The organism is Serratia sp. NPDC078593, assembly GCF_050268245.1.
In the GTDB taxonomy this organism is placed as follows: Bacteria; Pseudomonadota; Gammaproteobacteria; order Enterobacterales; family Enterobacteriaceae; genus JBNNGK01.
This window is the reverse complement of the sequence record NZ_JBNNGK010000019.1, coordinates 1-57,457: the sequence shown is the minus strand read 5'-3', so window position 1 is coordinate 57,457 and position 57,457 is coordinate 1. Positions and strand designations below refer to the sequence as shown.

The 57,457-nt window shown below is 53.9% G+C and carries 53 protein-coding genes, 2 tRNA genes and 4 pseudogenes (1 of these 59 cut by a window edge); 18 read left to right on the top strand and 41 right to left on the bottom strand.

Going from position 1 to position 57,457, the window contains the following annotated elements; genetic code table 11:
* Positions 1-238 carry the beginning of an esterase FrsA gene (gene frsA, locus ACQKDS_RS17520; RefSeq protein ID WP_399671751.1) on the bottom strand. Its footprint begins 1,010 nt before the window's first position, so 238 of the gene's 1,248 nt are visible here — the first part of the coding sequence; its start codon is at positions 236-238; its stop codon lies off the left edge, out of view.
* Between the two features lie 274 nt (positions 239-512).
* Positions 513-971 (bottom strand): xanthine phosphoribosyltransferase, encoded by a 459-nt coding sequence (gpt, locus tag ACQKDS_RS17515; protein WP_004954923.1) that lies wholly within the window; start codon positions 969-971, stop codon positions 513-515.
* Positions 972-1,307: 336 nt separating this feature from the next.
* On the opposite strand from gpt, the gene pepD reads away from it, so the two are divergent.
* Positions 1,308-2,768 (top strand): beta-Ala-His dipeptidase, encoded by a 1,461-nt coding sequence (pepD, locus tag ACQKDS_RS17510; RefSeq protein ID WP_399671747.1) that lies wholly within the window; start codon positions 1,308-1,310, stop codon positions 2,766-2,768.
* Positions 2,769-2,796: 28 nt separating this feature from the next.
* On the opposite strand, the gene dinB is transcribed toward pepD, so the two are convergent.
* Positions 2,797-3,861, bottom strand: a complete 1,065-nt coding sequence (gene dinB, locus ACQKDS_RS17505; protein WP_399671743.1) for a DNA polymerase IV — start codon at positions 3,859-3,861, stop codon at positions 2,797-2,799.
* A 188-nt stretch (positions 3,862-4,049) separates the two neighbouring features.
* Here dinB and ACQKDS_RS17500 point away from each other — a divergent pair, with 188 nt between their 5' ends.
* The gene (locus ACQKDS_RS17500) at positions 4,050-4,946 is read left to right on the top strand and encodes a glycerophosphodiester phosphodiesterase family protein (protein WP_399671740.1); all 897 of its coding nucleotides are present in this window, start codon (positions 4,050-4,052) and stop codon (positions 4,944-4,946) included.
* A gap of 187 nt (positions 4,947-5,133) precedes the next feature.
* Here ACQKDS_RS17500 and nqrM read toward each other — a convergent pair whose 3' ends face one another.
* Genes nqrM through ACQKDS_RS17460 form a run of 8 tightly spaced genes read right to left on the bottom strand, consistent with a single transcriptional unit; the run spans position 5,134 to position 12,255 of the window.
* Complete coding sequence (nqrM, locus tag ACQKDS_RS17495) at positions 5,134-5,361, bottom strand: (Na+)-NQR maturation NqrM (RefSeq protein ID WP_399671738.1); 228 nt, start codon at positions 5,359-5,361, stop codon at positions 5,134-5,136.
* A 7-nt stretch (positions 5,362-5,368) separates the two neighbouring features.
* Positions 5,369-6,400: an FAD:protein FMN transferase gene (locus ACQKDS_RS17490; RefSeq protein WP_399671735.1), complete on the bottom strand. Its 1,032-nt coding sequence runs from the start codon at positions 6,398-6,400 to the stop codon at positions 5,369-5,371.
* The gene (gene nqrF, locus ACQKDS_RS17485; RefSeq protein WP_399671732.1) at positions 6,401-7,624 is read right to left on the bottom strand and encodes an NADH:ubiquinone reductase (Na(+)-transporting) subunit F; all 1,224 of its coding nucleotides are present in this window, start codon (positions 7,622-7,624) and stop codon (positions 6,401-6,403) included.
* Positions 7,625-7,651: 27 nt separating this feature from the next.
* Positions 7,652-8,248 carry an NADH:ubiquinone reductase (Na(+)-transporting) subunit E gene (gene nqrE, locus ACQKDS_RS17480; RefSeq protein ID WP_399671729.1) on the bottom strand — a complete coding sequence of 199 codons (597 nt, stop codon included), beginning with the start codon at positions 8,246-8,248 and terminating at the stop codon, positions 7,652-7,654.
* Positions 8,249-8,254: 6 nt separating this feature from the next.
* Positions 8,255-8,884: an NADH:ubiquinone reductase (Na(+)-transporting) subunit D gene (locus tag ACQKDS_RS17475; protein WP_399671726.1), complete on the bottom strand. Its 630-nt coding sequence runs from the start codon at positions 8,882-8,884 to the stop codon at positions 8,255-8,257.
* Positions 8,877-9,671: a Na(+)-translocating NADH-quinone reductase subunit C gene (locus tag ACQKDS_RS17470; RefSeq protein WP_399671723.1), complete on the bottom strand. Its 795-nt coding sequence runs from the start codon at positions 9,669-9,671 to the stop codon at positions 8,877-8,879. The genes ACQKDS_RS17475 and ACQKDS_RS17470 overlap by 8 nt, the downstream gene beginning before the upstream one ends.
* Positions 9,661-10,902, bottom strand: a complete 1,242-nt coding sequence (locus ACQKDS_RS17465; protein ID WP_399671720.1) for an NADH:ubiquinone reductase (Na(+)-transporting) subunit B — start codon at positions 10,900-10,902, stop codon at positions 9,661-9,663. The genes ACQKDS_RS17470 and ACQKDS_RS17465 overlap by 11 nt, the downstream gene beginning before the upstream one ends.
* Positions 10,903-10,905: 3 nt before the next feature.
* A complete protein-coding gene (locus tag ACQKDS_RS17460; protein WP_399671717.1) occupies positions 10,906-12,255 on the bottom strand; it encodes a Na(+)-translocating NADH-quinone reductase subunit A in 1,350 nt (449 codons plus the stop codon).
* A 499-nt stretch (positions 12,256-12,754) separates the two neighbouring features.
* On the opposite strand from ACQKDS_RS17460, the gene dpaA reads away from it, so the two are divergent.
* A complete protein-coding gene (gene dpaA / locus ACQKDS_RS17455) occupies positions 12,755-13,531 on the top strand; it encodes a peptidoglycan meso-diaminopimelic acid protein amidase (protein ID WP_399671714.1) in 777 nt (258 codons plus the stop codon).
* Here the strand turns inward: dpaA and ACQKDS_RS17450 are convergent.
* Together ACQKDS_RS17450 and lpcA are read right to left on the bottom strand one after the other, a co-directional pair.
* Entirely contained in the window at positions 13,499-14,269 is a 771-nt protein-coding gene (locus tag ACQKDS_RS17450) for a class II glutamine amidotransferase (protein WP_399671711.1), read from the bottom strand. The genes dpaA and ACQKDS_RS17450 overlap by 33 nt on opposite strands.
* A gap of 74 nt (positions 14,270-14,343) precedes the next feature.
* The gene (gene lpcA, locus ACQKDS_RS17445; RefSeq protein WP_399671709.1) at positions 14,344-14,925 is read right to left on the bottom strand and encodes a D-sedoheptulose 7-phosphate isomerase; all 582 of its coding nucleotides are present in this window, start codon (positions 14,923-14,925) and stop codon (positions 14,344-14,346) included.
* Between the two features lie 246 nt (positions 14,926-15,171).
* Between lpcA and fadE the strand changes: the two genes are divergently transcribed.
* A complete protein-coding gene (gene fadE, locus ACQKDS_RS17440) occupies positions 15,172-17,628 on the top strand; it encodes an acyl-CoA dehydrogenase FadE (RefSeq protein WP_399671706.1) in 2,457 nt (818 codons plus the stop codon).
* Positions 17,629-17,859: 231 nt separating this feature from the next.
* On the opposite strand, the gene mtnK is transcribed toward fadE, so the two are convergent.
* Positions 17,860-19,059 (bottom strand): S-methyl-5-thioribose kinase, encoded by a 1,200-nt coding sequence (gene mtnK / locus ACQKDS_RS17435; protein ID WP_399672001.1) that lies wholly within the window; start codon positions 19,057-19,059, stop codon positions 17,860-17,862.
* Positions 19,060-19,257: 198 nt separating this feature from the next.
* Here mtnK and mtnA point away from each other — a divergent pair, with 198 nt between their 5' ends.
* A complete protein-coding gene (mtnA, locus tag ACQKDS_RS17430) occupies positions 19,258-20,328 on the top strand; it encodes an S-methyl-5-thioribose-1-phosphate isomerase (protein WP_399671703.1) in 1,071 nt (356 codons plus the stop codon).
* Here the strand turns inward: mtnA and ACQKDS_RS17425 are convergent.
* From ACQKDS_RS17425 to ACQKDS_RS17415, 3 genes are read right to left on the bottom strand one after another with little or no spacing between them, the layout of a single operon-like run.
* Positions 20,295-20,852 carry a 1,2-dihydroxy-3-keto-5-methylthiopentene dioxygenase gene (locus ACQKDS_RS17425; RefSeq protein WP_399671700.1) on the bottom strand — a complete coding sequence of 186 codons (558 nt, stop codon included), beginning with the start codon at positions 20,850-20,852 and terminating at the stop codon, positions 20,295-20,297. The genes mtnA and ACQKDS_RS17425 overlap by 34 nt on opposite strands.
* A complete protein-coding gene (gene mtnC / locus ACQKDS_RS17420) occupies positions 20,849-21,538 on the bottom strand; it encodes an acireductone synthase (RefSeq protein ID WP_399671697.1) in 690 nt (229 codons plus the stop codon). The genes ACQKDS_RS17425 and mtnC overlap by 4 nt, the downstream gene beginning before the upstream one ends.
* Positions 21,535-22,149, bottom strand: coding sequence for a methylthioribulose 1-phosphate dehydratase (locus ACQKDS_RS17415; RefSeq protein ID WP_399671694.1), 615 nt, complete (start codon positions 22,147-22,149; stop codon positions 21,535-21,537). Before ACQKDS_RS17415 ends, mtnC begins: the two co-directional genes overlap by 4 nt.
* A 125-nt stretch (positions 22,150-22,274) precedes the next feature.
* Here ACQKDS_RS17415 and ACQKDS_RS17410 point away from each other — a divergent pair, with 125 nt between their 5' ends.
* Together ACQKDS_RS17410 and ACQKDS_RS17405 are read left to right on the top strand one after the other, a co-directional pair.
* Positions 22,275-23,435: a pyridoxal phosphate-dependent aminotransferase gene (locus ACQKDS_RS17410; protein WP_399671692.1), complete on the top strand. Its 1,161-nt coding sequence runs from the start codon at positions 22,275-22,277 to the stop codon at positions 23,433-23,435.
* Complete coding sequence (locus ACQKDS_RS17405) at positions 23,423-24,196, top strand: amidohydrolase (RefSeq protein ID WP_399671689.1); 774 nt, start codon at positions 23,423-23,425, stop codon at positions 24,194-24,196. The genes ACQKDS_RS17410 and ACQKDS_RS17405 overlap by 13 nt, the downstream gene beginning before the upstream one ends.
* Before the next feature lie 33 nt (positions 24,197-24,229).
* Here the strand turns inward: ACQKDS_RS17405 and ACQKDS_RS17400 are convergent, their stop codons facing one another.
* From ACQKDS_RS17400 to ACQKDS_RS17355, 10 genes are all read right to left on the bottom strand, one after another.
* Complete coding sequence (locus ACQKDS_RS17400; RefSeq protein ID WP_399671686.1) at positions 24,230-25,582, bottom strand: nucleobase:cation symporter-2 family protein; 1,353 nt, start codon at positions 25,580-25,582, stop codon at positions 24,230-24,232.
* Positions 25,583-25,613: 31 nt separating this feature from the next.
* Positions 25,614-25,949: a hydroxyisourate hydrolase gene (gene uraH, locus ACQKDS_RS17395; protein ID WP_399671683.1), complete on the bottom strand. Its 336-nt coding sequence runs from the start codon at positions 25,947-25,949 to the stop codon at positions 25,614-25,616.
* Positions 25,936-26,442, bottom strand: a complete 507-nt coding sequence (uraD, locus tag ACQKDS_RS17390; RefSeq protein WP_399671680.1) for a 2-oxo-4-hydroxy-4-carboxy-5-ureidoimidazoline decarboxylase — start codon at positions 26,440-26,442, stop codon at positions 25,936-25,938. Before uraD ends, uraH begins: the two co-directional genes overlap by 14 nt.
* A complete protein-coding gene (hpxK, locus tag ACQKDS_RS17385; RefSeq protein WP_399671677.1) occupies positions 26,439-27,698 on the bottom strand; it encodes an allantoate amidohydrolase in 1,260 nt (419 codons plus the stop codon). The genes uraD and hpxK overlap by 4 nt, the downstream gene beginning before the upstream one ends.
* Positions 27,698-28,939 (bottom strand): pyridoxal-phosphate-dependent aminotransferase family protein, encoded by a 1,242-nt coding sequence (locus tag ACQKDS_RS17380; protein WP_399671674.1) that lies wholly within the window; start codon positions 28,937-28,939, stop codon positions 27,698-27,700. Before ACQKDS_RS17380 ends, hpxK begins: the two co-directional genes overlap by 1 nt.
* A gap of 47 nt (positions 28,940-28,986) precedes the next feature.
* Positions 28,987-29,730 carry an amino acid ABC transporter ATP-binding protein gene (locus ACQKDS_RS17375; protein ID WP_399671671.1) on the bottom strand — a complete coding sequence of 248 codons (744 nt, stop codon included), beginning with the start codon at positions 29,728-29,730 and terminating at the stop codon, positions 28,987-28,989.
* On the bottom strand, positions 29,711-30,364 hold the full coding sequence (locus ACQKDS_RS17370; RefSeq protein ID WP_399671999.1) for an amino acid ABC transporter permease: 654 nt from the start codon (positions 30,362-30,364) through the stop codon (positions 29,711-29,713). The genes ACQKDS_RS17375 and ACQKDS_RS17370 overlap by 20 nt, the downstream gene beginning before the upstream one ends.
* Positions 30,365-30,366: 2 nt before the next feature.
* On the bottom strand, positions 30,367-31,032 hold the full coding sequence (locus ACQKDS_RS17365; protein WP_399671668.1) for an amino acid ABC transporter permease: 666 nt from the start codon (positions 31,030-31,032) through the stop codon (positions 30,367-30,369).
* Between the two features lie 12 nt (positions 31,033-31,044).
* On the bottom strand, positions 31,045-31,836 hold the full coding sequence (locus tag ACQKDS_RS17360) for a transporter substrate-binding domain-containing protein (RefSeq protein ID WP_399671665.1): 792 nt from the start codon (positions 31,834-31,836) through the stop codon (positions 31,045-31,047).
* 335 nt (positions 31,837-32,171) lie between these two features.
* The gene (locus ACQKDS_RS17355) at positions 32,172-33,011 is read right to left on the bottom strand and encodes a MurR/RpiR family transcriptional regulator (RefSeq protein ID WP_399671663.1); all 840 of its coding nucleotides are present in this window, start codon (positions 33,009-33,011) and stop codon (positions 32,172-32,174) included.
* 121 nt (positions 33,012-33,132) lie between these two features.
* On the opposite strand from ACQKDS_RS17355, the gene ACQKDS_RS17350 reads away from it, so the two are divergent.
* Genes ACQKDS_RS17350 through hpxZ form a run of 4 tightly spaced genes read left to right on the top strand, consistent with a single transcriptional unit; the run spans position 33,133 to position 36,754 of the window.
* Positions 33,133-34,719, top strand: a complete 1,587-nt coding sequence (locus tag ACQKDS_RS17350; RefSeq protein WP_399671660.1) for a gamma-glutamyltransferase family protein — start codon at positions 33,133-33,135, stop codon at positions 34,717-34,719.
* Between the two features lie 58 nt (positions 34,720-34,777).
* The gene (hpxX, locus tag ACQKDS_RS17345; protein ID WP_399671657.1) at positions 34,778-34,969 is read left to right on the top strand and encodes an oxalurate catabolism protein HpxX; all 192 of its coding nucleotides are present in this window, start codon (positions 34,778-34,780) and stop codon (positions 34,967-34,969) included.
* Complete coding sequence (locus ACQKDS_RS17340) at positions 34,966-36,381, top strand: AtzE family amidohydrolase (RefSeq protein ID WP_399671654.1); 1,416 nt, start codon at positions 34,966-34,968, stop codon at positions 36,379-36,381. The genes hpxX and ACQKDS_RS17340 overlap by 4 nt, the downstream gene beginning before the upstream one ends.
* Complete coding sequence (gene hpxZ, locus ACQKDS_RS17335; protein WP_399671651.1) at positions 36,371-36,754, top strand: oxalurate catabolism protein HpxZ; 384 nt, start codon at positions 36,371-36,373, stop codon at positions 36,752-36,754. The genes ACQKDS_RS17340 and hpxZ overlap by 11 nt, the downstream gene beginning before the upstream one ends.
* A gap of 73 nt (positions 36,755-36,827) precedes the next feature.
* Here the strand turns inward: hpxZ and ACQKDS_RS17330 are convergent, their stop codons facing one another.
* Complete coding sequence (locus ACQKDS_RS17330; RefSeq protein ID WP_399671648.1) at positions 36,828-37,706, bottom strand: siderophore-interacting protein; 879 nt, start codon at positions 37,704-37,706, stop codon at positions 36,828-36,830.
* A 46-nt stretch (positions 37,707-37,752) separates the two neighbouring features.
* Positions 37,753-37,905 (bottom strand): annotated as a pseudogene (locus ACQKDS_RS17325) (MFS transporter); the annotation flags it as partial.
* Between the two features lie 295 nt (positions 37,906-38,200).
* Between ACQKDS_RS17325 and ACQKDS_RS17320 the strand changes: the two are divergent.
* Positions 38,201-38,525 (top strand): annotated as a pseudogene (locus ACQKDS_RS17320) (lysine 6-monooxygenase); the annotation flags it as partial.
* Between the two features lie 48 nt (positions 38,526-38,573).
* Complete coding sequence (locus ACQKDS_RS17315; RefSeq protein ID WP_399671645.1) at positions 38,574-40,775, top strand: TonB-dependent siderophore receptor; 2,202 nt, start codon at positions 38,574-38,576, stop codon at positions 40,773-40,775.
* Positions 40,776-40,852: 77 nt separating this feature from the next.
* On the opposite strand, the gene puuE is transcribed toward ACQKDS_RS17315, so the two are convergent.
* Positions 40,853-41,791: an allantoinase PuuE gene (puuE, locus tag ACQKDS_RS17310; RefSeq protein ID WP_399671642.1), complete on the bottom strand. Its 939-nt coding sequence runs from the start codon at positions 41,789-41,791 to the stop codon at positions 40,853-40,855.
* A 12-nt stretch (positions 41,792-41,803) separates the two neighbouring features.
* The gene (locus ACQKDS_RS17305) at positions 41,804-42,541 is read right to left on the bottom strand and encodes an aspartate/glutamate racemase family protein (protein ID WP_399671997.1); all 738 of its coding nucleotides are present in this window, start codon (positions 42,539-42,541) and stop codon (positions 41,804-41,806) included.
* Positions 42,542-42,853: 312 nt separating this feature from the next.
* Here ACQKDS_RS17305 and ACQKDS_RS17300 point away from each other — a divergent pair.
* Positions 42,854-44,278: pseudogene (locus ACQKDS_RS17300) on the top strand (NCS1 family nucleobase:cation symporter-1); the annotation flags it as partial.
* A 226-nt stretch (positions 44,279-44,504) separates the two neighbouring features.
* On the opposite strand, the gene ACQKDS_RS17295 reads toward ACQKDS_RS17300, so the two are convergent.
* The 6 genes from ACQKDS_RS17295 to dnaQ form a co-directional block, all read right to left on the bottom strand.
* Positions 44,505-45,842 carry an amino acid permease gene (locus ACQKDS_RS17295; RefSeq protein ID WP_399671639.1) on the bottom strand — a complete coding sequence of 446 codons (1,338 nt, stop codon included), beginning with the start codon at positions 45,840-45,842 and terminating at the stop codon, positions 44,505-44,507.
* A 112-nt stretch (positions 45,843-45,954) separates the two neighbouring features.
* A complete protein-coding gene (locus ACQKDS_RS17290) occupies positions 45,955-48,264 on the bottom strand; it encodes an Orn/Lys/Arg decarboxylase N-terminal domain-containing protein (RefSeq protein WP_399671636.1) in 2,310 nt (769 codons plus the stop codon).
* A gap of 166 nt (positions 48,265-48,430) precedes the next feature.
* Positions 48,431-48,676, bottom strand: coding sequence for a helix-turn-helix transcriptional regulator (locus tag ACQKDS_RS17285; protein WP_399671633.1), 246 nt, complete (start codon positions 48,674-48,676; stop codon positions 48,431-48,433).
* Between the two features lie 29 nt (positions 48,677-48,705).
* Positions 48,706-49,131 carry a PAS domain-containing protein gene (locus tag ACQKDS_RS17280; RefSeq protein WP_399671630.1) on the bottom strand — a complete coding sequence of 142 codons (426 nt, stop codon included), beginning with the start codon at positions 49,129-49,131 and terminating at the stop codon, positions 48,706-48,708.
* A gap of 825 nt (positions 49,132-49,956) precedes the next feature.
* A tRNA-Asp gene (locus tag ACQKDS_RS17275) sits at positions 49,957-50,033 on the bottom strand.
* A 155-nt stretch (positions 50,034-50,188) separates the two neighbouring features.
* Positions 50,189-50,926 (bottom strand): DNA polymerase III subunit epsilon, encoded by a 738-nt coding sequence (gene dnaQ, locus ACQKDS_RS17270; protein WP_399671626.1) that lies wholly within the window; start codon positions 50,924-50,926, stop codon positions 50,189-50,191.
* A gap of 72 nt (positions 50,927-50,998) precedes the next feature.
* Here dnaQ and rnhA point away from each other — a divergent pair, with 72 nt between their 5' ends.
* Positions 50,999-51,466, top strand: a complete 468-nt coding sequence (gene rnhA, locus ACQKDS_RS17265) for a ribonuclease HI (protein ID WP_399671623.1) — start codon at positions 50,999-51,001, stop codon at positions 51,464-51,466.
* Positions 51,467-51,485: 19 nt separating this feature from the next.
* On the opposite strand, the gene ACQKDS_RS17260 is transcribed toward rnhA, so the two are convergent.
* Positions 51,486-52,205, bottom strand: a complete 720-nt coding sequence (locus ACQKDS_RS17260; RefSeq protein WP_399671620.1) for a class I SAM-dependent methyltransferase — start codon at positions 52,203-52,205, stop codon at positions 51,486-51,488.
* A 157-nt stretch (positions 52,206-52,362) separates the two neighbouring features.
* Between ACQKDS_RS17260 and gloB the strand changes: the two genes are divergently transcribed.
* Both gloB and mltD read left to right on the top strand, forming a co-directional pair.
* Positions 52,363-53,118 (top strand): hydroxyacylglutathione hydrolase, encoded by a 756-nt coding sequence (gene gloB, locus ACQKDS_RS17255; RefSeq protein WP_399671617.1) that lies wholly within the window; start codon positions 52,363-52,365, stop codon positions 53,116-53,118.
* A 74-nt stretch (positions 53,119-53,192) separates the two neighbouring features.
* Complete coding sequence (gene mltD / locus ACQKDS_RS17250) at positions 53,193-54,581, top strand: murein transglycosylase D (protein ID WP_399671614.1); 1,389 nt, start codon at positions 53,193-53,195, stop codon at positions 54,579-54,581.
* 51 nt (positions 54,582-54,632) lie between these two features.
* Here mltD and ACQKDS_RS17245 read toward each other — a convergent pair whose 3' ends face one another.
* Together ACQKDS_RS17245 and ACQKDS_RS17240 are read right to left on the bottom strand one after the other, a co-directional pair.
* Positions 54,633-55,427 carry an endonuclease/exonuclease/phosphatase family protein gene (locus ACQKDS_RS17245; protein WP_399671611.1) on the bottom strand — a complete coding sequence of 265 codons (795 nt, stop codon included), beginning with the start codon at positions 55,425-55,427 and terminating at the stop codon, positions 54,633-54,635.
* 425 nt (positions 55,428-55,852) lie between these two features.
* Positions 55,853-56,202 (bottom strand): annotated as a pseudogene (locus ACQKDS_RS17240) (MFS transporter); the annotation flags it as partial.
* A 105-nt stretch (positions 56,203-56,307) separates the two neighbouring features.
* Here ACQKDS_RS17240 and yafC point away from each other — a divergent pair.
* Complete coding sequence (gene yafC / locus ACQKDS_RS17235) at positions 56,308-57,195, top strand: DNA-binding transcriptional regulator YafC (RefSeq protein ID WP_399671608.1); 888 nt, start codon at positions 56,308-56,310, stop codon at positions 57,193-57,195.
* 174 nt (positions 57,196-57,369) lie between these two features.
* On the opposite strand, the gene ACQKDS_RS17230 is transcribed toward yafC, so the two are convergent.
* Positions 57,370-57,446 (bottom strand) — tRNA-Asp (locus ACQKDS_RS17230).
* Between the last annotated feature and the right edge of the window lie 11 nt (positions 57,447-57,457).

Genomic DNA, 57,457 nt, shown 5'->3' with positions numbered 1-57,457 from the left:
GTTCCGCATTCGAGACCGCGATACGTGACAATACTTCGACAATCTCGACCGGAGAGACGCCGCGCCAGGTCCATAACAGCCGGTTAAGCATGCGGTACCAGTGGCAGGCGGTATCACCTTCCAGCGGTGTATGCATGTTGGCACCGATGCTACGCTGCGCTCGGAGGATCAGCGTTGATGTCTCGCGGTGTTTGAATTTGGGTTTAAACAGAATTTCAGAAAGGTTGGCTTGTGCCATGATAACAACAGCCTCCATCAAGCTGGCCGTAGGCTGCAAAAAGCCTACTTAACTGGAGGTAGTGTACCTAACTCTGGCGGTATAAACCAAAATATACCGGGCCATCGCGGGGAATTTACAGAAGATGACGATAGGCTTAGCGGGCAGATACTGTGCTGGAGGAACAGCGTTCACTTAACGCCGGCACATGGGCTTGCGCCGACGCGGACGTGCACTCTGTGGAGAATTCGATCTAAAACGCCCGGCAACACCGGGCGTTAAGACAGACGGTTACTTAGCGGCCGCCGATCGGTGGCACGAAGCTCACCGCCATATCCCACGGCTGTTCGATCCAGGTATCCTGAGGGATGTCGACCACGTAATCATCGACCAACGGGCGACCCGCAGGTTTAGCGAAGATAGTAACAAAGTGGGCTTTCGGGTACATTTCGCGGATTGCTTTCGCCGTGCCGCCGGTATCCACCAGATCGTCAACCACGATGAACCCTTCACCGTCGCCTTCGGCACGTTTGAGCACCTTCATTTCGCGCTGGTTGTCATGGTCATAGCTGGAAATGCAGACGGTATCGACGTGGCGAATACCTAACTCGCGCGCCAACAGCGCCGCCGGTACCAAACCACCGCGACTTACCGCGATGATGCCAGTCCATTTATCGGCAGGCAGCAGGCGGTGCGCCAGTTTGCGCGCTTGCATTTGCAACATATCCCAGGTAACAACGTATTTTTCGCTCATAGAATGGTGTCCCAGCCAGCTTTGAAGTGGCTTACTCAGTGATCAGGGGAAAAAAGGTTGCGCGAGATTATAGAGACTGAGCGCGATGAATACCAGTTTAACCGAGGAATTCATGCGGATTTCCTCGCTGCATAATGCCGGTAAAACCGGCGCTCACGGGTGCCAAGTACGCGTAAAACATCAGGGTAACGCTCAATAAACCGCCCGATACGACACGCGCACCCGCAGGAATAAAATGATATTCTCTGCGTATCGTGCCGAACAGGCACACATGCCCATTAACCTAACCACACGGTATTCGCGCAACGTGTTGAATGCCGTAACAGGAGACTTAACGTGTCTGAACTGTCTCAACTTTCGCCACAGCCGCTGTGGGATATTTTTGCCAAAATCTGCTCGATTCCACATCCGTCTTATCATGAAGAACAGCTGGCACAACACATTGTTGAGTGGGCCAAAGAAAAAAACCTGCACGTAGAGCGCGATCAGGTTGGCAATATTTTACTGCGCAAACCCGCCACGCCCGGTATGGAAAACCGCAAGCCGGTAGCTTTGCAGGCTCACCTGGATATGGTGCCACAGAAAAACAACGATACCGTTCATGATTTCGCGAAAGATCCGATTCAACCTTACGTTGACGGCGAGTGGGTGAAAGCCCGTGGCACCACGTTGGGTGCCGATAACGGCATCGGGATGGCCTCTGCGCTGGCGGTCTTGGCGGATGAACGCGTGGAACACGGCCCGTTGGAAGTGCTGCTGACCATGACAGAAGAAGCGGGCATGGACGGAGCGTTCGGTCTGCAACCGGGCTGGCTGCAAGCCGATATTCTGATCAACACCGATTCTGAGGAAGAAGGTGAAATCTACATGGGCTGTGCGGGTGGGATTGATTTCATCACAACCCTGCCATTGCAACGCGAAGCGCTGCCAGCCGATTACCAAACGCTGAAGCTGACCATCAAAGGGCTGAAAGGCGGCCACTCTGGCGCAGATATCCATTTGGGGCTGGGTAACGCCAACAAATTGCTGGCGCGCTTCTTGTTTGATCATGCACCACAGCTCAATCTGCGCCTGCTGGAACTGAACGGCGGTACGTTGCGTAACGCAATCCCGCGTGAAGCCTTTGCTACCGTCGCAGTGCCTGCCGATCAAGCCGACGCGCTGAAAGCGCTGAGCCAAGCCTTCCTCACTACGCTGCAAAATGAGCTGTCAGCCAAAGAGAAGAACATTACCGTGCTGTTGGAACCGGCCAGCAGTTCACTGCAGGCGATGACGGCCGACAGCCAGCAACGTTTTCTGGCCTTGATGAACGGCACTCCCAACGGTGTGATCCGCATGAGTGATGCGGTGAAAGGCGTGGTGGAAACGTCCCTTAACCTTGGCGTCGTCACCACTGGCGAAAACGAAGCAGAAATCATCTGCCTGATCCGCTCGCTGATCGACAGCGGCAAGGATTATGTCGTTGCGATGCTGACCGCCTTGGGCCAATTGGCTGGCGCGCATATTGCGGCAAAAGGGAGTTACCCTGGCTGGCAGCCAGACGCGAACTCACCGGTGATGCATCTGGTGCGTGAGCTGTATCAAACGCTGTTCAACAAGACGCCAAACATTATGGTGATCCACGCCGGTCTGGAATGCGGCCTGTTCAAGAAGCCTTACCCGAATATGGATATGGTTTCTATTGGGCCAACCATCACCGGCCCACACTCGCCAGATGAGCAGGTGCATATTGAAAGCGTTGGCCTGTACTGGCAATTGCTGACCGAATTGCTGAAAGCGATTCCTGAGCGCGGTTAATCGCTTCTGGGCCAGCCTCATCTGGCCCTTACACATCCCACGGCAGCAATAGCTGCCGTTCTAATTGCGGATCGAGCAACGTCACATGTAACCCAACCAAACGCACTCCACGCCCCTCGCGCCGTTGTTGCCACACCTGCCTAGCCACATCCAGTAAGTCATCCTTATGCAGCACCGGCCAGACATGTTCTTGGGTGGTCTGTTGGAAATCTTGAAACTTCAATTTCACCCCCTGCCTGGCGATGTGTAAATCTGGCTTCACTTTACGTAAGCGCATTTCCAGTTCGGGATACAGCTTCTCGACAATCAATTGTTCACAATCTTGCCAATCATGAATATCTTCTGCCAGCGTCCGTTCTACCCCCACCGACTTACGCAGCCGAACGGGAGAAACCTCGCGCTCATCGATGCCTTGGCAGCGTTCCCACAGCACACGGCCAAATTTGCCAAAACGCTTTAACAACGCGGAGAGATCGTAGTGTTGTACATCCGCACAGGTGCGCAACCCGACCTCTTCTAACCGTTTAGCCGTGACTTTGCCTACGCCGGGAATCTTACTGAGCGGCAACTGTTGCAAAAATGCCGGTACTTGCCCGGGAGTAATCACATATTGGCCGTTGGGCTTATTAAGCTCAGAAGCAATCTTGGCGAGGAATTTTATCGGGGCGATACCGGCCGAAGCCGTGAGCTGCAACTCATCAGAAATGGTCTGCCGGATCTGTTCAGCCATTAACGTTGCCGAGCCGTTACAGTGTGGGCTATCGGTCACATCCAGATACGCTTCATCTAATGAAAGCGGCTCAATTAACGCGGTGTAACGGGCAAATATTTCGCGAATATGCAGCGAAACCTCTTTATACGCCGCCATACGGCCGGGCAACAGGGTTAAATGAGGGCAAAGTTTTAACGCCATCGCCGTCGACATCGCGCTGTGCACGCCATAACGCCGCGCCGGATAATTGGCGGTGCTGATCACTCCACGCCGATCGGCACTGCCGCCTATCGCCAAGGGAATATCGCACAGGCTGGGATTGTCGCGCATTTCCACTGCGGCAAAGAAACAGTCCATATCGACATGAATGATTTTACGCATCGCGCCTCCAATAACACTGTATAAGTATACAGCCAAAATAGTAAAGCTCAAGTCTGCCAAGCGCGAGCGTCATCATTACCGCAGCATAATTTTGCGGCTGTTAAAAAAGCTTCATTTTTCAAGCGTATGATTCCTGCACAAGATGCCCCGCCAACGTAACATTGACTTGACGTCCACAAAGGTAGGTTATGATCACATTTGCCCGTAGTTTGTTCGTTATGGCATTAGCACTACTTTGCCCACTCGTTAATGCAGCCGACCACGGCGCCCCGGCGATCGTCGCCCATCGCGCTGGCACCGCCGATGCACCGGAAAATACGCTGGTCGCGATTAATAACGCGCTAAAAAATGGCGCAGATGCTATTTGGATCACCTTGCAACAATCCAAAGACGGCGTAATCGTGCTGTATCGCCCTGCCGATTTGCACTCACTGACCGACAAAACCGGCGCGGTGTCTCTCTATACTGCCGATGAGCTGGCCAACATCGATGCCGGTTGGGCTTACGGTAAACAGCAAGGACATCCGTTTCGCGGCCAAGGAATAGGGATTCCACGGTTACGTACCGTCTTAGAGCGCTTCCCCAATGTGCCGTTTTATTTGGATATAAAATCGCCAGATGCCGATCCCGCGCGGTTTGCCCACGCGTTGCTAGCCACATTAAAGCAAACCGACAGCCTCAAGCGCACACGGGTGTATTCCACCGACGCCCGTTATCTGAATGCGTTACCCAAAGCGATCAATCGTTTTGAGTCGCGGGATACCACCCGCACGCTATTAGCCAACATCACGATGGCGCATCAATGCGATATAGCGGCAAGCGGTCACTCACCGCGCTGGTATGGGCTCGAGCGTGCGCGCGATGTAGAAGTTGTAGAAAAGTACACGCTGGGCGAAGGCCGTTCAAAGGCAAAACTGGTCTGGGATAAAGAATCGATCGATTGCTTCCGCTCCAAAGGGCGCACCCACATTATTTTATTTGGTATTAATACGGCAGAAGATTATCAGCAGGCACTGGCACTCGGCGTCGACGGTGTCATGGTCGATTCACCGCTGATGGCACAGCAATTTCGTACTGCGAGGTAATAATGCGGGGTAATGGCGCTGCACGCAGCGCCTCAGACCGTAGACAAAGCCTGTTATTAGGGGGAGCATGGCGATGGGGTCGTCGTGGCGTAAGCCACCGGAGTGCCCCTCGTTATGCTAGACCCGGGTATCTCGAACTATCAGACCACGTTGTCATCACTTCTGGCGCTGCACGCAGCGCCTTAATTTACAAAATACGGTGTTTTTCTAATTGCTCACGGCGTAATGCTTCTTTCGCCATGCGCTTTTTACGTGCATCGCACGGTTCAGGGCAATCACACACTTTATCCATGCCCAATGCGGTGATACCGCCGCAGCTCCCTTGCAAGCTTTTGCGTTTAAACACGTAACCAAGCGACATGCCGCCGATAACCAGCAAGAACAGAATAAAGGTTGCAACAAATATCGTCAGCATGGTGGCCTCACTGTGCGGGTTTTAAATAAGGTTTGAAAGCATCAGAATAGCGCTCTTCAAACCCGCTGTCGGTTTTCACGATCATAAATACCGGGATACCCAACCGATTCGCTAACGCCATACCGCGTTCTGGCCCCAACACATCCAACCCGGTCGATAAGCCATCGGCCGCCATACAGTTCGGACCGATCACGGTGATCGACACCAAATGATGCGCGATCGGCTTGCCGGTCTTAGGATCGATAGTGTGAGAATAGCGTACGCCGTCTTGCTCAAAATAATTGCGGTAATCCCCCGAGGTCGCGATCGCCATGCTCCCCGGTTGTACCACCAGTTGCGCACGTTGCTCCGCCCCTGCGGTTGGCCGTTCAATCGCAATACGCCACGGCTGCTGTTTGCCGTTATGGCCCAGCGTGCGTACTTCACCGCCAATATCGACCATATAATCGGTGATATGCTGCGATTGCAGGTATTCCGCTATCACGTCCACGCCGTAGCCTTTGGCTATCGAGGACAGATCAACATACAGCTCGGGCGCGCGCTTCACCAACGCATTACCCTGCACCGCCAGTTTATCTATGCCGGTCCAACTGCGACGCTGGGCTAATTCGGCCTCACTCGGGACTTTATCAGGCCGCCCTTCTGGCCCAAAGCCCCATAGATTGACCAATGGCCCGACGGTAACGTCCAGCGCACCGTCAGTGATGCGGTTGATGCGCAAGGCTTCCGTCACCACTTTGGCCGTTGCGGCAGAGACAGGAAAAGGCACATCCGTTTCACGGCTAGCGTTAAAGCGGCTCAGCTCAGAATCTGGCCGATAGGTCGACATCTGATCGTTGACCAACTCCAAACGCTTGTCGATTTCCGTCTGTAACGTCTTCGCGGACGGTGTATCACCACCGGGTAGGTAACGGATCGAATAGTAAGTCCCCATGGTTTTACCATCGAGATTAACCTGCTCCGGCTCGCAACCGGTCAATAACAAGGTGGCGCTAAGCGCCACCAGTGTCATCCAGCTTTTCAATGCAAACGCGCGCATTTAGCCACCAAAGTCGTCAAGCATGATGTTTTCATCTTCAACGCCCAGATCTTTCAACATCTTGATTACCGCTGCGTTCATCATCGGAGGCCCACACATGTAGAACTCACAATCTTCTGGCGCCGGGTGATTCTTCAAGTAGTTTTCCAGCAGCACGTTATGGATGAAGCCGGTATAACCGGTCCAATTATCCTCAGGCTGCGGATCAGACAAGGCAACATGCCACGTGAAGTTTTCGTTCTCTTCTTGCAGATGGTTGAAGTCATCTTCATAGAACATTTCACGCGATGAACGGGCACCATACCAGAAGGTAATTTTGCGCTTGGACTTCAACCGCTTCAGTTGATCGAAGAGGTGCGAACGCATTGGCGCCATACCGGCCCCCCCGCCGATAAAGATCATTTCGGCGTCGGTATCTTTGGCGAAGAACTCCCCGAACGGCCCGGAAATGGTCACCTTATCACCCGGTTTCAACGACCAAATGTAGGAAGACATAATGCCCGGTGGCACATCCGGGTTATTCGGCGGCGGTGTAGCAATACGGACGTTCAGCATGATGATGCCTTTCTCGTCCGGGTAGTTCGCCATAGAGTAAGCACGTACTGTGGTGTCCTCAACCACCGAACGGTAACGGAACAGATTGAACTTGTCCCAATCACCCCGGTATTCCTCAGGTACATCGAAATCAGCGTAGCTGATGTCATGCTTTGGCGCTTCGATCTGAATAAAGCCACCGGCGCGGAACGGCACGTCCTCGCCATCAGGGATTTTCAGCTTCAGCTCTTTAATAAAGGTCGCTTTGTTATCGTTGGAGATAACCTCACAGTCCCATTTCTTGACGCCGAAGATTTCTTCCGGCAATTCAATTTTCATGTTCTGCTTTACGTTGACCTGGCAGGCCAAACGACAGCCTTCTTTCGCTTCACGCTTAGTAATATGGGAAAGCTCAGTCGGCAGAATATCGCCGCCGCCTTCTTTAATCACCACACGGCACTGCCCGCAAGACCCGCCGCCGCCACAGGCGGAAGACACAAAGATCCCCTGACCGGATAGCACGTTGAGCAACTTATCCCCCGCCGGAGCGTGGAAGCTTTTATCTTGATCGCCGTTCACTTCTACGGCCACGTCACCGGTGTTCACCAGTTTGGACTTGGCGAACAAAATCAGTAGCGCTAACACCATGACGATGCAGGTGAACATCGCTACGCCTAAAATAATTTCCATAAATTTCCCGCCTTTATATCTGGGTTCTTATAACTGAACCCCGGAGAAAGACATAAAGCCCAACGCCATCAGCCCGGTGGTGATAAAGGTAATGCCTAGCCCGCGCAAACCTGCTGGCACATTGGCATACTTCAGTTTTTCGCGGATACCCGCCAGCGCAACAATCGCCAACATCCAACCGGTGCCGGAGCCAATGCCATACACGACCGATTCGGCAAAGTTGTAATCACGCTGAACCATAAAGGACACACCACCAAAGATGGCGCAGTTTACGGTGATCAACGGCAGGAAGATGCCCAGCGCGTTGTACAGGGATGGGAAGAAGCGATCGAGGATCATCTCCAAAATCTGTACCAGCGCAGCAATCACGCCGATAAAGGTAATGAAGTTAAGGAAGCTCAAATCAACGCCTTCCACCAGCGCACCATCACGCAGGATCAGGTTGTACACCAGGTTATTCACCGGCACCGCGATCCCTAACACTACGGTAACGGCAATACCCAGCCCGAAGGCGGTAGACACCTTCTTGGATACCGCTAGGAAGGTACACATCCCCAGGAAGAACGCGAGCGCCATGTTTTCAACGAAAACGGCGCGAACAAATAGGCTGATATAATGTTCCATCGGCGATTACTCCTTTTCAATCTGCGCTGGTTTCAGGGTGCGAAGCATCCAGATCAGCAGGCCGATGATAAAGAACGCGCTCGGTGCCAGCAGGAACAGGCCGTTCGGCTGATACCATCCGCCGTTCTGCAACGTTTCCAATACCGGTACACCAAACAGTTTGCCAGAGCCAAACAGTTCACGCAGGAAGCCAACCAGGACCAGGATCACCCCATATCCCAAGCCGTTACCAATACCGTCCATAAAGCTTTCGATCGGTGGAGACTTCATCGCATAGGCTTCAGCGCGCCCCATGACGATACAGTTGGTAATGATCAACCCGACGAAAACCGACAGCTGTTTGGAGATTTCGAATGCGTAGGCACGTAACACCTGATCGACCACGATAACCAACGATGCAATAATCGCCATCTGCACAATAATGCGCACACTGTTTGGAATATGGTTACGAATCAAGGAAATAAAGAAACTGGAAAACGCAGTCACCAAGGTTACTGCGATGGTCATCACCACCGCCGTTTCCAGTTTAGTGGTCACCGCTAATGCGGAGCACACACCCAACACCTGCAAGGCAATCGGGTTATTATCGAATAACGGCCCTAACAGAACCCGTTTAATCTCTTTGGAATCAGCCATTTTTCAGCGCTCCTTCACGAACTTTTTCCAGGAACGGGCCGAAACCTTGTTCGCCCAACCAGAAATCAAAAGTGTGCTGCACGCCATTGGAGGTTAACGTCGCGCCGGATAAACCATCTACCCCGTGCACATCACCGTCACGCGCGCCGCCTTTCACCACACGAATGGCCGGTTCGCCGTTATCATCAAACAGTTTCTTACCGACCCACTGCTGACGCCAGCTCGCGTTTTCGACTTCCCCGCCCAGCCCCGGAGTTTCACCCTGATCGTAGTAAGTGATGCCTTTCACCGTGTTGCCATCGCTATCAATCGCAACAAAGGCGTACATCATTGACCACAGACCGGTGCCGTAAACCGGCAGAACGATCTTGTCGACCGCCCCGGCATCATCACGTACCAAGTAGATCTCAGCGCGGTTGCTACGGCGCTTGATCCCCGCTTTATCCTGAGCGGCTGGCAGAGCAATGCTCTTAGTGCTATCGCGCAACGCAGCGGCAAGATCAAAGGCCGTGGCATCACCCGAGACAAACTCACCGCTTGCCAGATCCAACAGGCGTGGCTCAATGCGTTGGCTAAAGGTTTCTTTCACCTCTGCGCTTGGCATCTTCGGCACTAACAGCCCGGCCACATCCAAGATATTGCGCTGTTTATCCAACAGCTTTTGCTCTTGCTGCTTGGATTTCAGACCAACGGCAGCGCCTGCTACCACCACTGAACACACCAGACACAGCAACAGCACTACCAGCAGCGTTTTACCGATGCTGTCATTTTTTGCTTCATTCGCCACGGGCTTTTCTCCGCTTGATGTTAGCTTGCACCACCAGATAATCGAACAACGGTGCGAACAGGTTGGCGAACAGAATCGCCAGCATCATACCTTCCGGATAGGCCGGGTTGACCACACGGATCAACACACACATCACGCCAATCAGAATGCCGTACCACCACTTACCTTTATTCGTAAAGGAGGCGGAAACCGGATCGGTGGCCATGAAAATCATACCGAAGGCAAAACCACCCAGCACCATATGCCAGTACCACGGCATTGCGAACATCGGGTTGGTGTCGGAACCAATCGCATTAAACAGATAAGCCGACGCCATCATCCCGATCATCACGCCGGCGACAATACGCCACGACGCCACGCGGCCGAACAGAATGATCGCGCCGCCAATCAGAATCATCAGCGTAGAGACTTCACCAATCGACCCCGGAATGTTGCCGAGAAACGCATCCATCCAGCTAATTGATTGGCCGGTCGCCACGTTAGTCAGGCTATGCCCGCCGCCTGCGCTCCACTGAGCCAGCGGCGTCGCGCCGGAGAAACCATCGGCGGAAGTCCACACCAGATCGCCGGAGATTTGCGCCGGATAGGCAAAGAACAAGAAGGCACGGCCAGCCAATGCCGGGTTAAGGAAGTTACGCCCGGTGCCGCCAAAAATCTCTTTGGCAATCACCACACCGAAGGTAATACCCAGCGCGGCCTGCCACAGCGGCAGCGTCGGTGGCACAATCAGCGCAAACAGGATCGAGGTGACAAAGAAACCTTCGTTGACCTCGTGTTTACGGATGATGGCAAACAATACCTCCCAAAAACCGCCGACCAAGAAGACCACGGCATAGATCGGCACGAAGTAGGTCGCGCCCAGCACCATCTTACTGACCCACCCGGCATCCGGCGTGAGCGATGCCCCAAGCCACTGCGCCAAACTATAATGCCAGTCGCCCGCCAACACCTGTTGCAATTGCTCGCCGCTGTACAAGTGGTGCAGCGCCGGGATCGCCTGTTGGCCGACGTTGTACATCCCCCAGAACATCGCAGGGAACACCGCCATCCACACCAGGATCATCATGCGCTTTAGATCGATGGCGTCACGGACGTGTGAAGCACCGTGCGTCACCGTGCCCGGCGTATAAAATACCGTGGTGGTGGCTTCAAATAGCGGGTACCACTTTTCCAATTTGCCGCCCGGCAAGAAGTGGTGCTCGATCTTGTCAAAATAATTCTTCAGACCCATGGGTTATCCTTCCAGCTCAATCTTGGTCAGCACGTCGCGCAGCACCGGACCATATTCATACTTGCCCGGGCAAACGAAGGTGCACAACGCCAGATCTTCTTCATCCAGCTCCAGACAGCCCAGCGCCTGCGCACCGTCTGAGTCACCTGCCAGCAGGTCACGCAGCAGCGGCGTCGGCAGAATGTCCAGCGGCATCACCCGCTCATAGTTGCCAATCGGCACCATCGAACGCTCACCGCCGTTGGTGGTGGTAGAAAAGGCGAACAGTTTACGCTTCAGGAAGTGGCCTAACGTCGTGCGGGTAATGGTAAATTTATTCGGTGAAGGCAGAATCCAGCCGAGCAACTCTTTCTCGCGCCCTTCGAGTAACACAGAAACTTGCGTATGGAAACGCCCTAGGAACGCGTGTGGCCCGGCAGCGTGTACACCGCTCAACACTGACCCCGAAATGACGCGGTTTTCACCGGCTTTCAGGCGGTTTTGAGTCAGTTCATCCAGGCTGGCGCCCAACCGGGTACGCAACAGCGTGGGTTGCTCGACCTGCGGCCCTGCCAGGGCGATCACCCGCTGGGTATCCAGTTTACCGGTAGTAAACAATGTACCGATGGCGATCACATCCTGATAGCCAATATGCCAAAGGGTTTTCTTCAGGCTGGCTGGTTCAATAAAGTGGATGTGCGTCCCCACCAGCCCGGCTGGGTGTGGACCGGCGAATTCGTTATAGGTGACTTGCGCGTCGCCATTGCTGGCCAGCTTGCCCCCCGCGGCCTGACTGACGTGCACTTTGCCATCGGTCAGGCGAGTCAGCACCGTCAACCCCGCATTAAAGGCCGCTAATTGCTCGCCAATAATCACTTGCGGATCGGCAGCCAACGGCTGGGTATCCATTGCGGAGACAAAAATCGCCCGCGGCGTAGTTCCCGGACGCGGTGTTTTGCTAAACGGCCGCGTGCGCAGCGCGGTCCACAAACCACTGGCAATCAATTCACCTTCAACCGCACCGCGTTCTAACTGCGGTAAATCGGCCAGTGGGTAACTGGCAAACTCCAGTTGATCGTCACCGCCGTTTTCGATCTCAATCACCAACGACTGCAACACACGGCGCTCGCCACGGTTGATCGCCACGATCTTACCGCTGGCAGGCGCAGTGAACATCACGCCGGGGTTCTTTTTGTCTTCAAACAGCGCCTGACCTTTCTTAACGCTGTCACCTTCCTGCACCAACATGGAGGGGCGCATGCCAACATACTCTTCCCCCAGCAGTGCCACATGCTTAAGCTGCGGGCCGTCCTGAATCGCCTGAGCCGGCAGGCCGGCAATTGGCAGATCTAGCCCTTGTCTGATTTTAATCATAGGATTTACACGATGTTTTATGGTTTCACATGCCGTCGTGACCTAAAGTCAGTACCGACAACGCCAGGATTATGATGAGCTAACATAACTTCCATTTGTTAACTCTCGTGTCTGTTACACCGTACGCAACGGTGGACACGTTGTTGCGCACTTAAGCCACGAAACTTCCGTGGTTCTCGCTTATCGTTACAATTACCTCGGGCTTTAGCCGGGCGGTACACGGTAGCCGGGGATATTAACATTTCTCGCAACATTTTTCTTCATTCAGCAGTGACCTGAGTCAAGCAAACACAATTAAATATCGGTGAGGTTTTATCACTCATCGTAAAAAACTGGCGCTTAATTCACTTTTATCGATGCTTGTATTTTTTTTATACACACAGCGTATTGCTAAAATTAAACGCGCTGGTAATCTGGCGAGGTTAAAGTGCAACAAAACACGTCAGTGGCACGCGGGTGAGTTGATTTCACCGGCACATAAAATAAGCAGGAATAATTAATGAGCAGAATCGCGCTAGTGTTTGCGATGCTTTTTTCTATGCCGATGATCACGGCCTGCAGCGCGAGCGAACAGGTACCGGAAACGCCGGTGGTTAAACAGCAATTACTGGGTTCACCGGTTTATATTCAGATCTTCAAAGAAGAACGTCAGTTGGAACTGTACGCCAAAATGGGCAATGAGTTCCGGCTGGTGAATACCTTCCCTATCTGTAAATATTCTGGCGGTTTGGGGCCAAAACGTCGCGAAGGCGATCTGAAAAGCCCCGAGGGCTTCTATAGCGTCGACGTACGCCACCTTAAACCGGACAGTAAATACTATCGTGCCATTAACATTGGGTTTCCGAATGATTACGATCGGGCACAAGGCTACTCTGGCGCTTATTTAATGATCCACGGGGAATGTAAATCGATTGGTTGTTATGCCATGACCAACGACTATATGGATGAGATTTACCGTTACGTCGAAGCCGCATTTGCCTACGGCCAAAGCCGAGTCAATATCAGCATTTATCCGTTCCGCATGACCGAACAAAATATGCAACGCCATCGCTCGTCCAACTACCTCAACTTCTGGCAGCAACTCAAGCCCGGTTACGACTATTTTGTCGAAAACCGCCAGCCGCCGATGATCAATGTTGCCAATGGTCAATACGTGTTGGGTAAACCGCTGATGGCCAGTGGCCAGGCAAACAGACTGTTTGCCTCGACAAGCGAACCGGCTGAAGTAAAATCGAACCCGTTTTCAGCCGCTAAGCCGCTCACCGTAGTGAAATAAAGCAAACTCACCTGGCGCAATTTTGTGCCAGGTTTCATTGCCCGTCAGGGGCTGAGTCGCTATCACCGTCACCACATCGTTGGGCGTGGTCTGCTGCTGAAAATCAATCTCCACGTCATGATCGAGCAGCGTCGCTTTGCCAAACGGCGCCCGGCGGGTTATCCAATGCAAATGCGTTGAACAATACGCCATCACATATTGGCCGTCCGACAAAAGCATGTTGAATACCCCTTTCTGTCGCAATTGATCCGCCAACAACGCGATATAACGGAACACCGCGGGCCAGCTACTTGGAGTACGCGGATATTTCAGCGACAATTGGTGCAACAACCAGCAGAAAGCATATTCACTGTCGGTCTGACCTACCGGGCGGAAATTCCCCGTCTCAAGCCGCCGATAGCCTTTCAACTGACCGTTGTGCGCGTAGGTCCAGTTGCGCCCCCACAGCTCACGGGTGAACGGATGGGTATTTTCCAGCGCGACCTCACCGCGATTGGCCTGCCGGATATGTGACACTACCGCACAGGATTTAATCGGATATTCCTGTACCAGTCGGGCAATTGGCGAAGCAAAACTGGGTTGCGGATCTTTAAACGTGCGGCACCCCTTTCCTTCATAGAAAGTAATGCCCCATCCGTCCTTATGCGGCCCGGTGAGACCGCCACGCTGAACCAACCCGGTAAAACTAAAACAGATATCGGTTGGAACGTTCGCACTCATCCCGAGTAGTTCACACATTACTTGCCACTCCTCATACCGGGCGTGGTCTGCCACGCCCTTTCATCATGATGCCCGCGCAGCACAACCGCGCGTTATGCTTTAACCATCTCTTTTTCGATCAGTTGAATCAAGATATGAATCGCTTTGATGTGGATCTCCTGAATGCGGTCGGCGTAGCCAAAGTGCGGGACGCGAATCTCCACATCGGCGGTGCCGGCCATCTTGCCGCCGTCTTTGCCGGTCAAAGTAATCACCTTCATCCCTTTGGCGCGCGCGGCATCAATCGCCTTAATGATGTTGCCAGAGTTGCCAGAGGTTGAAATCCCCAACAGCACATCGCCTTCGCGCCCCACCGCTTCTACATAGCGGGAAAAGACGAAGTCATAGCCGAAGTCATTGCTGACGCAAGACAGATGGCTGACATCAGAAATGGCAATCGCCGGGTAGCCCGGACGATTTTCTCGATAACGGCCGGTCAGTTCTTCGGCGAAGTGCATCGCATCGCAGTGTGAACCGCCATTACCGCAGGAAATCACTTTCCCCCCGGCCTTAAACGCATCGGCCAATAGCACCGCGGCACGTTGGATAGCATCAATATTGGCATCATCACTGATAAATTTCGCCAGTGTGTCAGCCGCTTCGTTCAGTTCACTACGGATCAGGTCGTGGTACATGAGGGAGCCTCTTTTTATCATTAATCTTTCGCTTGGCAGTGTAACGGATCGTAGAAAAACCGAGAAGCACTGAGCACCAAACAGCGAGTGCGTTGAAGATGCAGTGAGATTTTTACCGTTGCTGACATCAGTTTGTGACCCAAGTTGTAATTAAAGTGTAAATGCATTGATAAAAATAGTGGTATGAACTAAAACCAATGCATACATCAAACAGGTCAGACCTCTTACAACTTCGGAGCTTCGATTATGATGGTTCTTAGTATTGTTGTTTTACTGGCACTCATCGGCGCGCTGTTTTACCACCGGGTGAACCTCACCTTAAGCAGCCTGATATTGCTGGCTTACACCGTTGCCATGGGTGCTGTTGGCCTGTGGAGTTTCTGGATGCTGTTGCCGCTGGCCATCATTCTGCTCCCGCTGAACGTGACGTCGCTGCGTCGCTCTCGGCTCTCTGCACCGGCACTGCGTGCATTCCGTAAGGTCATGCCGCCGATGTCCACCACGGAAAAAGAAGCTATCGAAGCTGGTACCACCTGGTGGGAAGGCGATCTGTTCCGTGGCACGCCAGATTGGAACAAACTGCACAATTATCCGCAGCCAACGCTGACCGAAGAAGAGCAAGCGTTCATCGATGGCCCGGTAGAAGAAGCGTGCCGCATGGCGAACGATTACCAGATCACCCATGAGCTGGCTGATTTGCCGCCGGAGCTGTGGGCCTATCTGAAAGAACACCGCTTCTTTGCGATGATTATCAAGAAAGAATACGGCGGTTTGGAATTTTCACCGTATGCACAGGCGCAGGTGCTGCAAAAGCTGGCTGGCGTATCGGGTATTCTGGCGATTACCGTGGGCGTACCTAACTCACTCGGCCCGGGGGAGTTGCTGCAACATTACGGCACCGATGAACAAAAAGATCATTACCTGCCCGGTTTAGCCCGCGGCGAGGAGATCCCTTGCTTTGCGCTGACCAGCCCGGAAGCGGGTTCCGATGCGGGCGCTATCCCGGATGTCGGCACCGTGTGCATGGGCGAATGGCAAGGCCAGCAGGTCTTGGGTATGCGCCTGACCTGGAACAAACGCTATATTACTCTGGCACCGGTAGCCACCGTGCTCGGGCTGGCATTCAAACTGTACGATCCGAACCGCCTGCTCAGCGATAACGAATCGCCGGGAATCACCTGCGCCCTGATCCCAACCAGTACGCCGGGGGTAGAGATCGGTAACCGTCACTTCCCGCTGAATATCCCGTTCCAGAACGGTCCGACGCGCGGCACCGACGTATTTGTGCCGATCGATTACATTATTGGTGGGCCAAAAATGGCCGGTCAGGGCTGGCGTATGCTGGTTGAATGTCTGTCGGTGGGCCGTGGTATTACGCTGCCGTCCAACTCAACCGGCAGCGTCAAATCGATGGCGTTGGGGATTGGGGCTTACGCCCACATCCGTCGCCAGTTCAAAATCTCCATCGGCAAAATGGAAGGTATCGAAGAGCCATTGGCACGCATCGCCGGGAATACCTACGTGATGGATGCCGCCGCGTCGCTGATCACCTACGGCCTGATGCAGGGTGAAAAGCCAGCGGTACTGTCCGCGATTGTTAAATATCACTGCACCCACCGCGGCCAGCAAGCCATTATTGACGCGATGGATATTGCCGGTGGCAAAGGCATTATGCTGGGTAAATCCAACTTCTTGGCACGGGCTTATCAAGGTGCTCCCATCGCCATCACGGTAGAAGGTGCCAACATTCTGACCCGTACCATGATGATCTTCGGTCAAGGCGCCATCCGTTGCCATCCTTATGTCTTGGAGGAAATGGGGGCCGCACAGAATAACGATCTGGTCGCCTTCGACAAGGCCTTGTTCGGCCATTTAGGCCACGTTGGTAGCAACAAGGTTCGCAGCTTCTGGCTCGGCCTGACTAACGGCCGTACCAGCAGCGCCCCGACCAAAGACGCAACCCGTCGTTACTATCAGCAATTGAACCGCCTGAGTGCTAACCTGGCATTGCTGTCTGACGTCTCTATGGGCGTGCTCGGCGGTAGCCTGAAGCGTCGTGAGCGCATCTCCGCCCGTCTGGGGGATATTCTCAGCCAAATGTATCTGGCTTCTGCAACGCTGAAACGCTATGAGGATGAAGGCCGTCAGAAAGAAGATCTGCCGCTGGTGCATTGGGGCGTGCAAGACAGCCTGCATCAAGCTGAACAAGCGCTGGACGATCTGCTGCGGAACTTCCCGAATCGTTTGATTGCTGGCGCGATGCGTCTGGTCATCTTCCCGCTCGGCCGCGCGCACACGGCACCGTCTGACCGCTTGGATCATCAGTTGGCGAAGATCCTGCAGGTTCCCTCAGCGACGCGCGATCGTCTCGGCCGTGGTCAATACCTGACGCCAAGCGAACATAACCCGGTCGGGCTGCTGGAAGCCGCATTGCTGGATGTGATCGCCGCTGAACCTATCCATGCACGTTTGAGCAAAGAGGCAGGCAAGAATCTGCCGTTCACCCGTCTGGATCGTCTGGCTGAACGCGCGCTGGAAGAAGGAAAAATCAGCGCAGACGAGGCGAAGATCCTCACGCAAGCGGAAGAAAGCCGTTTGCGCTCCATTAACGTTGAGGATTTCGAACCTGACGCGTTGGCGGCGCAAAAGCCGGAAAAGCCGCAACCGGTGGCGAAGCCTAAGCAGCACACTGAAGCCGCTTAAGCCTTCACCACGCAAAACACCAAAGGGCGATTTTCATCGCCCTTTTTCGTTGCGGAAAAAGCATGTTTTTAGGGAAAGCGGGCTGTGGGGTCGTAGTGGCGTAAGCCACCGGAGCGCCCCCCGCTACGCGAGGCCCGGGTATCTCGGGCCATCAGCCGACTTCGTCATCGCCCTTTTTCGTTGCTGTGAATATGCTCGGTTCTAGCCTTAACGCGGCCAGCATCAAAGCAATTAGCCATGCTGACGAATACGTGCCAACAGCGCGTCAATATGCGCTATCTGCGGAGCATTGACGATCAGCGCGCGTCCCAGACTCAGCGCACTGCGCTGACAGTCGGCGCGCATTTCAGCGTCATCTATCGCATCCAGATCGGCAACGTGTGCCAACCCGATGGTGCGACGGATCAATTCACTGCCGCAGTATCCCAGCGCATCAAGCCACACCTGCCGTAGAAACTGCTCGGCATAACCCGGAGCAGCCAAGGCGATGTCGCGGGTTTTCTGATGGCACAACGCCAGAAAACGATCGGCGAAAATCAGCCACAACTCACGTACATCTTGCAGACGTTGTTCACGTCCGGCGGCAGCATCCCGTGGACCAAGCAATCCCGGCAGACCACAATAATTCAACAGAAGATTGCCCAATACGGTGCCGACGTCAAAACCGATCGGGCCGTAAAAACCAAATTCCGCGTCGATCGCTTTCAGCTTACCGTCGGCAACAAACACCGAGCCACTGTGAAGATCACCGTGTAATAACGCCTCCGTTTTGCAAAGAAAATGTTGCTTCAAACCGGCCACCGCCCGTTTCAGCGCCGCATCTTCACGCAACTCACGCACCTGGGGCAACAGCGCTTCATCAAAATGATTGCGCTCATGCTCATGGTAAGGATCGGTAAAAAACAGATCTTCGGTGATTTGGCACAGCTCCGGGTTAGAGAACCGGCTGACCTGCGCCTTCTTCTGCTGAGCATCCTGATAAAAATCAGAGGTATGAAACAGCGTCTGCGCCAAATACTCCGCCAACTGGCCGGTCGCCAGCGGATAATAGCGCCCTTTCATCAGCTCATGGCGCCAAATGTCATGATCGGAAAGATCCTCCTGCACCATCACCGCCAGCTCGCTATCATAATGCAGTACCTTCACCGTATGCCGCGGGCAAAAAGCGCCATGAACCTGCAAGGTTTCGGCTTCAATACGCGCCCGATCGAGCGTTAACGGCCAAGACTCCCCCACGCAGCGAACGTACGGCAACGCCTGTTTAACAATCACCCGGCTGATGCCCTGCCGATCGCGGATCTTAAACACCAGGTTTAAATTGCCGTCGCCAATCTCTTCGGCACTGACTAACGCTTGCGGGTCGGCCACCTGCCCATATTGACGAGCATAGTCAACGGCATCGGCGGCAGTAAAGGTACGGTAAAGCAGCATCACAACCCTCTCCTCTCCCCGTAATCCTTCAAGCTGCATCACAATCGGCTGCCTTGATTTACTCGAATTATTCAGGGCTTACTGTTGATAACGGTATTTTTTAGACATTTAAGCATTTGGACGTCTATACATCCGGATGTCATGTTGGCAGAATAGCGCTACAGATGCAATAAGATCGCAACAAGGATTTAACGGATTATGCGAGCGTTTAACACCACCAGTTTGGCAGTCCGCGACAACCAACTCTGGATCCTCGATCAACAAGCCCTACCTCAAGAAACACGCTGGTTGCCCAGTAACCATGTGGAGGAACTGGTCGCGCATATTCATGCCCTGCGGGTGCGCGGTGCGCCCCTGATTGGCCTATCAGCCAGCCTGCTGTTAGCGCTGCTGGCCGAGCGCGGGCTTCCCCGAGACCAATTGGCTGAGGCACTGACCACTCTGCGCGCCGCGCGCCCCACTGCGGTTAACCTGATGAACAACCTAGATCGCATGAAACAGGCCTTGGCTGAGGCTGATTGGGTCGCGGCGATGAACGATGAAGCGCTGCGATTAGTGGATGAGGACCGCGCACTGTGCGATCGCATTGCCGATCGCGGTGCGGCGTTGGTACACGCTGGCAGCCGTTTGCTGACCCATTGCAATACCGGCGGGCTGGCAACCGCAGGGATCGGCACAGCCATCGGCGTGATACTGCGCGCTCATCAGCAAGGCAACGTGGCGCAGGTGTGGGTGGACGAAACCCGCCCGTTACTGCAAGGCGGGCGCTTAACCGCCTGGGAATTGGGCGAGCAAGGCATCCCTTATCGGTTAATCTGCGATTCGATGGCGGCAGGTTTGATGGCGCAAGGTCTGGTTGATGCGGTATGGGTCGGTGCCGATCGCATCGCCGCCAATGGCGACGTGGCCAACAAGATCGGCACCTACAATCTGGCGGTGTTAGCACATTATCACGGCATTCCGTTCTACGTCGCTGCGCCACACACCACCCACGATGCGCACTGCCCGGACGGCGCGGCCATTCCTATCGAACAGCGTGCCGCCGCCGAAGTGACCGGCGTGGCAGGCAGTTTCGGTCATTGTCAGTGGGCACCCGCTGGCGCTGCGGTGTATAACCCGGCCTTTGACGTCACGCCGGCACGGTTAATCAGCGCCTGGATACTGGACTGCGCCGTCATCACCCCTGAGCAGGTCAACAACGGCATCTTTCAGCAGCCGCTGGATAACGCTAAGACTCAGCCTGTTGAGGCACCGTCAAGCCGCGGATAGGCATCCGCAATATTGTCACCGGTAAAATGTGCAACCCATCCCGCCGGGTTATCAAATACGCGAATGGCGGTAAAATGGGGGGCCGAGCCCATATCAAACCAATGGCGAGTATGGGCGGGTACTGAAATCAGATCGTTTTTCTCACACAGGATCTGATAAACCTGCCCGTCGAGATGCAAGCAGAACAGCCCCGCTCCCTCGACAAAAAACCGCACTTCGTCTTCACCGTGCGTATGTTCCGACAAAAACTTCGCCCGCAGCGCCTCACGTTGCGCATGGTCTGGCCGCATGCTGATTACATCCCAGCTTTGATAGCCTTTTTCTGCCACCAGCCGATCGATCTCATGCTGATAAGCCGCAATCACCGCCTCCGGCGGCGGATCATCCCCCAGATCGCGATCGGCGCGCCAGCGTTCAAAGCGCACACCAATCTGCGCCAGCCGCTGTTGGATCTGCTGCGCATCACGGCTATGCCAGAGCGGCTGCTGTGGGTCACTGTCGCTAAACAAGGTCAATTCACTCATGCGTTAAACTCCGCTAACTCGATGTGATCGAAACGGTTAACCTGCGGATGCCGGCTCTGCGCATCGGCAGCATCGCGGATCAACTGGCACGTATGCCAACCGGCTGCCTGCGCCGCATCCAGCTCCTGACGACTATCTGACAGGAACAGTAATTCCGTCGGCGCGCAACCTATCTGCTCGGCAATGCGGCGATAAGAGGCGACCTCCTGCTTGGCCCCCACGCGGGTATCAAAATAGCCGCAAAAACGTGGCTGCAAGTCACCGGCGTCGCTGTAACCAAACAGCAATTTTTGTGCTTCCACGGAGCCGGACGAATAGACATACAGCGCGATCCCCTGCTGCTGCCAGAGCGCCAATTGCCCGGCCACCTCAGGATAAAGATGACCGCGGAAATCGCCACGGTGGTAGCCCGTACGCCAGATAATGCCTTGCAGCGCTTTGAGCGCGGTGGATTTGCGGTCTTCATCCATAAAGCGATACAGCACGGCGATCAACGCTGCCACATCGGCATACGGCTGGGCGATCTCTTCACGCAATGCCGCCAGCGCTGCCGCGACTTCCGCGTCTTCGGCATGCTGGCGGAGATAATCCGCCAGGCGTTCACGCGCATAGGGGAACAACACCTGATGCACAAAACGGATGTCGCTGGTGGTGCCTTCAATATCGGTAACAATGGCGCGGATCATCGGGTCTCCAATAAGCGGCGTTGTAATTCACACTGGAACAGAAACTCCAGCCCTTCAAGATGACGGCGCGCATCGGCCACCTGCGCCCCCCAACAATACAGCCCGTGACCACGCACCAAAAAGCCGTATTGCAGCGGGATGGTTTCCGCGTACGCCGCCACGCGCGCAGCCAACCGTGAAATATCCTGATCGTTGTCAAAAATGGGTACTGCCAGGCTATCAAGATGACTGTGTTGGCCGCTGAGCGATTTCTGCATTTCATACCCCTGCAACAGCAGCGCGTCGCCGTGTTCCACCCGTGACAGCACCGTGGCATTCACCGAATGGGTATGCAAAATGGCGTTAACCTGCGGATACAGCCGATAAATTAGCGTATGCAACCCGGTTTCAGCGGAGGGTTTACGCCCACTCGGCACGTGATTATTGGCGGTTTCCACCAGTAAAAAATCTTGCGCTTGCAGGCTGCCCTTATCCTTACCGGACTCACTCACCAGACAGCGCTCGCCGTCGAGACGCAGTGACATGTTACCGCCGGTCGCCGGGCACCAGCCCTTTTCACCGATCCAGTGGCAGGCCGCCAACAGCGCCTGTAGTTGTGGGTTTTCCATCATGCGTCTTCTCAGAGATAGCCATCTAAACGTCTTTATTGCCAGATAGTAACATTGTGGTGTATTGTCAGCAACATATGCATAACCGTAAATAACGCGATGAAACAAATGGGGAAACGCGAACCGCCATGACACTTTCAGCACCGATTCCCGACAGTAAACTCCCCGCCCTCGGCACCACTATTTTTAGCCAAATGAGTGCGCTGGCGTCACAGCATCAGGCGATTAATCTGTCGCAAGGCTTCCCGGATTTCGATGGGCCAGACTATCTCAAACAACGCCTGGCATGGCACGTTAGCCAAGGAGCCAACCAATATGCCCCGATGACAGGTGTTGCACCGCTGCGTGAGGCGATCGCCGATAAAACCGCCCAACGCTATGGCTGGCGGCCGGATGCCGATCATGAAGTCACGGTGACGGCGGGAGCAACGGAGGCGCTGTTCGCCGCCATTAGCGCGCTGGTACGACCGGGCGACGAAGTCATTTGTTTCGATCCGAGCTATGACAGTTACGCGCCGGCGGTGCAACTCTGCGGCGGTGTACTGAAGCGTATTACATTGCAGCCTCCGGCGTTCACCATTGACTGGCAACAATTTAGCGAGCTGCTTTCCCCGCGCACCCGGCTGGTGATCGTCAATACGCCGCACAATCCTTCCGCCAGCGTCTGGCACACCGAGGACTGGCAGCAACTGTGGCTGGCGATTGCCGAACACGAAATCTACCTGCTCAGTGATGAAGTGTATGAGCACATCTGTTTTGCCGCAGACGGCCATGCCAGCGTATTGGCACATCCACAACTGCGCCAGCGGGCGATGGCCGTCTCCTCATTTGGTAAAACCTTCCACATGACCGGGTGGAAAGTGGGCTACTGCGTCGCCCCGCCAGCACTGAGCGCCGAACTCCGCAAGGTGCACCAATATCTGACCTTCGCGGTCAACACCCCGGCGCAGTTGGCGCTGGCGGATATGTTGCGTGACCAACCGCAACATTGGCAGCAGTTACCGGCGTTTTATCGCGCCAAGCGTGACCGCTTTGTGCAAGCGTTAAGCCAGAGCCGACTAAAGATTTTACCGTGTGAAGGCACCTATTTTTTACTGGCCGATTACCGTGCCGTTTCCGATCTCGATGATGTGGCGTTCTGCCACTGGTTAACCGAACACGTCGGCGTGGCGGCGATCCCGCTGTCGGTGTTCTGCGCCGATCCTTTTCCTCATCAATTAATCCGGCTGTGCTTTGCCAAACAAGATGCCACGCTGGATAGCGCCGCGGAGCGATTATGTCGACTTTAAATCTTACCCTGTTGCAACAACCGCTGGTCTGGTGCGATGGCGAAGCCAATCTGCGGCATTTTGATCAATGTCTGGCCGCGCTAACCGGCCGCGATGTGATTGCCCTGCCAGAAATGTTCACCACCGGCTTTGCGATGGAAGCCAGTAAAAGTGCGCTGTCGGAACAACGCGTGATCGATTGGTTGCGCGGCTGGGCGGCAAAAACTAACGCGCTGATCGGCGGCAGCGTCGCTATACGAACGGCCAACGGCGCGGTGAACCGCTTTTTGATGGTCGAGCCTGGTGGGCGCGTACACGGTTATGACAAACGCCATCTGTTCCGCATGGCCGGGGAACATTTGCATTATCAGGCGGGGGACCGACGCGAGATTATTGAATGGCGCGGTTGGCGTATTTTGCCGCAAATCTGTTACGACCTGCGTTTTCCCGTCTGGTCGCGCAATCAACAAGATTATGATCTCGCGTTGTACGTCGCCAATTGGCCGGCTGCGCGCCGCCAACACTGGCAAACGTTGTTGGCGGCAAGAGCGATAGAGAATCAGGCCTACGTGGCAGGTTGCAACCGGGTGGGCGAGGATGGCAACGGCATCTGTTACAGCGGTGACAGCCTGATCCTCAGCCCACAGGGGGAACCGCTGGCCGATGCCGCACCGCATACCGCCGCGCAATTGGACGCCGCGCTGTCGCGAGACGATCTGCAACACTATCGTGCTGCCTTCCCGGCCTGGCGCGACGCCGATCGCTTCCAGTGTCACGATTAACCGGTTATGCGCGACGCCCGTGCCCCATCCGATTCAGGATACCTCCTCCTTGGTCTGGGCGAGCTCTGTGGTTTCAATCCGGTTGAACAACCGGTTTAGCAGCAGCGCCGCCAAACACGATGCGCTTATGCCGGAATGTAACAGCGTTCGTACCCAGCCAGGGAATTGATCGTAGAAGGTGGGCATGACGATCGGGATCATGCCAAAGGCAATCGCCGTCGCCACCACCACCAGATTCATATTGTCTTTGTATTCGACCTTGGCTAAGGTCCGAATGCCACTTGCCGCCACCGAACCAAACAGCACCACGCCTGCGCCGCCCAATACCGGCAGCGGGATACAGGCGACGACCGTGCCTAACACCGGCAATAGCCCTAACATCACCAATAACGCGCCGCCTGCGCTAACGACAAAACGGCTCTTCACGCCGGTGATCGCCACCAGCCCGATATTTTGCGCAAACGAACTCTGCGGGAATGAATTAAACAGCGGCGACAGCGCGCTGGACAGCATATCGGCGCGTAATCCGTTGGCAATACGTCGCGGCCCCACCGGCGAACCGACGATCTCACCCACCGCAATCAGCCCGGCGGTCGTTTCGGTCAGTAACACCAGCACAATCAGCAGCATGGAAAGTATCGCGCTCAATTCGAAGGTCGGCCAGCCAAACATCAACGGCTGCGGCAGTGCCACCCAAGCGCCATCACCAACCGCAGAAAAATCCACTTTCCCCTGCGCAGCAGCGACGATGCAGCCAATTAGCATCGCCAATAGCACCGAAAGGCGCTTTAACGCTGGCGTTCCCACTTTATTGAGTAACAGGATCACCGCTAAGGTAAACGCCGCCAGACCGATATTACCCGTCGAGCCCCAATCCGCCGCGTGGGCGTTGCCGCCCATCGCCCAGCGTACCGCCACCGGCATCAGCGACAAGCCAATCACCGTCACCACCGTGCCCGTCACCACCGGCGGGAAATAGCGAATAATGTGTGAGAAAAAAGGCGCAATCAGCAGGCCGATCAGCGAAGCGGCGATAACCGCGCCAAACACCGCCGGTAAGCCGCCGTCACCGCTGACAATCGTCACCATCGTCGCCACCCCAGCAAAAGAGACGCCCTGCACCAGTGGCAAACGTGAGCCGAACAGCGGCAGTCCTAAGGTTTGTAACAGCGTCGCCAACCCGCTGACGAACAGCGCTGCGGTCACCAACATGCCAATCTGCGGCGCACTCAACCCGGCCGCTGAACCAATGATCAACGGTGGCGCAATAATCCCACCGTACATGGTCAGAATATGCTGTAAACCGTAGGCGAATGTTTTCCCCAGCGGCAATTGCTCATCTTCCGGGCGGCACGAAGCCGCGTCCCGATGGTGCGGTAGCGTCATACATTCCTCGTCTCAGTGGATTGGCGCGGTGTTAACTGCCCCGATAGGTTGAATAGGCGTACGGTGCCACCAGCAGCGGCAAATGGTAATGCTGCGTCGCATCGCGGATGACAAAATCAACGATCGCCGTCGCATACAAGGTGTCTCGCCCGTCGGCAGCAAAGTAAGCGCCCAAATCGGCACACAGGCGATAATGCCCCGCCGTCAATCCGCCCGGCACCAGATCGTGCGCTCGGCCATCGGCATCGGTCTGGCTGTGTGCCAGTGTCTGCCATTGTTGATGCTGCTCTGACTCCAGCCACACGCGTACCTGTGCAGCCGGTTTGCCAACGGACGTATCAAGAATATGGGTACTAATCTGACTCATCGCTTAATCGCTCCTGTAATCGTAACAACGCGATCTCCCGCAACTGCTCTGCGGTTTCACGCTGTTCCTGCTGCGGAGTGTTACGCAACCGACGTTCCAACGCCTGCAAAATGGTATGCCCGTCACGGCCGGCGGCGCAGATCAGAAATACGTTGCCAAATTGGCTTTCGTAACGCCGGTTACCCTCCCGCAAGGCCTGCGCCAACGCATCATCGTCAGCATTCACGGCGGATTGTTCATCCGCCGAAAACTGCGCCTCACGCCCCTGCCCTGAGGCGCGTTCGCCAATACGCGGATGTTGCGCCAGTGCCCGCTCGATATCTTCCGCCTGCCAAACCTGCGCGGCCTGTTCGGCCGCCCGCAGTAAGCTGTCGCGATCGCGAAAAGGCCGTGCGGCCACCAACGCATGAATCCATGCGTTAATATCCGCGCAGGGACGCAGCCATTCTGCCGCCTCGGCGGCAGGCAGACGGTTAAATCGCTGCAAGTTCATCGCGTTTCTCCAATACGTTGTACCGCGTGGCTATAGGCTTGAATGGCCAGCGCCACATCCGAGGACATAACGGATTCATCAGGATGATGGCTAATACCGCGCGCGCAGCGGACAAACAGCATCCCCACCGGCCAATGGGCGGCAACGGCAATCGCGTCATGTCCGGCTCCGCTCGGCAACGCCAGACTACGCCCCTGCACCTGCATCACCGCGTCATACCAATGGCGCTGAAGATCGCTATCGCAGGCGGTGGCGTTAATGCGGTAGAACTCTTCATGCGTAAATTGCACCCCACGACGTGCCGAGATCCTCTCTGCCTGCTGCAATAACTGCGCTAACAGTACCGCCAACGGGCCATCCTGCGGGCCACGCACATCCAGCGATAGCCGCACTTGTCCGGGGATCACATTCACCGCCCCCGGCAGACTCGCGATTTGCCCCACCGTCGCCACCAAATGCGGGCCGCTGTCACGGGTAAGGTGTTCAACCGCGACCATCCACTCTGCCGCCGCCGCCAGCGCATCTTTACGCTGTGCCATCGGCACGGTGCCCGCATGTCCGGCTTCTCCGCTAAACAAGCAGTTCAACCGACGCGCACCGTTGATCGCCGTTACCACGCCAAGCGCCATATCCGCCGCTTCCAGACACGGTCCCTGTTCAATATGCAGTTCCAGATAACCGCAAAAATCCTGCGGCGCACGCTGTGCTTCGCCGATTGTCTGCGGATTCAGCCCCGCATCACGCAATGCCTGCGCCACGCTGATGCCATCAGCATCGGTGCGCGTTAGCCAATCGGCTGGCCACTGACCGGTGATCCCTTTGCTGCCCAGTAGCGCGATGCCAAATCGTGTGCCTTCTTCATCGGCAAAACCAATCACCTCCAACGCCACCGGCAGACGACGCTGTTGCGCATGTAAATGTGCGATTACCTCTAACGCCGTCAGCACGCCGAGCATGCCATCGTATCGCCCCGCGTTACGCACCGTATCCAGATGCGAGCCCAGCAGTAGCGCCGGCGCACCGGGAGTTAGCCCCTCGTAACGGCCGCAGATATTACCGACGCTGTCTTGCCAGACTTGCATACCGATGCTGCGCATCCACTCCCCCACCATCTGGTTTGCACGCAGGTGTTCGGGGGAGAGATAAACGCGCGTCAGTTGGCCGGGCGTTGCGCTGATAGCCGCCAGCGCATCGCTGCGCGCCATCACCCGCGCCGCTGCCTGTTCCGCCGCTGCGGCGGTCAAGCGCGGCGTCATCAGCAACTCCCGCGATCGTAAACGTTCCAGGCCGCCTGTAACGCCTCGCCCTGTTTGCTGGCAAACCCCAGACGATTGAGCACCGCTTCCAGGGCGGCTAGCGTTTGCAGCACGCAATCTTTACGCGCGTTATAGCCCATGGTGCCAATGCGCCAAATCTTGCCCTGTAACGGGCCAAACGAGGTGCCAATTTCGATGGCGAAATCATTCAGCATCATTTGGCGCACCTGCTCCCCCTGTACGCCCGTGGGGATCTCCACCCCCAACACGTTGCTCATGCGGTTGTCGAGATCGCCAAATGCCTGTAGGCCCATGCCCTGAATCCCCGCCAACATTGCCGCACCGTGCAGACGATGGCGGGCAATGGTGTTATCTAGCCCCTCTTCCAAGATCACCCGTGCACATTCGCGGGCGGCAAACAACATACTGGTCGCTTCAGTATGGTGGTTCAGCCGCTCTGGCCCCCAGTAGTCCATGATCATGCCGAGATCGAAATAGTTGGACGCGATCGTCTCATCCTCACCGTCGGCATGTTCCGCGGTACGAATACCTTGTTCGACGCATTGTCGACGGCGAATAAGCTCAGCAAACTGCGGGCTTAGCGTCACGGGTGCGCTGCCGGATGGGCCACCCAGGCACTTTTGCAATCCGGCAGAAACCGCATCCAGCCCCCAGGCATCGGTTTCCAACGGGTTACCCGCAAACGAGGCGGTGGCATCGGTATAAAACAGCACGCCATGACGGCGACAGATTTCGCCCAACTCCGCCAGCGGTTGCAACATGGTGGTCGAGGTGTCGCCCTGCACCGTCAACAACAAGCGCGGCCGCACTTTTTTGATCGCGTCTTCAATCTGGTCAGCGCTAAACACCTCTCCCCACGGCGCTTCGATGGTGTGCACCTCTGCATGGCAGCGGCGGGCAATTTCACACAGTAAATGACCGAAGCGGCCAAACACCGGCACCAGCACTTTATCCCCGGGACGAATCGCCGAAACCAGTACCGCCTCAATACCGGCGCGTGAAGTGCCATCCACCAGCAGAGTCCAACGGTTTTCCGTGCGGAATAAAGCGCGGTATAGCACCATCACCTGATTCATATAATCGGTCATCGCCGGATCGTACTGACCAATCAACTGGCTCGACATGGCCCGCAACACCCGCGGGTCGGCGTTGATCGGCCCCGGCCCCATCAGCAGACGATGCGGGGGATTGATTTGTTTGAAGTGAGTGAGTTCTGTCATGTTAATCCCTTGCCAACTTAATAAGTTATTATGCTAACACCGCGCGTTCAGGCTTCAGATAGACCACGAACGGATGCAATAAACTGTTTTAATTCTTGGGTTTGCGGGTTGGCGAACAGCGTTCGGCTGTCCCCCTGCTCCCAGACGGTGCCTTGATGCATGAACACCACCCGATCGCCCACCTCACGGGCGAAGTTCATCTCGTGTGTCACCAAGATGAGCGTCATGCCCTCTTTGGCTAACTGCTCCAGCACTTTCAGCACCTCCCCCACCAATTCAGGATCGAGCGCCGAGGTGATTTCATCGCACAGCAGTACCTTGGGTTGCATCGCCAAGGCACGGGCGATCGCCACCCGCTGTTGTTGCCCACCGGACAGGCTAGCCGGTGCATAGTGCATACGTTCCGCTAACCCAACCTTGTTCAGCATCTCTTCCGCCAGCGTGCGGCACGCGGCCGGGCTTTTCTTCAATACGCGGCGCGGTGCCAGCATGACGTTTTCCAGCGCGGTCATATGCGGGAACAGATTGAAACTTTGGAATACCATGCCGATCGAGCGGCTGATTTCACGCGCCTGCGAATCACGATCGGTGATAGTCATACCGCCGAGTTTGATGCTGCCATCTTGATAGCCTTCCAGCCCGTTGATGCAGCGCAGCAGGGTGCTTTTGCCCGAGCCGCTGCGGCCAATGATCGAAATGACCTCGCCCATATCGATGTCCAAATCCACGCCTTTCAGCACATGATTCTGACCGTAATATTTTTGAACCTGATTAATGGTGATCAGCGGCATGGAATTTTTTCTCCAGATAATGGCTGTAACGCGACAGCGGATAACACATCAGGAAGTAGCCCAACGCAACCAGACCAAAGACCTTAAACGGTTGATAGGTGACGTTATTCAGCATGGTGCCCGCTTTGGTCAGTTCGACGAAACCAATGATCGAGGCCAGCGCGGTGCCTTTAATCACCTGTACCGAAAACCCTACGGTGGGCGCAATGGCGATGCGTACCGCCTGCGGCACAATCACCCGTAACATCGTCTGGCCGAAACCCAGCCCGAGGCATCGTGCCGCCTCCCACTGGCCTTTTGGCAACGCCGCGATACTGCCCGACCAAATGTCCACCAGAAAAGCGCTGGTAAACAGGGTTAACGCCAGCGCCGCCGCACTCCATGGGCTGACGTCAATGCCCAACAGCGCCAAACCGAAGAACGCCAAAAACAGTTGCATCAGCAGCGGTGTGCCCTGAAACAGTTCGGCATAAGCGCGCACCATGCGCGTCGCCCAGCGGCGTTGACTCAGCCGTAATAGCAGTAACGGCAGTGTGACCAGCGTGCCACCCAAAAATGCGGTCAGTGACAACAGCAGTGTCCAACGTGCCGCCAGTAGCAAATTGCGCACAATGTCCCAATCGGTGAAGGTCATCATCAGCCTTGGCTCCCGAGAAAGCACCGTCCGGCAGCCAGCAGCAACTGCCGCATCAATACCGACAACAGCAGATAACACAGCGTCGTCACCAAATAGACTTCAAAACTGAGGAAGGTACGCGACTGAATCAGATTAGCGGCGAAGGTCAGTTCTTCGAACGCTACCTGCGATACCACCGACGAGCCCAGCATCACGATAATGCACTGGCTGACCAGCGCCGGATAAATCCGTTGCAACGACGGCGGCAGCACAATGCGCAGAAAAGTCTGGCTACGGGTGAACCCCAATACCCGCCCCGCTTCCCACTGGCCTTTCGGCGTGACCTGAATACCGGCACGGATGATCTCCGTGCTGTACGCCGCCAAATTGATCACCATCGCCAGCAACGCCGCCTGTCCAGCGGTTAATGTCCAGCCCAGGCTCGGCAGACCAAACACGATGAAGAACAGCTGCACCACGAACGGCGTATTGCGCACCAATTCGACATACGCGCCCCATACCCGGCTCAACAAACACGGCTGGCCGGTGCGAATCGCCGCGCCGACGATGCCCAACGCTACTCCCATCAACGTCGTCAGCGTCGTCAACTCAATGGTGGTCCAGAGCCCCGCTAACAGTTCGGGCAGAAACGGCCACAGGGCGGGAAAGTTCAGCTGATAGATCATCGGCCACTCCCGTTATGCGTCAAAGTTGGCGGGCAACGGTGCCTTAAGCCACTTTTCCGACAGCGCATTTAGCGTCTGGTCGTGCCATGCCTGTTCGATCAGTTCATCCACCTTGGCTTTCAGCGCGGGTTCACCCAAGCGTAAGCCGACGTAGCACGGCGAATCTTTCAGCATAAATTGGGCTACCGGCGCATTGGTTGGATTCTGGCGAGCGATGGCACTCACCACCAGATTGCCGGTAGCGACGAACTGCACTTGCCCGGATAAATAGGCCGACAGCGTAGTGTTGTTATCTTCATAACGTTTGATTTGTGCCCCCGCCGGCGCAGAATCACTCAGCACCATGTCTTCGACGGCTCCGCGCGTCACACCGATAGTTTTACCGTCTAACGCGGCGGTATCTGGCAGTTGTGCGTCTTTCGCGCCAAACACCCCTAAGAAGAACGGCGCATAGGCGCGGCTGAAAGCGATGGCTTTTTCACGCTCGGGGTTTTTACCCAGGCTGGAGATCACCAGATCGACCTTATTGGTTTGCAAATACGGCACCCGATTGGCGCTGGTTACCGGCACCAATTGCAACTTAAGTTTCATCTTATCAGCCAGATACTGCGCCATATCGATGTCATAACCCTGCGGTTGCAAATCGGTGCCAACCGAACCAAACGGCGGAAAATCTTGTGGCACGGCGACCCGCAGTACGCCCCGCTGCTGTATATCTTGCAGTTGATCCGCCTGTACGGCGCTCGTCTGCGCCAGCAAAATGATGGCGCCCAGTGCGGTGACCCAAATTCTTTTGATGCTCATAGCCTATCCCCGATGGTGAAATGATGAAACAAAAGATTCTTTAATTTAATCACTGCAACCAATGTGCCAAGTCAGAGCCCACGAGAAAATTGCTAAAAACCACCAGCCACCATAGGTAATATCGCCACATTAACCACCGATTTATGGCCAGAAACAAGATTGTTGCCAGAGAAAAAAACGCACCACCATTGTGCGAAAGCACCAAAATAGCGCTGCGGATAGGCTAGGTGATGCGTTGGCAGCGAAGCCGTTCAAGGCAAGATGAGCGAGCGAGGAGATCGGTCACTGGGCGCAGCATGCTACGCCCTCATCGGGGGAGAAAAGAAGGTGATAAATCAACGTTGTTCCAGCTCATCCAAATCGGCGTACAGCTCAGCAATCTGATGAATTCGCTGGCGGCCTTGCGCCAGCATGTTATGCAACAACGCGTTGCTCAACAGGTTTGCCAAACTCATGGCACTGGCATAGTTATCAAAGGCGGATACGCTGTCCAACGGCGTTGCCAAATGCCAGTTAGCCAACGGCAGCAACGCCTGCGCCTGCGGTTCGCAGACCAATACGGTCGCTACCCGTTGGATCTGCAACTGCGTCAACACCGCCCGCAGTTGGCGTGGCCGACGACGAAACGCCACCACAATCGCCACATCGTGCTCGCATAAATCCGCCAGCTCTTCTGCCAGCGTTTGCCCCGGCTGCGGGATTAATTGCACATTGTCACGCACCTGCAACAGTTGCTGGCGTAGGTGCATCGCGACGGGATAGCTGTTACGCCACCCCATCAGCACCACACGTTTGGCCGCTTGGAGCGCACCGACGATCTCCGCAAATTGCTGCGCATCAAGCTGGTTAACCCACGCGGTCAGGTTGGCCATTTCTTGTTTGTAATGGCGTGCCAGCAGCGTGTTGCCCTGCACGGCATCGCGATTATCGGTGAGCGGCATTCCACTTTGTCGTAGGGTGCGCAGCTCATCACGCATAGCGCGGTAGCTGGGATAACCCAGCCGTTTGAATAATCGGCTAACGGTCGCTTTCGATACGCCGCTCAGCCTTGCAAGCTCGGCGCTGTTATAACTGATCAAATCGTCAAAATGATCGAAGATAAAATCTGCCACGCGCTGCTCCTGCGGTGCCAATTGCGGATATTCGCTGCGCAAGCGCTCATCAATCTGTTTCATCGTGGTCCAACCCTCATCACGCTGTAACTTTTGTTTCAGCGAAGCCTAGCATATTTCAGCCGGATAAATCTGGAACGACTCTTGCTTGGTTCACCCATGCCATCCATCACAGGGTCAACAGATGATAAACAGCAATAGTGCACCACTCGGTATGGCGGTCACGCCACATCACCTCGCCAGCGAAAGTGCATTGGCGGTGCTACGTGCAGGCGGCAACGCCATCGAAGCGATGGTCGCCGCCGCCGCGTCTATCGCCGTGGTCTATCCGCACATGAATGGCCTCGGCGGCGATGGCTTTTGGCTGATCGTTCCGCCAGAGGGCGATCCGGTCGCTATCGATGCCAGCGGTGCGGCGGGAACGCGGGCAACATTGGATTTTTACGCCGGTGAACGCCACATCCCACACCGCGGGGCCAAAGCCGCGCTGACCGTCGCCGGGACGGTGGGCGGCTGGCAGGAGGCCTTGGCCTATTCTGCCGAACTGGGCGGCGAGCCCATGCCGGTGCCGCGCCTGTTGGCCGACGCCATTCGTTATGCCGCCGATGGCATTCCGGTGACCGCTTCCCAAGAGGCTGCCACCCGCAGCAAATATCACGAATTGGCTGACTATCAACATTTTGCTCATATCTATTTACCACGCGGGGAAATTCCCCGCAGCGGTCAGCGCTTCTGTCAGCCACAGTTAGCCAATACCTTAATTACCTTGGCAGAAGACGGATTGGACAGTTTTTATCGCGGTGCGCTGGCGCAGCGTATGGCGGCGGATATGGCGCTCTTAGGCATGCCGATCACCGCGCAAGACCTGGCTGATTACCGACCGCGCCGCCGAACGCCACTGCGATTGGCTCATCAGCAAGGCGAGCTCTTTAACCTAACGCCGCCGACGCAGGGGCTGGTTTCACTGGCGATTCTCGGCCTTACCGATCGCTTGCCGCTGGCAAAACAGAGCGAAGGTGCCACGGTGCACAGCATTGTCGAGGCCACCAAACTGGCGTTTGGTTTGCGCGATCGTTACCTCACCGATCCCAAACACATGACGCAGGATCCGCAGGCGCTGCTGGCTGATGCACATCTCGATCGATTGGCGCAACGCATCGACAGCGACTGTGCCGCCGACTGGGGGAGCGGTAAAGGACCGGGCGATACCGTATGGATGGGCGTGATGGACAGCAGCGGATTAGCGGTGTCATTCATTCAGAGCATTTATCACGAATTTGGCAGCGGCGTGGTACTGCCCAGCAGCGGTGTCCTGTGGCAAAACCGGGGGGCGTCATTCAGCCTTGATCCCGAGCATTTGCTGGCGCTGGCGCCGGGTAAACAGCCTTTTCATACCCTCAACCCGGCTGCCGCCCGGCTGTACGATGGCCGCACGATGGTATATGGCGCCATGGGCGGCGACGGCCAACCGCAGACCCAAGCGGCGGTGTTTATCCGCCATGTGGTACAGGGAATGCCGTTACAACAGGCGATCAGCGCGCCGCGCTGGCTGCTCGGCCGCACTTGGGGCGAAAGCTCCGACGCGTTGAAACTGGAGGGCCGTTTCAGCGCGGAGACCCTCGCCTATCTGCGGCAACGCGGTCATGCGGTTGAACTGTTAGCGGATTTCAGCGAGGCGGTCGGCCATGCCGGTGCGATCGTTCGCCACACCAATGGCATGTTGGAAGGCGCGTTTGATCCGCGCAGTAATGGCAGCGCCGCGGGTTTTTAAACCAGCGCCGCAGCCGCGGCGTTCACCACCTTACGCTTTAACTTATCGAGGAGTCGCGATGAATAACCCTTTTGCTGTCGACTGGGCAGACTATATCCACCAAATGGAGGCGCTGTTAGCGCTGGAACTGGATGAGGCACGACGTCAGGAACTGCAAGTACAGCTCACCCGTATTGCCGCATTGGCAGCACCGCTGATGGCCCTGCCGCTCGATCAACGCCTGGAGATCGCCGGGGTGTATCACGCATGAATCCGTTAAGCCACTGGTCGATCGCGCAGATCCACAGCGCACTGCGGCAAGGCACCCTTTCCGCGCGCGACATCGCTCAGCAAACGCTACAGCAGATTGACGCGCTTAATCCGCAGTTGAACGCCTATACCCACATCACCCGCCAACGCATGTTGAGCGAAGCCGATCGACTCGATCGTGCCCGCGCCGCCGGTCAGCCTTTACCCAGTCTGGCGGCGATTCCTTACGCGGTGAAAAACCTGTTTGACGTCGCGGGGGAAACCACGCTGGCGGGAGCCAGCTTGTTCAGTGATAACGCCGCGGCGCGTGACGATGCCTGGGTGATTCAACGGTTAGCGGCACAAGGTGCATTGCTGTCCGGCATGGTGAATATGGACGCCTATGCCTATGGTTTCACCACCGAAAACAGCCATTACGGGGCAACGCGTAACCCACACGATCCCACACGTATCGCGGGCGGATCTTCAGGCGGTTCTGCGGCAGCAGTCGCGGCCGGGTTGGTGCATTTCTCATTAGGCAGCGACACCAATGGATCGATCCGCGTCCCCGCTTCGCTATGCGGTATTTTTGGGCTAAAACCGACATTCGGTCGACTTTCACGCAGCGGCAGCCAGCCATTTGTTGCCAGTCTGGACCATATCGGCCCGTTTGCCCGGCGGGTGACGGATTTAGCAACGGTGTATGATGCCATGCAAGGGACAGATGTGACCGACCGCTTTCAAGCCGATAAGCCCATCACCCAAACCACATCGCTGCTACCACGCGGCCAGCAAGGGCTGCGCTGTGCGGTACTCGGTGGGTACTTTCAACAGTGGTGTCATGATGAGGCTAGCGCCGCGGTACAGCAAGCCGCACAGGCGCTGGAAGCCAGCGAGGAAGTAACGCTGCCGCAGGCAGAGCTGGCGCGTTCGGCGGCGTTCATCATCAGTGCGGCCGAAGGCGGCAATGCCTATCTGCCTTACCTGCGTCAGACACCGCAGCGCTTTGAACCCCACTCACGCGAACGCCTGTTAGCCGGAGCCATGCTACCGGCTGCGTGGTATCTGCAAGCACAGCGCTTCCGCGCGCACATGCAGCAGCAGACGCTGACGTTGTTTGAACAGTGGGACATTCTGATCGCCCCCGCGACACCGTGCAGCGCCACGCCAATCGGGCAAGATAACCTGCGGCTTAACGGTGTCGATTTACCGCTCCGCGCCAGTATGGGTCTGTTGACGCAGCCCATTTCCTTCCTTGGTTTGCCGGTGGTCACCGTACCGCTACAAACCACCCGCGGCCTGCCGATTGGCCTGCAATTGATCGCCCCGCCGTGGCGCGAAGATCTGGCATTGCGCGCTGCTTATGCATTGGAACAACGCGGCATTGCCCGCTGCTGTTTACCTGAACCACCGGAGAAAAAAAATGAAAAATGAAGCGATCGATCGCCCTGCCGTGGTAGCCGAAGTCAGCGCCGCGTTTTCTCGCTACGAACACGCGCTGATCGGCAACGAGATTGAGGAGTTGGATAGATTATTTTGGCACGATGCGCGTACCGTACGCTTCGGCGCAACCGAAAACCTGTATGGTATCGAGCAGATTCGTGACTTTCGCCTGCAACGTGCCGCCATCGGGCTAGAACGCCAACTGCATAACACCGTGATTACCGCTTACGGCGATGACATGGCCGTGGTCAGCACCGAATTTCGTCGCAAGGGCAGCGAGCGTGTTGGCCGCCAAATGCAAACCTGGGTCAAACTGCCGTGTGGCTGGCGTATTGTGGCGGCACACGTCAGTGTGATGGCGTAACGCCGTTGGATCAACCATGATGATCGCACCGCCTTACCGCGGCCGGTGCGCCATCCCCCCGCGTCCCCGGAGGTTAACACCAGTAAGCCATAAAATTAACGGCTGAACGATCCAGTTCGCATTCGCCAATCAAATAACGACGCAGCGCTTTCACGGTGGAAGATTCTGCCGCTACCCAGGCATAGAAACCGCGGGCGCCTTCCGCTCGTTCCCACAGCACGTCCCCCGACAAACTCTTTTCCGTCAGCGATTGTGACGGTGTGCGCGCCGATGCCGGAATAGCCACCCGCTGTCGTACCGCTTCCACCAGCAGGGTACCGTGCAAGTGTTGCTGGCCGACGTCACGCGGCAGCCAAAATACCTCGGCAAACGGGAACTGCGCCATATTGAGACAATCACCCGCCACCGGCACTTCAAAAAAAGCCTGTACCCGCGGCGGTTCGGCTCGCTGTGCTAACTGTTCCAGAATCCCCATCGCCGCTGGCACGGCGGTTTCATCGGCAATCAGCAGTGCCTGTTGCATCTGCGCGGGCGGTGCCCATTCATAACCGCCACTGTCACCGGCAAAATCAGCGTTGGGCGCTACCGCCTGAATCACATCGCCCGGCTGCGACTGCAAGGCCCAGCGCGACGCCGGGCCATTCACCCCGTGCAACACGAACTCCACGTCCATCTCAAGCTGCTCGCAGCGCAGCGCCCGCAGGGTATAAGTACGCATCACTGGCCGTTGCAGTTTGGGGATCGCCATGTATTGACGATACCAGTCGTCGCTGTTTTTCAACTGCGGCAGGTGCCCCTCGTCGCTGGCAAACAACAGCTTAATCCGCTGATCCGGCGCTTCCAGTTTCATCCGGCTCACCTGCTCGCCACTGAACACGCAACGCATCAGCGACGGTGAAATCAGTCGTTTTTCTTTCAGCGTAAGATCAAAAATTCGATAGCCTGCTGACATCTCAAGACTTCTCCTGCGTATCCAAAATGGTACGTTGGCACTACAGCCAAACGCTCACGCCTCCCAACAGGAGGGCCATCACCCAGGCCGCCACCAGCAAACCGTTTTGTCCAATGCCTAACAAACCGGCGCAGAAGGCTAACGGTAAGCTTGAAGGAGACGCATTCTCATTATAGGGAGTTTTAGGTTGAAGCAACATAGGCATGAAAGGAAAAGTAACCGTTAATAAACTGAGTAAGTAATGTGTGATTTATTGAATAATCGTATCTAGTTATTATTGATAATGTTAACAAGTATTGATATAAGAATCATTCTCAATTGAATTAGGCACCATGACCAATCCGTTTGCAACCGCAAAAACCGATGCGGCTGCACAATGTTTTCTCAACGCATTGATGCGTGCAACCCGAGACTGGCAGGCAAACGGGTGACCGTGGTGGGAAGAGGGCAAAGCGGTGCCGATTTGTGTTTGAATATTTTCCGCGCTGAATGGGGGCAACCGATACCAGTTAGTGACCCACCCTCATCTCGATCAGGGTAAAGAAACCTTCGACATTGTGTGACGCCAGACTTCGCGCTTGGCTGGGACGGTCCGGCAGACACCTGCCTGTTTGCCGTCAATGCTGGTATGCACAGCCACGGTATCGCCGAACCCCATCTGAGCCTGATGGCTTGGCGAGCGGCACGGATCCTTAACCGAGCCTTAGGACGTGACCCATTCGATTTAACGTCCCCCCATCGGTGATCCAATGGCGTAGTCAGCAATCCGCTGCGCCAACCCGCGCAGAGCAGTCTATGCTGAATTGCTCAGAATTCTGAACGTGATTTTTTGACACATACCAACCATGGGAAATACTGGGAATAACGATGAAACGCAAACACCTCTGGGTAGTGAATCCTTGCCTGCTGGCTATGCTTGCCCCTGCGGCTTGGGCAGAACAACAAAAAAATGAAGACCAGCTGATCGTCTCAGCCAGCCGTGCACACCGCAGCGTGGCGGAAATGGCGCAAACCACGTGGGTTATCGAGAGCCAAGAGATCGAACAGCAGGTTCAGGGCGGCAAAGAGATCAAAGAGATCCTGGCGCAACTGATCCCCGGCATGGACGTAAGCAGCCAAGGCCGTACCAACTACGGCATGAATATGCGTGGCCGATCGATGTTGGTGATGATTGACGGCGTGCGTCAGAACTCATCGCGCACCGACAGCCGTCAGTTGGATTCCATCGATCCGTTTAACATCGATCACATTGAAGTGATCTCCGGTTCGACCTCACTGTTTGGCGGCGGCAGCACCGGCGGTTTGATCAATATCGTCACCAAAAAAGGCCACCAAGAGAAACAGGTTGAGCTGCAAATCGGCGGTAAAACCGGCTTCAACAGCCGTAACGACCACGATGAAAACGTGGCGGCGGCGATCAGCGGCGGTACCGATCACGCCTCGGGCCGTCTGTCGGTGTCTTATCAGCGCTATGGCGGCTGGTATGACGGCAAAGGCAAGGAAGTGCTGATCGATAACACCCAAACCGGTCTGCAATATTCCGACCGGCTCGACGTGATGGGCACCGGCAGCATCAACATCGACGAGCACCAGCAGTTGCAACTGACGACGCAGTATTACAAGAGCCAGTCTGACGGCAAGCATGGCCTGTACCTCGGCGAGAACTTCTCGGCGGTAACCGGTGCCGGTAAGGCATCCAACAGCGGCGATCTGAACTCCGATCGGGTGCCCGGCACCGAACGTCATCTGATCAACCTGCAATACTCCAACACCGATTTCTGGGGACAGGATTTGGTGGCACAGGTGTATTACCGTGATGAGTCACTGACATTCTATCCGTTCCCGACCTTAAGTAAGGACAGACTCTCCGTCGCCAGCATTGGCGCATCGCAGCAGAAAACCGATTTCTACGGCGGCAAACTGACGCTAAACAGCAAACCGATCGACAGCCTGACGCTGACTTACGGCGTTGACGCCGAACATGAAAGCTTCAACGCTAACCAGCAGTTCTTCAATTTGGCCAAAGCGCAGCAGTCCGGCGGTATGACGTTGGAAAACGCCTATAACGTTGGCCGTTATCCCGGCTATACCACCACCAACCTGGCTCCGTTCTTACAGGCCAACTACGACATTAACCCGATCTTCTCCCTGAGCGGCGGCGTTCGCTATCAGTACACCCAAAACAAGGTAGAGGATTTTGTCGGTTACGCTCAACAGCAGAACATCGCCAACGGGCTGGCCAATTCCGCCGATGCGGTACCGGGTGGTAAAACCAGTTATAACAACGCGCTGTTCAATGCCGGTTTGTTGGCACACCTGACCGAACGGCAACAGGCGTGGTTTAACTTCTCGCAAGGCTTCGAGATCCCGGATTTAGCGAAATATTACGGCTCCGGTAACTATAAATTGGTCAACGGCCATTACCAGTTGCAAAACAGCGTCAACGTGAACGATTCCAAACTGGATGGTATTAAGGTCAACGCTTACGAATTGGGTTGGCGTTATACCGGCGATAATCTGCGTACCCAAATCGCAGCCTATTACTCGCTGTCAGACAAAACCATCGTGATCGATAAGAGCGATATGACCATCAACCTTGAATCCGACAAACGCCGTATTTACGGTGTAGAAGGTGCGGTTGATTACTTCTTTGACGACAGCGAATGGAGCACCGGCGCGACCTTCAATCTGATCAAGTCGCAGACCAAGGCAGACGGCAAGTGGGAAAAACTGACCGTTGATACCGCCAGCCCGTCAAAAGCCACGGCCTACGTCGCTTGGGCACCGGGCGACTGGAACCTGCGTATGCAATCGCAGCAGACCTTCGATGTCTCGGACGCCAAAGGGAGAAAGCTCGACGGCTACAACACCATCGACTTCCTGGGCAGCTACGCATTACCGGTCGGTAAAGTCAGCTTCAGCGTCGAAAACGTGCTGGATAAAAACTACACCACCGTGTGGGGACAACGTGCACCGATCCTTTACAGCCCCACTTACGGTTCATCTGAACTGTACAGCTATAAAGGCCGCGGCCGTACCTTTGGTCTGAACTATTCCGTCTTGTTCTAACGCCGGCGTCACGGGGCGTAGCCTATTACGCCCCGATTTGCATGCCGTTAGCGAGTGGCGAAAGGAGCCGCCAAGGGTTACGTGTGATACGGGTGATGCGTCGCCCAATGCTCGGCCAGATCCTGCCGACGGCACACCCAGACGCGCTCGTGCTGCTGGATATAATCCAGAAAACGTTGCAGCGCGCGGAACTTGCCCGGACGCCCCAGCAAGCGGCAATGCATCCCCACCGACATCATTTTTGGCGACGTTTCCCCCTCCTGATACAACACGTCAAAGCTGTCTTTTAAATAGGTAAAAAATTGCTCACCGGTATTGAAGCCCTGCGGTGAAGCAAAACGCATATCGTTGGCCTCAAGGGTATACGGCACCACCAGATGGGGTTTCTTGCTGCCATCGCGGCAGGTGACTACAGTCCAAAATGGCAAATCGTCACCGTAGTAATCGCTGTCATATAAAAATCCGCCCTGCTCAACCACCAAACGGCGCGTATGCGGGCTGTCACGGCCGGTATACCAGCCCAATGGCGTCTGGCCGAACAGATCGCGCAGCACCGTTATCGCCTGTTGCATATGCTGCCGCTCGGTGGCTTCATCCATCTGTTGATAGGGGATCCAGCGCCAGCCGTGGCTAACTACATCATAATTGGCATCTTTGATCGCCTGCACCACCTGCGGATTGCGTGCCAATGCCATCGCCACGCCGAAAATGGTCAGCGGCAGGCCGCGACGCTGAAACTCTTGATGAATACGCCAAAAGCCAGCGCGCGAACCGTATTCGTACAAGGATTCCATCGACATATGGCGGTCAGGGTAGCTGGCAGCACCGATAATATCCGACAAAAACTGTTCGGAACCGGCATCGCCGTGCAGTACGTTATTTTCCGCGCCCTCTTCATAGTTCAAGACAAACTGCACCGCGATACGCGCCTGTCCCGGCCAGTTTGCCTGTGGCGGTTTGCCGCCGTATCCCACTAAGTCACGGGGGTAAGGGTGATTAAGCTCGTCTTGATTCATTTTCCTGTTCCGTCAATTAAATTCGCTGAAAACGCCCGTCAGACGTTTGGCTCGAGGGAAGTCCAAATCGCCGTGCTTACTGGTGCCCAATCCCAAACCGTGCAACGACTCGACCATTTTTACCGCCGCGCTGACGCCATCAATCACCGGAAGCCCCAGTTCCTGCGTCAGCTCATGAGCCAAATCAGCCATGCCCGCGCAACCCAGTACGATCGCCCCGCAGCCGTCCTGTTGCTTCGATCGCCAGCATTGCTCACGGACTTTACGCTGCGCCATACCGCTGCCGTCCTCCAACGCCAGTACCGGTAAATCAATGGCATGCAGTGCGGCGCAGTGGCGTTCAAAACCGTACTGTTGCACTAAATGGCGAGCGATGACCCGCGTACGCGGCAAGGTGGTGACGATAGAAAAACGCGTCGCCACCAGCGTGGCGACATGCATCGCCGCTTCGGCAATCCCTATCACCGGCGCGCGGGCGAGTTCACGCGCTGCCAGCAATCCTGGATCGCCAAAACAGGCAATAATATGGCCATCTACCGCCGCCTCGCGCCCCTGTTTTATCCGTTGTAAGACGCCGATGGCGGCGATCGCTTCATCAAAGTGCCCTTCGATGGAAGGCGCACCTTGCGATGAACAGACCGCGATGATGTCGGTAGCGGGTGCCGCCACCGCGCGCGCCGCAGCGGCGATCGTTTCCGTCATCGTCTGGCTGGTATTGGGGTTAATCAGTTGAATGTTCATTGTGCTTATCCGCTCCTTCAGCCCTATATCTACCTTTCGCACTTTCTGTGCGCATCGGCTGCACTACAGTAATGCGCTGTTTTCCCGCGTTGTGGCGTAATGCCAACCGCGTACTGGCGGGTTATCCGTGACCATCACTGCCATGGCACAGTGCGACACCACGCTATCACCCCCGCTACGTACGCCGTTCTCACCCCAGGCCTACGCACCGAGCGCGGCAAATAATCTCGCAACAACGTTCACCTTGGTCTGGATCCTGCAAAGGCACTCTCACATCACGTCGAGAAAACCGATCGCCGGCCATAGAGAGGAGCACGATTTATGCCAAGCCTAAAGGATGACTACAGTCCCAAGTTGTGTAACGAAGATCTGGCGCCAACGCGCGACCAAAATTGGAGCTGGTACAACATTTTTTCTTTCTGGATGTCAGACGTGCATAGCATGGGGGGCTACGTCGTCGCAGCCAGCTTCTTTACCCTCGGGCTAGCCAGTTGGCAGGTGTTGGTTTGTCTGTTGCTGGGTATTTGCATCGTCCAGCTTTGCGCCAATCTGGTGGCTAAACCGAGCCAGATGGCTGGCGTTCCCTACGCGGTGATTTGCCGCCAGGCATTCGGCGTATTTGGTGCTAATATTCCAGCGGTGATTCGTGGGCTGATCGCCTTTGCCTGGTACGGTATCCAAACCTATCTGGCGGCCAATGCATTGATGTTGGTGTTGTTAAAATTCTACCCCGCGCTGACACCGCTGACGCAGCCGCATTGGCTGGGGCTTTCCGCGCTGGGCTGGATATGCTTTGGCATCATGTGGCTATTACAAGCCATGGTGTTTTGGCATGGTATGAACGCCATCAAGCGCTTTATTGATGTCGCCGGCCCCGCCGTCTATGTGGTGATGCTGGCACTGGCCGGGTGGATTGTTTACCAAACCGGGCTGGAAAATATTTCCTTTACCTTAGGCAGTAAATCACTCAGCCCCTCAGAGCAAGGCTGGCAGATGCTCACCGCAACCGCGCTGGTCGTTTCCTATTTCTCAGGCCCTCTGCTCAACTTCGGGGATTTTTCACGCTACGGTAAGAGTATGCAGGCGATCCGTCGGGGAAACCGTTGGGGACTGCCGTTTAACTTCCTGCTGTTTTCGCTGGTCACCGTGGTGATTGTCTCCGGTACGCAGTCGCTATTCGGTCAGATGATTACCGATCCGATTGAAACCGTTACCCGCGTCGGTAACAGCGTGGCGGTCGCTATCGGGCTGTTGACGATGATTACCGCCACCATCGGTATTAATATCGTCGCCAACTTTGTTTCACCCGCGTTCGATTTTTCCAATTGTTCACCGCAACATATCAGTTTCCGCACCGGCGGCATGATCGCTGCTATCGGTTCAGTGTTACTGACGCCGTGGAACCTGTTTCAGTCACCGGAGTTGATCCATTACACACTGGATGTGCTGGGCGCATTTGTTGGCCCACTGTTCGGTATTTTAATCGTAGATTTCTATCTGATTAAACGCGGGCAAATCTATGTCGACGATCTGTTTAACGCCACGCCAAAGGGTCGTTATTGGTATCACAACGGCTTTAACCCAAAAGCGATTATGGCATTGCTGCCGTCGGTAGCCGTTGGCTTGATCATCAGCTTTACCCCAAGTCTGCATGAGATTGCCAGTTTCAGCTGGTTTATCGGCGTAGCATTGGGCGGTGGTTGTTATCGTTACATCGCACGTGGCGAACAGGCGGCCAATCACGCCATTATATCTACCCGCCATACTTCACGTTGCATGTGTGTTGGCTGCGCTCGTTCACCCGAATCACTGACCCGTGTAAGCTCGTCGGGATTCACTGCCTTGCCGCCTTCCTACAACGCAAATTATTTAGGGTGTATGCAGGAGGAAAGGCGCAAAGAATAGTGGCAATCAATAAAGCCCGGGAACCCTCAGTTCCGGGGCTTTTATTCAACACGCTAGGTAGACACGCTTATTCTGGGTCATCCAGATAAAGCGTTTTTCTGCCTTGTTTTTGTCGATTAGCCGCAACCAGCGCATACAGCGGAATAGTCAGCATCATCATTAATACTCCCCAGAACATCGCATTGGTCCCGGAGCCAAATAGCGCAAACAAGCTGAACGCCACGCCAATGACGGAAAGTAAGCAATAGAAGATAAAACTGCCGCCCTTATTGAGCGATTTGGCGACCATAATAATGGGTAAGGCGACTAAGGCATAAAGATAAGGCAGCAGCGAGGCAAAGACCGACATCAAGACGATAATCTGAAACTGGCTGGCCAAATCCGGCGAAGCGGTGGTCAATAACACGAGCGACATCAATACGCCGGTGAAAATTAGCCCCTTCATCGGCACATCATTTTTATTCACCTGCGCAAAGAATTTCGGGAATAACCCTTCTGATGCGCCCGCGCGGGGGGCTTCCGATTGTAAAATGAGCCAGCCGGAAATGGAGCCAAAGCAGGCAATAATGCTCATAGCAGAAACCACTTCCCCCGCAATCGATCCAAACATAAATTTGGCCGCATCGGCAAACGGGGCTGCCGATCCCACTAACTCCTCGTGCGGAACCAGGCCCATAATCACGGTGCAACTACTGACATAACACACGGCCGCAATTAATAGCCCCATCACGGTTGCTTTTGGCACGGTCGATTCCGGGTTTTCTACCTGACCAGACGACACTACGGCAGATTCCACCCCCAAGAATCCCCATAATGCCAACGAGGCCGCAGAGAAAATAGCAGAGGTATCACTGCCTTTGGTGCCGTTATACACCTCAGTGAACAACGCCGGTTTAAACCAAAACCAGCCAATAAAGCCGATCCCCAATACCACCACTAACATGCAACTGGCCGTAAACGATTGTGAACGACCGGCAACATTAGACCCCAACGACGCTAATCCGATAAATCCCCAGAGAATAACAATCGCCGTAATTGAACTTACCAAGGGATCTTTCAGAACCGGGAAAAAGTAACTCAGATAGCCGACGCCCGCGACGAGTAGTGCAACGTTACCTACCCAGGCGCTAATCCAATAACAGATCGTTGATTGGAAACCGATGAAGGGGCCAAATGCATCGCTGGCATAGGCAATAATGCCGCCATCACGCGGCGTGATCATGCTGTTTTTCGCAAAGACCAGTGCCAGTGCAATAACCCCGACAATAGTAATAACCCAGCCAAACAGGGAAATATAACCAATATTAGCCAGGTTGGTTGGCAACATAAAAACGCCTGACCCCATCATATTCGATGCGGTAACTAGCGTTAGGGCAACCAACCCCATTTTTTTTACTGAAGCCATTAGATAGGATTCCTATGAAATACCAGTCTAACCAATAAATGGGTGCAGAAAGACACCCAAATTTATTGGATATACGACAGTGATAAGGCCGTTAATTAAAATCGCCGGTTGATTAACGGTGATTTATCCCGGATTTCTCTTTTATGCAGCGAATGCGATAGGTGCCGGTCGCATCAATTTCCACCCCTTGCAGTTCGTGCTCAAAGCCAGGAAAACGACGACCAAACTCTTGCAGCGCCTGCAAATAGTCAATAATGGCCTGCGCATCCTCATTGATAACCTCACCCGGCATGATCAGTGGAATACCCGGTGGATAAGGTGTCACCATCACACCAACAATACGATTTTTTATCTGGCTCACCTCAACCAGCTCGGTATTATCCTCAACCAGACACTCGTAAGCCTGTGACGGCGTCATCACTGGCATCGCATTAATTGAACAGGCACGATCGGATAAACCGGCAATATCCATTTCGTAATTAGCCTGATGTATTTCGCGGCATAGATCGGCAAGCCCCATATTTTTATAGCAACTCGCCCCCAACGCGATGGCAGGCAATACTTCTTTTAACGGCGTATTACGATCGTGATGACGTTTAAATATCATCAATAAATCAATCAACGTATTCCATTTCCCTTGCGTCGAACCCAGCGCAAATAAGATCAAGATATTATAATCGCCATTTCTGGCAGGAATAATACGCTGCGTATCGAGATATTTAGACACTACCGGGGCAGGGATGCCAAAATCCATCATCTCTCCTTGTGCATTCAAACCCGGACACAGAATCGTGACCTTAATCGGATCGAGCATTGCGTACCCTTCTGGCGTCTCGCCAAAACCGTGCCAACTGTCACCCGATTTCAGCGTCCAATACGTCGCATCGCTTGCCAGAATATCGTTAGAAACGTTAATAAAAGGGATGAGTTTATCGTTATGCCGCACGTTTTCCGGTTGCCAGATGGTGAAAAACCAGTCTGTTGGCTTATCTTGCTTCAGTTTGTTTTCCAGCATCACCAAGGTTTTTCGAAAGTTGATGGCATCATCGATAGCCCCTTCGATCAACGTCCTTCCCGCAGGGCCGTCCATCATCGCGGTGGCGACATCCATTGAGGCAATGATTGGATAAAATGGCGAGGTGGTGCCATGCATCATAAATGACTGATTGAATACCTCGTAATTCACCGGAGCACGCGCTGAACTACGAACGTGAATCATAGAGGCGGAGGAGAATGCCGCTAACATCTTGTGCGTTGACTGTACCGCGTACAACGTCGGTTGCTCAGGGCCGCCCGGCATATCCATCGCAAAACGATCGCGGTAGAGAGGATGGAATTTTGCGTAAGCGTACCAGGCTTCGTCGAATTTTATTCGTGGGGTAGAAAGCCCGAGTCTTTCGGTCACGCTTTTGACATCATAAATCAGACCATCGTAGGTACAGTTGGTGATGATGGCATATTCAGGCGCGGCGCTTTTCGCCCGGCTGGCAATGGCACTCGCATTAATGCTTTTACGTATCGCTTCAGGCTCAAATTGATCGGGTGAGATCAAACCAATAATGCCAAAACCGTTGCGCGCGGGTCTGAAATAAACCGGATACGCTTCTGTCACGGTCAGCTCATGATTCACCGATTTATGGCAATTACGATCGACCAATACGATCTTGCCTTTTAGCGGCAGCGAATGCCCGACGATTTGATTAGACTGCGAAGAACCGCCAATCACATAGAAAGTTCGGTCAGCGCCAAATATGCGCGCCGCCTGCTTTTCTGACTCCCCGGGAACGCCTTTATGTTCCAGCCAGTCGCCCATTTCTGGGGTAGCGATACCGATATCGGCACGCATGATATTTTCACCAAAAAAATTAAGGAACTCGCGACCCACGGGATGTTTTAAATAGGCCACTCCGCCTTGATGACCCGGACAGTCCCAGTAATAAGGGCTATCAGAAGCGTAATTTTTCAGCGCATTAAAATAAGGGGGCAGCAGATTTTCTATGTATTGGTGCATGGCCAAATGAATTCGCCCGGCAATAAATTTTGGCGTATCCTCATTGACATTAATATATTCATGAATTTCTTTAATCACTTCCATCGGCAGACGGCCAAGTATCGGTCTTGGCGATGAGATAAAAATAGGTAATGAATTATTTCTACAACGAATGGCTTTAATAATGTCACAAATGTACAAGTTACTATTATCGACTTTCAGATCGTCGAACTCATTGATAATCACACAGCCAATACCGACCTCTTTTTTTAACAGACCGACTGCTTGTTCAATTTCTTCTACATGCAAGAAGCAGTAATCATGCTTAGCCAGCTCTTGGGTTATCATGGTTAACGGATTTTCTATTTTAACCACGTCATCATTAATAGAGATGATCACAATAGGAAAATTATGATTATTAATATAACTCATCACGCTACCTCGACTTGATTCCATTAAAGAGGGTATCCCTCTTTCCCTTCTTAGTGCTTGATAAAACACTATGAAACGAGGGTAACGTAAAGCCGTGTGGACTGAACTGTACTAAAAGTACAGTTTTTATCATGATCAGAAGAAAGTAGAACGGCCTGCCCGCGTATTAACGCGATGGGGTTTTTATAATATACATGGGACTCACCACCCCGGTTGGAAGATAAAACTGCCATCCCTGACTGTAGGCGAAGCGCGTAAAATCATCCGTGTTATTACATTGCGTTTTTTGAAATATATTCGTTTTGTGAAACTTCACCGTTCTTAATGAACGATTTAATTTTTGTGCGATTCGCTTTTCCGAGTAACCTTGTATGATAAATATTGCAACATGCCATTCTTTATCACTGAGCAACTCGGTTGGTTTTTGACAGGTGATATTCCCTAAAGAGCCGCCCGGAAAAAAAAAGCGGTGGTGATGGCTAATACCGGTTGCACATGGCTAATCACACCTTGAACCTCTGCATTACGATTAAACAATGGGCTACGCTCACATAAGAATGGCATGGTTTCTTTTCTTTCATTAGGAGGGAAAATACCAATAGCCGTGATGCTCATTTCCGTTTTCATCACCATGCTATCATGGAGCGCTATCTGCTGGCAGAAAGAACTCTTCCAGGTAACACCGCTACTTTCATGCCGTCGCGCAATATTTTTATATCCTTTATTAATGTAAATTATATTACCTTGACAATTTTTAACACACCATGCTTCGCTACTCATCTCCCAAGAAACCAGCATTTCCATAGGAATCGATATCGCTAGATTTTTTACCTGATGGTATAAATCCTCTAGATTTATATTTGGCATGATCACCTGTGATTATAACTACTCTTTTACGTAGTTAAACCTACTCTTTTCATTTTTATTGCTTTTCTCTTTTCATGCCTTTTGGCATAAGAAATAACCCAATTAAACACAATGGTTATATTTAACAAATTGAGTGCTATTTATTAATAAATAAAAATTTTTAGTAAAATAATGACTATTTAGTTAATGACTATAAGCAATAACATCGGCAGTTGTGGCATAAGCCAAGTTTAAAAATCTAAAGCAGGATAGGAAGAGAAATGCATAGGTCGCGTGCAGTTGAGTTTATCTATCGTGGCTCGGTCATTTCTAGCACCCCGGTAGCTTGCTCAGAGAATAACAACGAATCGAGGAACACAAATCATTGCCCTACGCAAAAATCAAAAGTCCGTTTGCGACGAAACAAGCCCGTAGCGATTGAGTAAATGATTAAATATCCACCGTAATCGGTTAATTTTCGTCTCGCGCCGAGGCGCGAGTGTTACCCATTACTCTCCTTTGCCGGTACGCGCCCCCATGGCGCTAGGAGGCTCTTACTGCGGGCACCGTGCGTTTCGGCCCACAGCAGTTTAACCAACTGCTCGACAACAGTCTTCACCTGATGGAGTGCGACGATATGGGTTTTCTTTCCCCCTTGCCCGCGCTTTGACAGATGTCGACAGGGAACGCGATAAGCGCTGTTTCGTTCGGACATGAAGGCGGGATAGGCGGGATAGGCGGGATAAAAACCATTATTGAGGACTGTGGAGCAGAATGATGGGCAAGAAAAGTGCCTCAATCACAATAGAAAAAGGGCCATGTTAATAATAACATGGCCCTGAATTTTGGCGGAACGGACGGGGCTCGAACCCGCGACCCCCTGCGTGACAGGCAGGTATTCTAACCAACTGAACTACCGCTCCGCGCCGTTCCCTCTTACGGGGGAACGAGGCGAATATTACGGGCGAGTTGAGGTTCCGTCAATGTCTTTTTCTGAATACATTATCCGTTTGCGCAGTTTTTCATCGAATAAAACAACCCCGTGATTTAACAGCGCTTTTTTTAGTCAATAAACGCCTCAGTCCACACGCCATAGGCAATTACCACCTCCTTTCTTCGCGACCAAATCGAGCCGCGATTCATGCGCCATGCATTCTTCATCACTGGCATAAATGACTTTCATCGCGGTTGCCGGACGTTTGATGCGTTGTATATCCTGCGCTGAGTCAGTTTGCTGGCTATCCCCTTCCATTTGGAACGCCATTGCCGTCTGGCCTCCGGTCATCGCCAGATAGACTTCCGCTAGAATCTCAGCATCGAGCAATGCGCCGTGCAGCGTACGTTTACTGTTGTCGATCTCGTATCGGCTGCACAAGGCATCAAGATTATTACGTTTACCCGGGAATAAACGCCGTGCCAGCATTAAGCTATCGGTGATTGCGCAGAAGGTTTCCGTTTTCGGGATGTCCTGCTGCAACATGCGGAATTCATGATCCATAAAGCCGATATCGAACGCCGCATTGTGAATAACTAATTCGCCGCCACGGATAAACTCAATGAACTCATCGGCAATCTGATCAAATGTCGGCTTATCTGCCAGAAATTCATCGCTGATGCCGTGGACGCCGTAGGCCTCGGGATCCACCAGCCGATCCGGTTTAACGTAAACGTGATAGTGACGCCCGGTTAGGCGACGGTTGATCACTTCCACCGCCCCGATTTCAATAATGCGGTGGCCTTCGTAGTGAACCCCGAGCTTATTCATACCGGTAGTTTCGGTATCGAGAACGATTTGTCTGGTTGGTGTGGTGATCATATAGCTGTGCTCATAGCGCCCATTTATGTCAGACTTGGCTTTTATAAAACTGATAGGACGAGTCTACCAGAGATGCTCAAACAGGTAGAGATTTTCACCGATGGTTCCTGCCTTGGCAATCCCGGCCCGGGGGGTTACGGCGCAATTTTACGCTATAAACAGGTTGAAAAAACCTTCAGCGCGGGTTATTTCCTCACCACCAATAACCGTATGGAGCTGATGGCGGCTATCGTCGCGCTGGAGGCACTCACTGCACCGTGCAATGTGGTACTCAGCACCGACAGCCAGTATGTCCGCCAAGGCATCACCAGTTGGATCCATAACTGGAAGAAGCGCGGTTGGAAAACCGCCGACAAAAAACCGGTTAAGAACGTTGATTTGTGGCAACGGTTAGATTTGGCCATTGCTCGCCACACTGTTCGTTGGGAATGGGTCAAGGGGCATGCCGGGCACCCGGAAAATGAGCGCTGCGATGTGTTAGCGCGTGAAGCCGCTGGCAACCCGACGCAGGAAGACAACGGCTACAAACCGGAACCTTAAACTTCAAGCGGCCATCGCGTTAAGGCGGCGAACGATAACTTTTCGTCGCCCCTACCGCACGGCTGATTGCCGGTTTTCGCGCCCCCAACTTCATTGGCGTTGGCGTCAGAGGAAGCGTCCGCTTACGCGCTACAATCACACTCATACAACCTAGCGCGGGCAGATGTGTACTCAGGAACGCCCCGCCTCGCCGATGCCATGGCAATACATGGAAACGGGTTTGATACAACACTTCATAATTCAACAAACTGAGCCAGTCTAATAGGCGCATTTGGCTGAACATCCTGCTAGCAAAAGGCTGACGTTGGCGTAAACCGGGAATTAATTTGCCGATACCCAACACGCTAAACGGGTTAAACGCGCTGAGCACCAGCCAACCGTCATCGATCAGAATACGATCGACTTCGCGCAGCATCTGGTGCGGATCTTCCGCATAGGAGAGCGTATGGGCCAACAGGCAGGCATCTACCGATTTATTTGCGAATGGCAATTGGTAAGCATCGGCGATCACTTGCAGATTCTCACCGCTTAACCCCACATTAACCTGGTGAGAGATCGCACATTTATCGGTCGCCAGACCGGCACTTAGGTTACCCATTTTTAACAGGTGAAAACCAAACAGCTTGGGCCACCAAGGCTGCAACTGCCGCTCAAGCGCAGCGCGATAGTATTCCCCCCACGGCAACTCGGCCCAAGACTGTGGACGGGTAAGCTTTTGTAGAATATGGGCTGGTTTCATGATGTATTATCTTCTGTACCCAGTGGATTTTACATGACAGCTAAGCAGCCAGTTCGTCATTCGCCCGGCGCTTACTGCGGTATGCGAGCGCAGTCAATAACACTGCAGTGTGAAAGACGACGGGTATTAACAAACCGTTGCCAACGAGAGGTATCTCATGAATCTTATCAGCATTCCCGCCTTCCAGGACAATTACATTTGGTTATTGGATGACCAGCAAGGCCACTGCGTGATTGTCGATCCCGGCGATGCCCAACCCACACTGGAAGCGTTACAGCGACTTAACCTTACGCCCACCGCGATATTGTTAACCCATCATCATCACGATCATGTCGGCGGTGTCGCACAAATTGTGGCGCAATACCCTGCTTTAGCGGTTTATGGCCCACGCGAAACCGTTAATAAAGGGGCGACAATAATCGTAAACGACGGTGATGTGATCAACATTAACGGCAGCACCTACCAGATCATTGCCGTTCCCGGCCATACGTTGGGTCACGTTGCGTTCTACAGTGCCCCTTATTTGTTCTGTGGCGATACACTTTTCTCCGCCGGATGTGGTCGTTTATTTGAAGGGACTGCCGAGCAAATGTATCGTTCATTTCAACAAATTTCGCAACTTCCCGATAACACCTTAATCTGCTGCGCGCATGAATATACTGTTTCAAATCTTGAGTTTGCACGGACTATTTTGCCGGAAGATCGACAAATTGAAACATATCAACAACACGTTGCTGTATTAAGGGCAAAACACCAACCCAGCGTGCCCACTTCCCTGCATTTAGAGCGTGAAATTAATCTTTTTTTACGTTGCGATGACATTGATTTACAAAAGAAATTAGGATTTAACTCACCCCCAGAACAACTTCACTCGGTATTTTCCGAATTGCGCCGGCGCAAAGATGGCTTTTAAAGCTTTTAGTTGTGTTATTGGCTTAAGCAAAGTATGATCGCTCGTCTTTTAACCAACTACATTGACACAAACACATGAAGGCTAAAGCGATATTTCTCGCCTCAGTCTTGCTTGTCGGGTGCCAGGCGTCCAAGCAGGACGTACTCTCACCAGAGCAGCATGCGCAGAGTTTGTCTTCGGCAGGTCAAGAAAGTGAAGCAGGAAAGTACACAACAAATGGTCGAGCGAGTTCGGCGCGGTGGTTGGATAACAACAGCACCGCGCAACAGCAAGACTTGTGGAACTTCATTAGCGACGAGCTGAAGATGAAGGTTCCGGAAAACTCCCGGATCCGTGAACAAAAAAGAAAGTACCTAAAAAGTAAGAGCTATCTCCACGATGTAACATTACGGGCTGAGCCGTATATGTACTGGATAGTCGAGCAGATTAAGAAACGCGATATGCCGATGGAACTGGTACTGCTACCCATAGTGGAGAGCGCTTTTAACCCGCACGCTACATCAAGTGCCAATGCCGCAGGGCTATGGCAGATTATGCCGAGAACGGGTCGCAATTACGGTTTGAAAAACAACCAGTGGTATGATGGGCGCCGTGATGTCGTGGCTTCGACCAGAGCCGCGCTTGATATGTTGCAGTATCTGAACCGTATGTTTGACGGCGACTGGTTATTGACCGTAGCCGCTTATAACAGTGGCGAAGGCCGCGTGATGAAAGCGGTGAAGGCCAATAAACGTCAGGGTAAGCCGACTAATTTTTGGGCATTGTCGCTTCCACGTGAAACGTCAATCTATGTTCCGAAAATGCTGGCTCTGAGCGATATCATTAAGCACAGTAAAAAGTACGGCGTTCGTCTGCCTAAATCAGATGAAAAGCGTGCGCTGGCTCGTATTGATGTTGGTCAACAGATACAGCTAACTCAGGCGGCTGAAATGGCCGGGCTCTCATTAACCAAAATGAAAGCGTTCAACCCTGGGTATAAAAAAGGCGTGACGGCACCGAACGGGCCTCACTATATTATGGTGCCGAAAAGCCGCGCCAGCCAGTTGAAAGACTCACTGGCCGATGGCCAGATCGCGGTGACTCAACCCACGGCACAGTTAGCCAAAAATAGTGGGCTAACTGGCGGCAGTACCTATAAAGTGCGCTCCGGCGACACGTTATCAGGCATTGCCCAGCGGTTGAATATTAGCACCAATGACTTGAAAAATTGGAACAACCTGCGAACCAAGAGCACCATCAAAGTGGGGCAAACCTTGCAGGTAGCCAACAATACCAGTAACAACAGCAGCATCACCTACCGCGTGCGTAAAGGTGATTCGCTTTCCAGTATTGCACATCGTCACGGCGTCAATATTAATGACGTGATGCGTTGGAACTCTACCCTTGGCAGCAAGAACAACAGCCTGCAGCCAGGCTTGAAATTGACGCTGTTTGTGGACAAAAAGTCTTCGCCAGAGACCTAATCGTCTAGCATGTAAAAAGCACCCTTCCGGGTGCTTTTTTGTTGTCTGCATTTACCTGCGTGGTTGATTGCTTTCGGGATAAAACTCTACCAACAGCGGGTTATGATCCGATGCCTGCGTAACCAGTACAGAGGCCTCCACCACGCTAAGATCACGATAAAATACGAAATCCAACGGGCGTCCAAATGCCTTGCGACGGTAATCATCAGTAAAGTTCACCTCACGCAACGTCATATCGCTGGCAAACTGATACAGCGCATTAATGCGCTTACGGCTCCAAGCATTAAAATCCCCCGCCATAATCACCGGCCCTCTGTGGTTGGCTATCTGCTCACCAATCGGCCCAAGTTGTTTACTATAAACATCGACGCCAAGGCTAAAATTCACCGCGTGGATATTCACCACCATTAATAACTGGTCGTTATAAAGGGGGTAAACGGTGATCAGAGCTGATTTTGCCAAACGCAACAACGGCTCGCGTTCGCGTAATGGACAACAGTAAACCGGGTGGGCAGCCGCCAATGTCATCACGCCAGAAGGATGTTGTGGTAATGCAAAAGCGGGCACCTGATCGGCTGCCAAATAGTGTGACGTCGCAAAACGGATCAGTTCCGGCGTGGTTTGCGCTTCTTGCAGCAGTACCAACTGGGCATCTTTACCAAAGCTTTTCAGCACCGAAAGCCAATCCGCTCGTTGCTGTTTGAATATATTCCACACCATCACCCGCAACGCCCCCGTAGAGGGCAACGCAGCCCCCAGCGGTAACGGTTGGTTAACAGCACCAGGGAAAACTCGCTCAACTGGCTGGCCTGCAACATACCTCATTGCATAAGTTCGTTTCGGCACGCTATTCGCCTATTTCCCATTGGATGAAATGGCAGAAATATTCCCGCCATCAATGTATTGATTATACGCCTACCTACAGTAACCGTAAGGCTTTTACGGGTCATAACTTCTTTGTTATAAGGGCGCAGAGCGGCAAATTCAATTGATACCGCATATGTACGTATAAAGGTTAGCGACAAACTATCAGAAATGCGAAAAGGCTCGCCTTTAACGAGCCCGAGGAAAAGATGAAGTAGCGATTAGAGGGTTTGTGGGCAATATATTTTGTCAAGCCGGCCACAATACCAAGGCCATGGTAACGATAGCAGCCCCAATCCACGGTGTTTGCGCGAGCCCCAGCGTCGGCACCGTTTGGCCTCCGACCACAGACCCCAAAGCAATACCAACGTTAAAGGCAGCAATGTTGAGGCCAGAAGCGACATCCACCACAAGACTTGCCGCAATAGTCGTGCGGACAGAAAAGAAAACGCCGTGCGTCAGACCCATCAACAGACGAGCCATCACCAGCGTTTCATAGTTGGGTGATTGCCAAGCGACAATATGCCGACGGTAAATAATGCCATCAATCCTACCAGCACGTTTTTACGCGGAATTCGCCCGGTTAAAGCGGTAAGAACTGGCGCGCCAATAGCGCCCCCAATGGCATAAATCATCCAGTTGAAGACACGGTTACCGCCAGTTGCTGCGCAATGGTGGGGATCAAGCCAACAATCACGAATTCTGTGGTGCCGATGGCAAACGCGCTAATAGTCAGCGCAAGGAGAGCAAGTGGCATAGTGAGGCTCCAAATAGCATTCAAGTTGATAGCGGCTATTATCAGCCTGTGTTTAAATGATAAAAATGCTCAAAGTCTCAAATAAATTTTGCCAATGGAGCAACAATGAAAGCCAATTCGGATGAACTGGTCACCTTCGTAGCGGTGGTGGAAAACGGTAGCTTTAGCCGCGCCGCAGAACGTCTGGAACAGGCGAATTCAGTCGTCAGCCGGACGGTGAAAAAGCTGGAGAATAAACTCGGCGTCACGCTACTTAACCGTACGACACGGCAAATCAGCCTGACGCAAGAAGGTGAGAGTTATTTTCGGCAGGTACAAAAGGTATTGAATGATATGGCTGCGGCAGAAAATACACTGATGGAGAGCCGCCAACAGCCGCAGGGTTTACTGCGAATTGATGCCGCGACGCCGGTGGTGCTACACGTCCTGACGCCGTTGGTGGCCGAATTCCGTGCTCTGTATCCCGCGATGTCGTTGTCGCTGGTATCGTCAGAAACCTTTATCAATCTGATTGAGCGTAAAGTGGATATCGCCATTCGTATCGGTGAGTTAACCGATTCCAGCCTGAAAGCGCGTAAACTGATGACCAGTTACCGTAAAGTATTGGCTTCTCCGGCTTACCTACAGCAGTTCGGCACACCGCAAACGGTTGAGGAATTGGAGCAGCATTGCTGTATTGGTTTTAATGATTTGGTAGCCTTGAACCGTTGGCCGCTGACGTGCGCTGATGGCCGCCAATTAGAGATAGCCCCGACATTGACCAGTAACAGCGGTGAAACCCATCGCCATTTGTGCCTGCGCGGCAATGGCATCGCCTGTTTGTCGGATTTTATGATTGGTGAAGATGTGAAGCGCGGGGATTTAGTGCCTATTTTGCAGGAACAAACGTTACCACTCCCGATGCCAATGAATGCCGTGTATTACAGCGACAGTGCCGTCAGTAATCGCCTGCGTAGCTTTATTGATTTTGTCAGCGAACGGTTCTCAACATAAGGCTTATGGGGCCGGTATACCCATCCGGCTCGAAGTTAACATTGTCACTGAACGATTACCATCGCGTGCTCGTACTGCGATCTTCATCATCTCATGCGTGCTCACATGATTTCTTAATATATTTTTTGCATATGAAAAAGCCCTGAGTCATAAACTCAGGGCTTTTCAAATAAGTGGCGGAACGGACGGGGCTCGAACCCGCGACCCCCTGCGTGACAGGCAGGTATTCTAACCAACTGAACTACCGCTCCACCGATTCTGT

Bases quoted from the DNA above. Each gene is read 5' to 3' on its own strand.
- gpt (WP_004954923.1), bottom strand. From the start codon at position 971: ATGAGCGAAAAATACGTTGTTACCTGGGATATGTTGCAAATGCAAGCG.
- dinB (WP_399671743.1), bottom strand. From the start codon at position 3,861: ATGCGTAAAATCATTCATGTCGATATGGACTGTTTCTTTGCCGCAGTG.
- ACQKDS_RS17500 (WP_399671740.1), top strand. From the start codon at position 4,050: ATGATCACATTTGCCCGTAGTTTGTTCGTTATGGCATTAGCACTACTT.
- nqrM (WP_399671738.1), bottom strand. From the start codon at position 5,361: ATGCTGACGATATTTGTTGCAACCTTTATTCTGTTCTTGCTGGTTATC.
- ACQKDS_RS17490 (WP_399671735.1), bottom strand. From the start codon at position 6,400: ATGCGCGCGTTTGCATTGAAAAGCTGGATGACACTGGTGGCGCTTAGC.
- nqrF (WP_399671732.1), bottom strand. From the start codon at position 7,624: ATGGAAATTATTTTAGGCGTAGCGATGTTCACCTGCATCGTCATGGTG.
- nqrE (WP_399671729.1), bottom strand. From the start codon at position 8,248: ATGGAACATTATATCAGCCTATTTGTTCGCGCCGTTTTCGTTGAAAAC.
- ACQKDS_RS17475 (WP_399671726.1), bottom strand. From the start codon at position 8,884: ATGGCTGATTCCAAAGAGATTAAACGGGTTCTGTTAGGGCCGTTATTC.
- ACQKDS_RS17465 (WP_399671720.1), bottom strand. From the start codon at position 10,902: ATGGGTCTGAAGAATTATTTTGACAAGATCGAGCACCACTTCTTGCCG.
- ACQKDS_RS17460 (WP_399671717.1), bottom strand. From the start codon at position 12,255: ATGATTAAAATCAGACAAGGGCTAGATCTGCCAATTGCCGGCCTGCCG.
- dpaA (WP_399671714.1), top strand. From the start codon at position 12,755: ATGAGCAGAATCGCGCTAGTGTTTGCGATGCTTTTTTCTATGCCGATG.
- ACQKDS_RS17450 (WP_399671711.1), bottom strand. From the start codon at position 14,269: ATGTGTGAACTACTCGGGATGAGTGCGAACGTTCCAACCGATATCTGT.
- lpcA (WP_399671709.1), bottom strand. From the start codon at position 14,925: ATGTACCACGACCTGATCCGTAGTGAACTGAACGAAGCGGCTGACACA.
- fadE (WP_399671706.1), top strand. From the start codon at position 15,172: ATGATGGTTCTTAGTATTGTTGTTTTACTGGCACTCATCGGCGCGCTG.
- mtnK (WP_399672001.1), bottom strand. From the start codon at position 19,059: ATGCTGCTTTACCGTACCTTTACTGCCGCCGATGCCGTTGACTATGCT.
- mtnA (WP_399671703.1), top strand. From the start codon at position 19,258: ATGCGAGCGTTTAACACCACCAGTTTGGCAGTCCGCGACAACCAACTC.
- ACQKDS_RS17425 (WP_399671700.1), bottom strand. From the start codon at position 20,852: ATGAGTGAATTGACCTTGTTTAGCGACAGTGACCCACAGCAGCCGCTC.
- mtnC (WP_399671697.1), bottom strand. From the start codon at position 21,538: ATGATCCGCGCCATTGTTACCGATATTGAAGGCACCACCAGCGACATC.
- ACQKDS_RS17415 (WP_399671694.1), bottom strand. From the start codon at position 22,149: ATGATGGAAAACCCACAACTACAGGCGCTGTTGGCGGCCTGCCACTGG.
- ACQKDS_RS17410 (WP_399671692.1), top strand. From the start codon at position 22,275: ATGACACTTTCAGCACCGATTCCCGACAGTAAACTCCCCGCCCTCGGC.
- ACQKDS_RS17405 (WP_399671689.1), top strand. From the start codon at position 23,423: ATGTCGACTTTAAATCTTACCCTGTTGCAACAACCGCTGGTCTGGTGC.
- ACQKDS_RS17400 (WP_399671686.1), bottom strand. From the start codon at position 25,582: ATGACGCTACCGCACCATCGGGACGCGGCTTCGTGCCGCCCGGAAGAT.
- uraH (WP_399671683.1), bottom strand. From the start codon at position 25,949: ATGAGTCAGATTAGTACCCATATTCTTGATACGTCCGTTGGCAAACCG.
- uraD (WP_399671680.1), bottom strand. From the start codon at position 26,442: ATGAACTTGCAGCGATTTAACCGTCTGCCTGCCGCCGAGGCGGCAGAA.
- hpxK (WP_399671677.1), bottom strand. From the start codon at position 27,698: ATGACGCCGCGCTTGACCGCCGCAGCGGCGGAACAGGCAGCGGCGCGG.
- ACQKDS_RS17380 (WP_399671674.1), bottom strand. From the start codon at position 28,939: ATGACAGAACTCACTCACTTCAAACAAATCAATCCCCCGCATCGTCTG.
- ACQKDS_RS17375 (WP_399671671.1), bottom strand. From the start codon at position 29,730: ATGCCGCTGATCACCATTAATCAGGTTCAAAAATATTACGGTCAGAAT.
- ACQKDS_RS17370 (WP_399671999.1), bottom strand. From the start codon at position 30,364: ATGACCTTCACCGATTGGGACATTGTGCGCAATTTGCTACTGGCGGCA.
- ACQKDS_RS17365 (WP_399671668.1), bottom strand. From the start codon at position 31,032: ATGATCTATCAGCTGAACTTTCCCGCCCTGTGGCCGTTTCTGCCCGAA.
- ACQKDS_RS17360 (WP_399671665.1), bottom strand. From the start codon at position 31,836: ATGAGCATCAAAAGAATTTGGGTCACCGCACTGGGCGCCATCATTTTG.
- ACQKDS_RS17355 (WP_399671663.1), bottom strand. From the start codon at position 33,011: ATGAAACAGATTGATGAGCGCTTGCGCAGCGAATATCCGCAATTGGCA.
- ACQKDS_RS17350 (WP_399671660.1), top strand. From the start codon at position 33,133: ATGATAAACAGCAATAGTGCACCACTCGGTATGGCGGTCACGCCACAT.
- hpxX (WP_399671657.1), top strand. From the start codon at position 34,778: ATGAATAACCCTTTTGCTGTCGACTGGGCAGACTATATCCACCAAATG.
- ACQKDS_RS17340 (WP_399671654.1), top strand. From the start codon at position 34,966: ATGAATCCGTTAAGCCACTGGTCGATCGCGCAGATCCACAGCGCACTG.
- hpxZ (WP_399671651.1), top strand. From the start codon at position 36,371: ATGAAAAATGAAGCGATCGATCGCCCTGCCGTGGTAGCCGAAGTCAGC.
- ACQKDS_RS17330 (WP_399671648.1), bottom strand. From the start codon at position 37,706: ATGTCAGCAGGCTATCGAATTTTTGATCTTACGCTGAAAGAAAAACGA.
- ACQKDS_RS17315 (WP_399671645.1), top strand. From the start codon at position 38,574: ATGAAACGCAAACACCTCTGGGTAGTGAATCCTTGCCTGCTGGCTATG.
- puuE (WP_399671642.1), bottom strand. From the start codon at position 41,791: ATGAATCAAGACGAGCTTAATCACCCTTACCCCCGTGACTTAGTGGGA.
- ACQKDS_RS17295 (WP_399671639.1), bottom strand. From the start codon at position 45,842: ATGGCTTCAGTAAAAAAAATGGGGTTGGTTGCCCTAACGCTAGTTACC.
- ACQKDS_RS17290 (WP_399671636.1), bottom strand. From the start codon at position 48,264: ATGAGTTATATTAATAATCATAATTTTCCTATTGTGATCATCTCTATT.
- ACQKDS_RS17280 (WP_399671630.1), bottom strand. From the start codon at position 49,131: ATGCCAAATATAAATCTAGAGGATTTATACCATCAGGTAAAAAATCTA.
- dnaQ (WP_399671626.1), bottom strand. From the start codon at position 50,926: ATGATCACCACACCAACCAGACAAATCGTTCTCGATACCGAAACTACC.
- rnhA (WP_399671623.1), top strand. From the start codon at position 50,999: ATGCTCAAACAGGTAGAGATTTTCACCGATGGTTCCTGCCTTGGCAAT.
- ACQKDS_RS17260 (WP_399671620.1), bottom strand. From the start codon at position 52,205: ATGAAACCAGCCCATATTCTACAAAAGCTTACCCGTCCACAGTCTTGG.
- gloB (WP_399671617.1), top strand. From the start codon at position 52,363: ATGAATCTTATCAGCATTCCCGCCTTCCAGGACAATTACATTTGGTTA.
- mltD (WP_399671614.1), top strand. From the start codon at position 53,193: ATGAAGGCTAAAGCGATATTTCTCGCCTCAGTCTTGCTTGTCGGGTGC.
- yafC (WP_399671608.1), top strand. From the start codon at position 56,308: ATGAAAGCCAATTCGGATGAACTGGTCACCTTCGTAGCGGTGGTGGAA.